53 protein-coding genes (2 of these 53 cut by a window edge) are annotated in these 57,671 nt (G+C 51.4%); 21 read left to right on the top strand and 32 right to left on the bottom strand.

The annotated features are described in order from the left end of the window. Window positions 1-77, bottom strand: the 5' end (the start) of a protein-coding gene (apbC, locus tag NNO08_RS09785; RefSeq protein WP_040230634.1) for an iron-sulfur cluster carrier protein ApbC. It extends 1,033 nt beyond the left edge of the window; the window shows 77 of its 1,110 coding nt (coding positions 1-77); the start codon lies at window positions 75-77; its stop codon lies off the left edge, out of view. A 164-nt stretch (window positions 78-241) separates the two neighbouring features. On the opposite strand from apbC, the gene metG reads away from it, so the two are divergent. Beyond that, window positions 242-2,275 carry a methionine--tRNA ligase gene (gene metG, locus NNO08_RS09780; protein ID WP_271456635.1) on the top strand — a complete coding sequence of 678 codons (2,034 nt, stop codon included), beginning with the start codon at window positions 242-244 and terminating at the stop codon, window positions 2,273-2,275. 116 nt (window positions 2,276-2,391) lie between these two features. Here metG and NNO08_RS09775 read toward each other — a convergent pair whose 3' ends face one another. From NNO08_RS09775 to NNO08_RS09765, 3 genes are read right to left on the bottom strand one after another with little or no spacing between them, the layout of a single operon-like run. Then, window positions 2,392-2,862, bottom strand: coding sequence for a DUF1456 family protein (locus tag NNO08_RS09775; protein WP_137382304.1), 471 nt, complete (start codon window positions 2,860-2,862; stop codon window positions 2,392-2,394). Window positions 2,863-2,908: 46 nt separating this feature from the next. Next, window positions 2,909-3,628: a two-component system response regulator BtsR gene (gene btsR, locus NNO08_RS09770; protein ID WP_005129174.1), complete on the bottom strand. Its 720-nt coding sequence runs from the start codon at window positions 3,626-3,628 to the stop codon at window positions 2,909-2,911. Then, window positions 3,625-5,310, bottom strand: a complete 1,686-nt coding sequence (locus NNO08_RS09765) for a sensor histidine kinase (RefSeq protein ID WP_271440050.1) — start codon at window positions 5,308-5,310, stop codon at window positions 3,625-3,627. The genes btsR and NNO08_RS09765 overlap by 4 nt, the downstream gene beginning before the upstream one ends. 225 nt (window positions 5,311-5,535) lie before the next feature. On the opposite strand from NNO08_RS09765, the gene mlrA reads away from it, so the two are divergent. After that, window positions 5,536-6,267 (top strand): HTH-type transcriptional regulator MlrA, encoded by a 732-nt coding sequence (gene mlrA / locus NNO08_RS09760; protein WP_271440051.1) that lies wholly within the window; start codon window positions 5,536-5,538, stop codon window positions 6,265-6,267. A 51-nt stretch (window positions 6,268-6,318) separates the two neighbouring features. Beyond that, window positions 6,319-6,426: a protein YohO gene (locus tag NNO08_RS09755; protein ID WP_003027354.1), complete on the top strand. Its 108-nt coding sequence runs from the start codon at window positions 6,319-6,321 to the stop codon at window positions 6,424-6,426. On the opposite strand, the gene NNO08_RS09750 is transcribed toward NNO08_RS09755, so the two are convergent. The 5 genes from NNO08_RS09750 to bglX all read right to left on the bottom strand — a co-directional run bounded on the left by NNO08_RS09750 (window position 6,407) and on the right by bglX (window position 12,689). Then, window positions 6,407-7,138, bottom strand: a complete 732-nt coding sequence (locus NNO08_RS09750) for an ABC transporter permease (protein ID WP_271455268.1) — start codon at window positions 7,136-7,138, stop codon at window positions 6,407-6,409. The two genes, NNO08_RS09755 and NNO08_RS09750, sit on opposite strands and share 20 nt — an antisense overlap. After that, complete coding sequence (locus tag NNO08_RS09745; RefSeq protein WP_271449631.1) at window positions 7,122-8,069, bottom strand: ABC transporter ATP-binding protein; 948 nt, start codon at window positions 8,067-8,069, stop codon at window positions 7,122-7,124. The genes NNO08_RS09750 and NNO08_RS09745 overlap by 17 nt, the downstream gene beginning before the upstream one ends. Continuing rightward, window positions 8,062-9,255: an ABC transporter permease gene (locus NNO08_RS09740; protein ID WP_271456634.1), complete on the bottom strand. Its 1,194-nt coding sequence runs from the start codon at window positions 9,253-9,255 to the stop codon at window positions 8,062-8,064. The genes NNO08_RS09745 and NNO08_RS09740 overlap by 8 nt, the downstream gene beginning before the upstream one ends. Then, a complete protein-coding gene (osmF, locus tag NNO08_RS09735) occupies window positions 9,243-10,160 on the bottom strand; it encodes a glycine betaine ABC transporter substrate-binding protein OsmF (RefSeq protein ID WP_271449629.1) in 918 nt (305 codons plus the stop codon). Before osmF ends, NNO08_RS09740 begins: the two co-directional genes overlap by 13 nt. Before the next feature lie 231 nt (window positions 10,161-10,391). Further along, window positions 10,392-12,689: a beta-glucosidase BglX gene (gene bglX / locus NNO08_RS09730; protein ID WP_271456633.1), complete on the bottom strand. Its 2,298-nt coding sequence runs from the start codon at window positions 12,687-12,689 to the stop codon at window positions 10,392-10,394. Between the two features lie 232 nt (window positions 12,690-12,921). Here bglX and dld point away from each other — a divergent pair, with 232 nt between their 5' ends. Continuing rightward, complete coding sequence (gene dld, locus NNO08_RS09725) at window positions 12,922-14,634, top strand: D-lactate dehydrogenase (RefSeq protein WP_271456632.1); 1,713 nt, start codon at window positions 12,922-12,924, stop codon at window positions 14,632-14,634. A gap of 64 nt (window positions 14,635-14,698) precedes the next feature. Here the strand turns inward: dld and pbpG are convergent, their stop codons facing one another. Together pbpG and NNO08_RS09715 are read right to left on the bottom strand one after the other, a co-directional pair. Continuing rightward, complete coding sequence (gene pbpG, locus NNO08_RS09720; protein WP_048211180.1) at window positions 14,699-15,646, bottom strand: D-alanyl-D-alanine endopeptidase; 948 nt, start codon at window positions 15,644-15,646, stop codon at window positions 14,699-14,701. A 179-nt stretch (window positions 15,647-15,825) separates the two neighbouring features. Next, window positions 15,826-16,413, bottom strand: a complete 588-nt coding sequence (locus tag NNO08_RS09715) for a Yip1 family protein (RefSeq protein WP_271456631.1) — start codon at window positions 16,411-16,413, stop codon at window positions 15,826-15,828. A 162-nt stretch (window positions 16,414-16,575) separates the two neighbouring features. Between NNO08_RS09715 and NNO08_RS09710 the strand changes: the two genes are divergently transcribed. Further along, window positions 16,576-17,151, top strand: a complete 576-nt coding sequence (locus tag NNO08_RS09710; protein ID WP_271456630.1) for a DedA family protein — start codon at window positions 16,576-16,578, stop codon at window positions 17,149-17,151. A 30-nt stretch (window positions 17,152-17,181) separates the two neighbouring features. Here NNO08_RS09710 and mdtQ read toward each other — a convergent pair whose 3' ends face one another. Both mdtQ and dusC read right to left on the bottom strand, forming a co-directional pair. Further along, window positions 17,182-18,621 carry a multidrug resistance outer membrane protein MdtQ gene (mdtQ, locus tag NNO08_RS09705; protein WP_271449626.1) on the bottom strand — a complete coding sequence of 480 codons (1,440 nt, stop codon included), beginning with the start codon at window positions 18,619-18,621 and terminating at the stop codon, window positions 17,182-17,184. Between the two features lie 241 nt (window positions 18,622-18,862). Beyond that, on the bottom strand, window positions 18,863-19,807 hold the full coding sequence (gene dusC, locus NNO08_RS09700) for a tRNA dihydrouridine(16) synthase DusC (protein ID WP_271456629.1): 945 nt from the start codon (window positions 19,805-19,807) through the stop codon (window positions 18,863-18,865). A 215-nt stretch (window positions 19,808-20,022) separates the two neighbouring features. On the opposite strand from dusC, the gene NNO08_RS09695 reads away from it, so the two are divergent. From NNO08_RS09695 to preA, 7 genes are all read left to right on the top strand, one after another. After that, window positions 20,023-20,421, top strand: a complete 399-nt coding sequence (locus NNO08_RS09695) for a CidA/LrgA family protein (RefSeq protein WP_005129194.1) — start codon at window positions 20,023-20,025, stop codon at window positions 20,419-20,421. Beyond that, the gene (locus tag NNO08_RS09690; protein WP_202038276.1) at window positions 20,418-21,113 is read left to right on the top strand and encodes a CidB/LrgB family autolysis modulator; all 696 of its coding nucleotides are present in this window, start codon (window positions 20,418-20,420) and stop codon (window positions 21,111-21,113) included. The genes NNO08_RS09695 and NNO08_RS09690 overlap by 4 nt, the downstream gene beginning before the upstream one ends. A 148-nt stretch (window positions 21,114-21,261) precedes the next feature. Next, the gene (cdd, locus tag NNO08_RS09685) at window positions 21,262-22,146 is read left to right on the top strand and encodes a cytidine deaminase (RefSeq protein WP_137382291.1); all 885 of its coding nucleotides are present in this window, start codon (window positions 21,262-21,264) and stop codon (window positions 22,144-22,146) included. Between the two features lie 186 nt (window positions 22,147-22,332). Continuing rightward, the gene (gene sanA, locus NNO08_RS09680) at window positions 22,333-23,052 is read left to right on the top strand and encodes an outer membrane permeability protein SanA (RefSeq protein WP_137382290.1); all 720 of its coding nucleotides are present in this window, start codon (window positions 22,333-22,335) and stop codon (window positions 23,050-23,052) included. A gap of 2 nt (window positions 23,053-23,054) precedes the next feature. Further along, window positions 23,055-23,294 carry a DUF2542 family protein gene (locus tag NNO08_RS09675; RefSeq protein WP_137382289.1) on the top strand — a complete coding sequence of 80 codons (240 nt, stop codon included), beginning with the start codon at window positions 23,055-23,057 and terminating at the stop codon, window positions 23,292-23,294. A gap of 233 nt (window positions 23,295-23,527) precedes the next feature. Next, window positions 23,528-24,769: an NAD(P)-dependent oxidoreductase gene (locus NNO08_RS09670; protein ID WP_271456628.1), complete on the top strand. Its 1,242-nt coding sequence runs from the start codon at window positions 23,528-23,530 to the stop codon at window positions 24,767-24,769. Then, window positions 24,763-25,998, top strand: coding sequence for an NAD-dependent dihydropyrimidine dehydrogenase subunit PreA (gene preA, locus NNO08_RS09665; protein ID WP_271456627.1), 1,236 nt, complete (start codon window positions 24,763-24,765; stop codon window positions 25,996-25,998). The genes NNO08_RS09670 and preA overlap by 7 nt, the downstream gene beginning before the upstream one ends. A gap of 58 nt (window positions 25,999-26,056) precedes the next feature. On the opposite strand, the gene mglC is transcribed toward preA, so the two are convergent. The 6 genes from mglC to folE all read right to left on the bottom strand — a co-directional run bounded on the left by mglC (window position 26,057) and on the right by folE (window position 32,975). Next, window positions 26,057-27,067 carry a galactose/methyl galactoside ABC transporter permease MglC gene (gene mglC, locus NNO08_RS09660; protein WP_005129205.1) on the bottom strand — a complete coding sequence of 337 codons (1,011 nt, stop codon included), beginning with the start codon at window positions 27,065-27,067 and terminating at the stop codon, window positions 26,057-26,059. Window positions 27,068-27,082: 15 nt separating this feature from the next. After that, window positions 27,083-28,603: a galactose/methyl galactoside ABC transporter ATP-binding protein MglA gene (gene mglA / locus NNO08_RS09655; RefSeq protein ID WP_048211171.1), complete on the bottom strand. Its 1,521-nt coding sequence runs from the start codon at window positions 28,601-28,603 to the stop codon at window positions 27,083-27,085. A 71-nt stretch (window positions 28,604-28,674) separates the two neighbouring features. Next, window positions 28,675-29,673, bottom strand: a complete 999-nt coding sequence (gene mglB, locus NNO08_RS09650; RefSeq protein ID WP_043016958.1) for a galactose/glucose ABC transporter substrate-binding protein MglB — start codon at window positions 29,671-29,673, stop codon at window positions 28,675-28,677. 295 nt (window positions 29,674-29,968) lie between these two features. Beyond that, on the bottom strand, window positions 29,969-30,991 hold the full coding sequence (gene galS / locus NNO08_RS09645; protein WP_271440065.1) for an HTH-type transcriptional regulator GalS: 1,023 nt from the start codon (window positions 30,989-30,991) through the stop codon (window positions 29,969-29,971). 143 nt (window positions 30,992-31,134) lie between these two features. Next, on the bottom strand, window positions 31,135-32,292 hold the full coding sequence (gene yeiB, locus NNO08_RS09640) for a DUF418 domain-containing protein YeiB (protein ID WP_271456626.1): 1,158 nt from the start codon (window positions 32,290-32,292) through the stop codon (window positions 31,135-31,137). Between the two features lie 14 nt (window positions 32,293-32,306). Then, window positions 32,307-32,975, bottom strand: coding sequence for a GTP cyclohydrolase I FolE (gene folE, locus NNO08_RS09635; RefSeq protein ID WP_003027410.1), 669 nt, complete (start codon window positions 32,973-32,975; stop codon window positions 32,307-32,309). Between the two features lie 321 nt (window positions 32,976-33,296). Between folE and fghA the strand changes: the two genes are divergently transcribed. Both fghA and NNO08_RS09625 read left to right on the top strand, forming a co-directional pair. Then, window positions 33,297-34,133, top strand: coding sequence for an S-formylglutathione hydrolase (gene fghA, locus NNO08_RS09630; RefSeq protein WP_271456625.1), 837 nt, complete (start codon window positions 33,297-33,299; stop codon window positions 34,131-34,133). A gap of 274 nt (window positions 34,134-34,407) precedes the next feature. Beyond that, on the top strand, window positions 34,408-36,393 hold the full coding sequence (locus tag NNO08_RS09625) for a ligand-gated channel protein (protein ID WP_271456624.1): 1,986 nt from the start codon (window positions 34,408-34,410) through the stop codon (window positions 36,391-36,393). Between the two features lie 711 nt (window positions 36,394-37,104). Here NNO08_RS09625 and lysP read toward each other — a convergent pair. Then, entirely contained in the window at window positions 37,105-38,574 is a 1,470-nt protein-coding gene (lysP, locus tag NNO08_RS09620) for a lysine-specific permease (protein ID WP_137383673.1), read from the bottom strand. Between the two features lie 195 nt (window positions 38,575-38,769). Further along, window positions 38,770-39,651: a DNA-binding transcriptional regulator YeiE gene (gene yieE / locus NNO08_RS09615; RefSeq protein ID WP_048211165.1), complete on the bottom strand. Its 882-nt coding sequence runs from the start codon at window positions 39,649-39,651 to the stop codon at window positions 38,770-38,772. Between the two features lie 133 nt (window positions 39,652-39,784). Between yieE and NNO08_RS09610 the strand changes: the two genes are divergently transcribed. The 3 genes from NNO08_RS09610 to NNO08_RS09600 all read left to right on the top strand — a co-directional run bounded on the left by NNO08_RS09610 (window position 39,785) and on the right by NNO08_RS09600 (window position 42,848). Beyond that, a complete protein-coding gene (locus tag NNO08_RS09610) occupies window positions 39,785-40,834 on the top strand; it encodes a YeiH family protein (protein ID WP_137383674.1) in 1,050 nt (349 codons plus the stop codon). A 65-nt stretch (window positions 40,835-40,899) separates the two neighbouring features. Then, window positions 40,900-41,757 carry a deoxyribonuclease IV gene (gene nfo / locus NNO08_RS09605; protein ID WP_271440068.1) on the top strand — a complete coding sequence of 286 codons (858 nt, stop codon included), beginning with the start codon at window positions 40,900-40,902 and terminating at the stop codon, window positions 41,755-41,757. 2 nt (window positions 41,758-41,759) lie between these two features. Beyond that, window positions 41,760-42,848, top strand: coding sequence for a sugar kinase (locus NNO08_RS09600; RefSeq protein WP_271449618.1), 1,089 nt, complete (start codon window positions 41,760-41,762; stop codon window positions 42,846-42,848). Between the two features lie 138 nt (window positions 42,849-42,986). On the opposite strand, the gene NNO08_RS09595 is transcribed toward NNO08_RS09600, so the two are convergent. The 4 genes from NNO08_RS09595 to hypT form a co-directional block, all read right to left on the bottom strand. Further along, on the bottom strand, window positions 42,987-44,237 hold the full coding sequence (locus NNO08_RS09595; RefSeq protein WP_040230612.1) for a NupC/NupG family nucleoside CNT transporter: 1,251 nt from the start codon (window positions 44,235-44,237) through the stop codon (window positions 42,987-42,989). 95 nt (window positions 44,238-44,332) lie between these two features. Next, window positions 44,333-45,268 carry a pseudouridine-5'-phosphate glycosidase gene (locus NNO08_RS09590; protein ID WP_048211160.1) on the bottom strand — a complete coding sequence of 312 codons (936 nt, stop codon included), beginning with the start codon at window positions 45,266-45,268 and terminating at the stop codon, window positions 44,333-44,335. Then, the gene (locus NNO08_RS09585) at window positions 45,256-46,197 is read right to left on the bottom strand and encodes a pseudouridine kinase (protein ID WP_271449617.1); all 942 of its coding nucleotides are present in this window, start codon (window positions 46,195-46,197) and stop codon (window positions 45,256-45,258) included. Before NNO08_RS09585 ends, NNO08_RS09590 begins: the two co-directional genes overlap by 13 nt. A 300-nt stretch (window positions 46,198-46,497) precedes the next feature. Further along, window positions 46,498-47,409, bottom strand: a complete 912-nt coding sequence (gene hypT, locus NNO08_RS09580; protein ID WP_271454357.1) for a hypochlorite stress DNA-binding transcriptional regulator HypT — start codon at window positions 47,407-47,409, stop codon at window positions 46,498-46,500. 352 nt (window positions 47,410-47,761) lie between these two features. Between hypT and NNO08_RS09575 the strand changes: the two genes are divergently transcribed. Together NNO08_RS09575 and NNO08_RS09570 are read left to right on the top strand one after the other, a co-directional pair. Continuing rightward, window positions 47,762-48,481 carry an aspartate/glutamate racemase family protein gene (locus NNO08_RS09575; protein WP_137384075.1) on the top strand — a complete coding sequence of 240 codons (720 nt, stop codon included), beginning with the start codon at window positions 47,762-47,764 and terminating at the stop codon, window positions 48,479-48,481. 76 nt (window positions 48,482-48,557) lie between these two features. Next, complete coding sequence (locus tag NNO08_RS09570) at window positions 48,558-49,856, top strand: anaerobic C4-dicarboxylate transporter (RefSeq protein ID WP_271456623.1); 1,299 nt, start codon at window positions 48,558-48,560, stop codon at window positions 49,854-49,856. A 68-nt stretch (window positions 49,857-49,924) separates the two neighbouring features. On the opposite strand, the gene NNO08_RS09565 is transcribed toward NNO08_RS09570, so the two are convergent. From NNO08_RS09565 to fruB, 4 genes are all read right to left on the bottom strand, one after another. Further along, entirely contained in the window at window positions 49,925-50,161 is a 237-nt protein-coding gene (locus NNO08_RS09565) for a YgdI/YgdR family lipoprotein (RefSeq protein ID WP_271440073.1), read from the bottom strand. Between the two features lie 144 nt (window positions 50,162-50,305). Next, complete coding sequence (gene fruA / locus NNO08_RS09560) at window positions 50,306-51,994, bottom strand: PTS fructose transporter subunit IIBC (RefSeq protein WP_271456622.1); 1,689 nt, start codon at window positions 51,992-51,994, stop codon at window positions 50,306-50,308. Window positions 51,995-52,010: 16 nt separating this feature from the next. Further along, entirely contained in the window at window positions 52,011-52,949 is a 939-nt protein-coding gene (fruK, locus tag NNO08_RS09555; RefSeq protein WP_003027446.1) for a 1-phosphofructokinase, read from the bottom strand. Then, window positions 52,949-54,079: a fused PTS fructose transporter subunit IIA/HPr protein gene (gene fruB / locus NNO08_RS09550; RefSeq protein WP_137384080.1), complete on the bottom strand. Its 1,131-nt coding sequence runs from the start codon at window positions 54,077-54,079 to the stop codon at window positions 52,949-52,951. Before fruB ends, fruK begins: the two co-directional genes overlap by 1 nt. Window positions 54,080-54,447: 368 nt before the next feature. Between fruB and setB the strand changes: the two genes are divergently transcribed. After that, window positions 54,448-55,629: a sugar efflux transporter SetB gene (gene setB, locus NNO08_RS09545; RefSeq protein ID WP_271456621.1), complete on the top strand. Its 1,182-nt coding sequence runs from the start codon at window positions 54,448-54,450 to the stop codon at window positions 55,627-55,629. On the opposite strand, the gene NNO08_RS09540 is transcribed toward setB, so the two are convergent. Next, the gene (locus NNO08_RS09540) at window positions 55,626-55,880 is read right to left on the bottom strand and encodes a YkgJ family cysteine cluster protein (RefSeq protein WP_271456620.1); all 255 of its coding nucleotides are present in this window, start codon (window positions 55,878-55,880) and stop codon (window positions 55,626-55,628) included. The two genes, setB and NNO08_RS09540, sit on opposite strands and share 4 nt — an antisense overlap. Window positions 55,881-56,115: 235 nt before the next feature. On the opposite strand from NNO08_RS09540, the gene yeiP reads away from it, so the two are divergent. After that, window positions 56,116-56,688: an elongation factor P-like protein YeiP gene (gene yeiP, locus NNO08_RS09535; RefSeq protein ID WP_271440077.1), complete on the top strand. Its 573-nt coding sequence runs from the start codon at window positions 56,116-56,118 to the stop codon at window positions 56,686-56,688. A 55-nt stretch (window positions 56,689-56,743) separates the two neighbouring features. Here yeiP and torD read toward each other — a convergent pair whose 3' ends face one another. After that, the gene (gene torD, locus NNO08_RS09530; protein ID WP_271456619.1) at window positions 56,744-57,376 is read right to left on the bottom strand and encodes a molecular chaperone TorD; all 633 of its coding nucleotides are present in this window, start codon (window positions 57,374-57,376) and stop codon (window positions 56,744-56,746) included. After that, window positions 57,366-57,671: the 3' end of a trimethylamine-N-oxide reductase TorA gene (gene torA / locus NNO08_RS09525; protein ID WP_271456618.1), read on the bottom strand. 2,193 nt of this gene lie beyond the right edge of the window; only the last 306 of its 2,499 coding nucleotides appear in the window; its start codon lies beyond the right edge, outside the window; it ends in the stop codon at window positions 57,366-57,368. The genes torD and torA overlap by 11 nt, the downstream gene beginning before the upstream one ends.

Genomic DNA, 57,671 nt, shown 5'->3' with positions numbered 1-57,671 from the left:
TGCTGAAAATTCGCCAGCGTCCCAGCGACCATGGCGCGCAGGGTTTCTGGTGATTTGGCCTGGGATTGTGCGTTCATCCCGACTCCTTTTTGTTGTTCTGAAAGTACAATAGTCACCAGGTAGTTTACTCCAACCGCAACAATTATTCATTTACGGATAAATGCCCTTATCGCTTGGCGCAGTAATTACCATTTTGGTACTATCAAAGCCCTTTTCACTACAAAAGAAGTAATTGCCCACTATGACTCAAGTCGCGAAGAAAATTCTGGTAACGTGCGCGCTGCCGTACGCCAACGGCTCAATCCACCTCGGCCATATGCTGGAGCACATCCAGGCTGATGTCTGGGTCCGTTACCAGCGAATGCGCGGCCACCAGGTTAACTTCATCTGCGCGGACGACGCACACGGTACGCCAATCATGCTGAAAGCACAGCAGCTTGGGATCACACCAGAGCAGATGATCGGTGAAATGAGTCAGGAGCATCAGACTGATTTTGCGGGTTTCGACATCAGCTATGACAACTATCACTCAACGCACAGCGAAGAGAACCGTGAACTGTCTGAACTGATTTACACGCGCCTGAAGGAGAACGGTTTTATTAAGAACCGCACCATCTCCCAGCTTTACGATCCGGAAAAAGGCATGTTCCTGCCGGATCGTTTTGTCAAAGGCACCTGCCCGAAATGTAAGTCTCCGGACCAGTACGGCGATAACTGTGAAGTGTGCGGCGCAACCTACAGCCCGACCGAACTTATCGAGCCGAAATCCGTTGTTTCCGGTGCGACACCGGTAATGCGTGACTCCGAGCACTTCTTCTTCGATCTGCCGTCGTTCAGCGAAATGCTGCAGGCGTGGACGCGCAGCGGCGCGTTGCAGGAACAAGTAGCGAATAAAATGCAGGAGTGGTTTGAATCCGGCCTGCAGCAGTGGGATATTTCCCGCGATTCACCGTACTTCGGTTTTGAAATTCCGAATGCGCCGGGTAAGTATTTTTATGTCTGGCTGGATGCGCCAATTGGTTATATGGGTTCGTTCAAAAACCTGTGTGACAAACGTGGCGACACCGCCAGCTTTGATGAGTACTGGAAGAAAGACTCCGATGCTGAGCTGTATCACTTCATCGGTAAAGATATCGTCTACTTCCACAGCCTGTTCTGGCCTGCCATGCTGGAAGGCAGCAACTTCCGCAAACCGACTAACCTGTTCGTTCACGGGTATGTCACAGTAAACGGCGCGAAGATGTCCAAGTCTCGCGGTACCTTCATTAAAGCCAGCACCTGGCTGAAACACTTTGATGCCGACAGCCTGCGTTACTACTACACCGCGAAACTCTCTTCGCGCATTGATGATATCGACCTGAACCTGGAAGATTTTGTTCAGCGTGTTAACGCCGATATCGTCAACAAAGTAGTGAACCTGGCTTCCCGTAACGCAGGATTTATTGCGAAACGCTTTGACGGCATTCTTGCCGCCGAACTGGCCGATCCGGCACTGTACAAAACCTTTACCGACGCAGCTGCAGTCATCGGCGAAGCGTGGGAAAGCCGCGAATTCGGTAAAGCAATCCGCGAAATTATGGCGCTGGCCGACGTAGCGAATCGCTATGTTGACGAACAGGCACCATGGGTTGTGGCTAAACAGGAAGGCCGTGACGCCGACCTGCAGGCAATTTGCTCCATGGGTATTAACCTGTTCCGCGTCCTGATGACGTACCTGAAACCGGTACTGCCGACGCTTGCTGAACGTGTTGAGGCATTCCTGAACAGCGACCTGACCTGGGATTCCATTGAGCAACCGCTGCTCGGTCACAAGGTCAACACCTTTAAGGCCCTCTATAACCGTATCGACATGAAGCAAGTTGAAGCGCTGGTGGAAGCGTCCAAAGAAGAAGTGAAAGCCGCAGCCGCTCCGGCGACCGGCCCGTTAGCGGATGACCCTATCCAGGACACCATCACCTTTGACGATTTCGCCAAAGTTGATCTGCGCGTGGCGCTGATTGAAAACGCCGAGTTCGTGGAAGGTTCCGACAAACTGCTGCGTCTGACGTTGGATCTCGGTGGTGAGAAACGTAACGTCTTCTCCGGTATTCGCTCTGCCTACCCGGACCCGCAAGCCCTGATTGGCCGCCAGACTATTATGGTGGCGAACCTGGCTCCGCGTAAGATGCGTTTCGGTATCTCTGAAGGGATGGTAATGGCAGCAGGCCCTGGCGGAAAAGATATCTTCCTGTTAAGCCCGGATAACGGTGCTAAACCTGGTCAGCAGGTGAAATAACAATAGAGCCGGAGATAATCTCCGGCTTTTTTTTGTTTTTTTTCAGGCTGGCGGCTTCGCCTAACCCGGTCTTCAAATCCCGTAGCCCCTGCAAGCGCAGCGCCACTGGGCAAAAATCACGACTTCGCCTTATGTACTCGCGCAGTTAAACCACGCAAGAAATAACGCAAGAATTGATCGCCACATTCGCGATAGTTCTTATGATCCGGTGCACGCATCATTGCGGTGATTTCCGGCATTGATACGCGAAATTTCTGTTCGGTCATGATGGCCAGAATATCATCGGTTTTCAGTGAAAACGCGATGCGCAGTTTTTTCAGCACCGTATTGTTGTTAACACGACGTTCAATCGCCAGTTCCGGCGCAGAATCATCTTTTCCACGCAGATGGTAGATAAGACCGTTCAGGAAACCGGAGAGGATGATATCCGGGCAGCGAACAAACCCGTCTTCATCCTCTTTCGTCATCCAGGTGTCGAAACCTGCCGAGGTGGCTTCCATCTCAGCAAGCGCAAGAATGCGCACCATGTCGTTATTGTTCGCTTTCAGGGTGTAGCGCAGGCTACGAAGAATATCGTTACTTAGCATAGAGCCTTCAACTGTCGGTGATGCAATGGCGCGCAGTGTACCAGTTTTACAGGCCAATCGCCTCTTTTAGACTTTTGAGGTAACGACGGCTCACCGGGACAGTCAGTCCGTTACGCAAAATCAGCTCAGCCTGGCCATTATCTTCCAGACGGATTTCCTGCAAATGGGCCATGTTGACCAGGTATTGTCGGTGGCAGCGCAGCAGCGGAGTACGGCTCTCCAGTGTTCTAAGCGTCAGCTCGGTGAATCCTTCTTTGCCATCGCTACTGGTCACATAAACGCCGCTCATACGACTGCTGACAAACGCCACATCATCCATTTGCAGCAGATAGATTCGGCTATGACCACTGCATGGAATGAACTTAAGCGCCTGCTGATGTTCCGGCAGTAACGACACATCCTGCTTCGTGCGCTCCTGACGTAAACGGATCAGCGTTTTCTCCAGCCGCGTTTCTTCAATCGGCTTAAGCAGATAATCAAAGGCATGCTCTTCAAAGGCTTTCACGGCATATTCATCAAAAGCGGTGAGAAAAACGATATATGGGCGATGCTCGGGGTCAAGCATACCCACCATTTCCAATCCGCTAATACGCGGCATCTGAATATCGAGGAACAGCACATCCGGGCGCAGCTTATGTACTGCACCAATGGCCTCTACCGCATTCGAACACTCTCCGACTATCTCGATGTCGCTTTGCTCCTGTAACAGGATCCGCAGATTCTCCCGCGCTAACGGTTCATCATCGACAATCAGCACTTTGATCATGCCAGTTCCTCCAGGGGAAGTCGTAAAGTAATTCGGGTAAAGAGGTCAGGCTCACAGGCTACGCTGATACCAAAATCATCGCCAAACCGTTCCCGCAGGCGTTTGTCCACCAGACTCATTCCAAGCCCACTGGACTCCGTCGTGGGCTGATACAGCCCGGCATTATCTTCAATATCCAGCATCAGATACTGCCCTTCCTGACGAGCAGTGATAGAGACTTCTCCGGTATCAAGTAGCTGGGAAGTGCCATGCTTAATCGCATTCTCGACTATCGGTTGCAGAGTAAACGCAGGCAATTGCTGATGCGCAAGCGCTTCCGGGACCGTTAAGGTCACCTGCAGGCGGGACTGGAATCGTGCCTTTTCAATTTGTAGATAGGCATTTACGTGTTCTATTTCATCAGCCAGCGTCACAATTTCCGACGGGCGTTTTAAATTCTTACGAAAGAAAGTCGAGAGATATTGCACCAATTGGCTGGCCTGTTCGCTGTCACGACGGATCACGGCTTTGATCGTATTCAACGCGTTAAACAGAAAATGGGGATTAACTTGAGCGTGCAGAAGTTTGATTTCTGACTGCGTCAGCATCGCTTTTTGTCGCTCATATTGGCCGGCCAGGATTTGCGCGGAAAGCAACTGGGCGATCCCTTCCCCCAGCGTGCGGTTAATTGAGCTAAAGAGACGGTTTTTGGCTTCATACAGTTTAATCGTCCCCATCACCCGCTGGTTTTCACCACGCAACGGGATCACCAGCGTCGACCCTAATTTGCATTGCGGATGCAGTGAACAGCGATAAGGCACTTCGTTACCGTCGGCATACACAACTTCTCCGGTTTCAATCGCCCGTTGGGTGTATGAAGAGGATATGGGCTTGCCTGGCAGGTGATGGTCATCACCAATACCGGTAAAGGCCAACAACTTCTCGCGGTCAGTAATCGCCACCGCACCGATATCCAACTCTTCATACAGCACCTGAGCAACCTTCATGCTGTTAACCTCATTAAATCCCTGTCGCAGAATCCCCTCCGTAGAGGCGGCAACTTTTAGCGCAGTGGCAGAAAACGCCGAGGTGTATTTTTCAAACATCGCACGTTTGTCGAGCAGAATACGCATAAACAACGCAGCACCAACGGTATTGGTCACCATCATCGGTGCGGCAATGTTACTGACCAGGTGCAATGCATTCTCAAAGGGACGCGCAATCAGCAAAATGATGAGCATCTGCACCAGTTCGGCAACAAAGGTAATCGCGCCAGCCGTCAGCGGACTAAACACTTTATCAGTACGGCCCCGTCGAGTAAGTACACTGTGTACCAGCCCTCCAAGCAGGCCTTCCACTATGGTCGAAATCATGCAACTGAGTGCCGTCATGCCCCCCATCGAATAGCGATGAAGACCGCCGGTCAGGCCAACCAGTCCCCCAACAACAGGCCCGCCAAGTAGCCCGCCCATCACCGCGCCGATGGCACGGGTGTTTGCAATGGAGTCTTCAATATGCAGCCCAAAGTAGGTGCCCATAATGCAAAAGATGGAGAAGGTGACGTAGCACAGAAGTTTGTGCGGCAGTCGGATAGTGACCTGCATCAGCGGGATAAACAGGCGCGTCTTGCTCATTAGCCACGCGATAACGAGAAACACGCACATCTGCTGAAGCAGCAGCAACACCAGATTAAACTCGTACATACCCGCCAACCACACATTTCTTAAAAGCGCGTAACATACATGGGCTGCGCGTAACTTTCTTTGAACTGTTGCAAAAAAACAGGAATTTGTGAGAACGATCACTCGAAAGCGCGAATATGACGACAATCCCACCCTTCTTCTGATCAAAAAACAGACAAAACTACCTGGTTCGCAAAAGAGCGTCTAAAGTAAAACTGGGACCTCGCGAGCAAGAGTGAGACAACGATGGCGCTTTACACGATAGGTGAAGTGGCTTTGCTTTGTGATATCAACCCTGTCACTTTACGTGCATGGCAGAGGCGTTACGGATTACTAAAACCTCAGCGTACAGACGGGGGGCATCGCCTGTTTAACGATGCGGACATTGACAGGATCCGTGAGATAAAACGCTGGATAAATAATGGCGTTCAGGTCAGTAAAGTTAAAATGTTACTCAGCAATGAGAACATTGATGTGCATAACGGCTGGCGTGAGCAACAAGAAACGCTATTGAGCTATTTGCAAAGTAACAATCTGCACAGCCTCAGGTTGTGGATCAAAGAGCGTGGTCAGGATTACCCTGCGCAAACGCTCAATACACATTTGTTCATTCCCTTACGCCGACGTCTGCAATGTCAGCAGCCCATTCTCCAGGCGCTATTGGGGATCCTTGACGGTGTGCTCATCAATTATATTGCGATTTGCCTTGCCTCGGCGCGTAAAAAACAGGGTAAAGATGCCCTGGTGGTCGGCTGGAATATCCACGATACCACCCGCTTATGGCTGGAAGGTTGGGTCGCCAGCCAGCAAGGATGGCGTGTTGATGTACTGGCCCACTCGCTCAATCAGCTACGGCCTGAGCTGTTTGAAGGGCGCACCCTACTCGTCTGGTGTGGAGAGAACCAAACCCCTGCACAACACCAACAACTGGAAGAGTGGCGCGCGTTAGGTCACGATATTTATCCACTCGGTATTTAATATTTTATTAACAAACGTGTACAATCCTTATATTCACATAAGGAGTACAAAATGAGCGCAGCTAAAATCGGTGTTATAACCCTCTTCCTGCTGATGGCTATCGGTGGTATCGGCGGCGTAATGCTGGCAGGTTATACTTTTATTTTACGTGCCGGGTAAGGTAGTACGCTAATCGCTCAAACCCGCGATCGATAATGACTGCGGCCAATGCGACCAGCAGCGCCCCCTGGATCACATAGGCGGTATTAAACCCGCTTAACCCAATGATAATCGGTGTTCCCAGCGTATTCGCACCAACGGTAGAGGCTATCGTTGCGGTGCCAATATTAATAATCACTGACGTGCGAATCCCGGCCAGAATAACCGGCGCCGCGAGCGGAAGTTCGACTTTACGTAGCCGCTGCCCATGACTCATGCCCATCCCGCTGGCAATATCTATTACGCTGGCAGAGATCCCTCCCAGCCCTGCCAGCGTTGCCTGTAAGATCGGTAACACCCCATACAGGATCAGCGCGATAATCGCAGGCTCCGAGCCAAACCCCATCACCGGCACGGCGATCGCCAGCACCGCGACCGGCGGAAAAGTTTGCCCCACTGCGGCAATTGTTTCGACCAAAGGTCTGAACTCTACTCCCCATGAGCGGGTTACCGCTACACCTGCCCCAACCCCAATAATGACAGCAATCAGGCTTGAAATACCCACCAGCGTGAAATGCGCCAACGCCAGCGCCGTAAAGCTCTCTTGCTGATAAACAGGACGCGGCAATTGGGGAAACAACGCGCTGAACAGTGCCTGGCTGTGGGGCAATCCCACCAGCAACACCAGGAACAGCGCAATGAGCCACAGCAGAGGATCAAGCAGATGTTTCACAGTGCGGTGCCTCCGAAAGCAGATCGTGAAAATGCAGCGTACCGCGGGCCGCACCCTGAGCATTAACTACCGGCAACACATCACAGCCCCGGGCGACAAAAACAGATAGCGCATCACGTAACGTCATCTCGTCCACCAACGGCTCACCGGCCAACTGTTCACCACGACGGGTAAAATCCCCCACCGTGCGCAGTGACAGCAGTCTTACACCCAGTTCACTGTGGCCAAAAAAGGTCTGCACGAAATCATTAGCAGGCGCAGTCAACATCGACAGCGGCGTGCCTTGCTGTACCACCTTGCCCGCATCCATTAACACCAGGTGCTCCGCCAGTCTCAGCGCTTCATCAATATCATGCGTCACCAACACGATGGTTCGACCCAACAGACGATGGATACGGGTCATCTCCTGCTGTAGCGCACTGCGTGTTACCGGGTCCAGCGCGCCAAAAGGTTCGTCCATCAGCAGTACCTGAGGGTCAGCCGCCAGCGCACGAGCCACACCGACTCGCTGCTGTTGACCACCGGAAAGCTGATGCGGATAACGGTGACGCAAATCCGCTTCCAGCCCCAGTAACGCCATCAGTTCTTCTGTTCGGTCATCAATACGCGCACGTGACCACTTTTGCAGCTGTGGTACGGTGGCAATGTTCTGGGCGACAGTCCAGTGTGGAAACAAACCAATCGACTGGATGGCATAGCCCATGCGTCGTCTTAATTCCAGCACCGGCAGGCTACGGATCTCTTCCCCGGCAAAACGGATCTGACCACTGTCATGCTCGACCAGCCGGTTGATCATTTTCAGCGTGGTGGACTTCCCCGAACCGGAGGTCCCGATTAATACCGAAAAGCTCCCTTCGCCTAAATGCAGATTGAGATCGCTCACGGCCTGTTGCTGGTTATAGGTTTTATTGACATGGCTAAATTCAATCATCGTTTGTCACCTTCAGCAGCGCTAAGCCTAAATCAAACAGCGCATCAATCAGCACTGCCAGTACCACCACCGGAATCACGCCCAGTAGCACTAAATCAACGGCGCTACTGAGCAGTCCCTGAAAGACCAGCGCGCCAAACCCGCCTGCACCAATCAATGCGGCAATGACCGCCATCCCCACCGTCTGAACCATCACCACCCGCAAACTGCGCAGGAAAATGGGTAGCGCTAACGGAAGTTGCACCGAAATAAAACGCTGACGCGCACTCATCCCCATAGCACGCGCACTTTCCAGCACATCACGCGGAACCTGATTCAGCCCGGCCACCACGCCACGAACCAATGGCAATAATGCATACAGCACCAGCGCAATCAGTGCGGGCGTCAGCCCCGTTCCCGCTACACCGAGCGAGCTAAGCCACGGGAAATGCTTAACCAGTCCGGCAAGCGGCGCTATCAACAAGCCAAACAATGCGACGGAGGGGATCGTCTGGATGATATTCAGCACGGCAAATATTGGCCCCTGACGCGCAGCAGAAAAGGTGCACCAGATACCCAGCGGCACGCCAATACACAGCGCAGGCACCACAGTACCGAACAGAATAGTCAGGTGCTGCGACAGAGCATCATCAAAGACATCCTGGCGGTTGGCATATTCTTTGAGCAAAGAAAGATCGTTAAGGGTACCGGACAGCAACAGCACCACTGGCACAATGACAATTTGCGCATGCAGTACCCAGCGCCACAGCGGCTGAGCGGTGATACGCCGAATGGCGTCACTGCCAGCCAGCAACAGCACCCCTACCCCAAGCCAGAAACCGCTCCCCAGGCTGGTTCTGGCGACAGCAGTTCCCGTCTGAGCCAGATGCGTTGCCGTTTTCCCGGCCATAAACAACGCCGCAATCACCAGTAAATGGACAACAACCAGCGTCAATACATTGCCGGATTTACCGGGTATGAAGCAGAGAGCCACGAGCAGTAAAAATGTCGCCGCCAGTCCCCACGCCATGTGGGGCCAGACCTCCCAGAGTTGGCGACCTTCACCGGAAACCAGACGATTAGGGGCATAGCTGATGAAAGGAAGCGCGGCTGCGGCCGCGGTCAGAACCACCAGCAGCAACAGCACCCAATTAACTGATATCTTTGACACAACACTCACCTGCTGCAAATCCGTTACTTCACCCATCCTTTTTGCTTCAGGTAATCTGCAGCGACTTTTTTCGCATCCAGCCCCTCAACGGCGATACTGGCGTTGAGCCGCTGCAGCGTTTTTTCATCCAGACTGGCAAAGACCGGCTGTAGCCATTCCCCCATTTGCGGGTACGCCTTGAGTACCACGTCACGCACGACGGGCGCAGGTGCGTAAATGGGCTGAACCCCTTTGGGATCGCTTAATGTTTGCAGCCCCAGCGCAGCAACAGGGCCATCGGTTCCGTAAGCCATTGCGGCATTAACGCCGGAGGTCTGCTGCGCCGCAGCTTTAATTGTCACCGCAGTGTCGCCCCCTGCCAGTGACAACAATTGGTTCTGATTGAGCTTGAAGTCATACGCTTTTTCAAAGGCGGGCAGTGCGTCTGCACGTTCAATAAACTCGGCGGAGGCCGCCAGTTTGAACGCCCCCCCCTCTTTCAGGTAGCGGCCTAAATCCGCAAGAGAGACAAGTTTGTTTTTTTCAGCGATATCCTGACGTACTGCAATAGTCCAGGTATTGTTGGCTGGCGCAGGCGTAAGCCAGATCAGTTTATTTTGCTCAGCGTCCAGTTTTTTCACTTTCTCGAAACCTGCCTGCGCATTTTTCCACGCGGGGTCGTTTTCATCTTTAAAAAAGAACGCGCCATTGCCGGTATATTCCGGATAAATATCCAGCTCACCGGAAGTGATGGCCCCACGCACCACGGGCGTCGTGCCCAGTTGAACTTTATTGACCGTTTTCACGCCGTGGCTTTCAAGCACCTGCAAAATAATATTGCCGAGCAGCGCCCCTTCGGTATCAATTTTTGACCCCACAGTGACGGGTGATGCGGCCTGTAAAGGCAAGCTTATCGTGGCCAGCAACGCCAGCGAACCCACCCATACCTTTGAGATTATCATGCTACTCTCCTCATCCTTTTGCTGCCCTTTTCAGAGACTTGAGGAAAAAGCATAGTTGAAAAATCCAGTCTTAACCTGGCTATTGGGGGGTAACACCGAGCGTTATTAGCGGTACGACGAGAACAAAATAAAAAAATCCGGTAAACCCAACGTGAATTTACCGGATGATACGATTTCGCAGGCCTGATAAGCGTAGCGCTATCAGGCACTGTCGGTGGCTTTATTCACCCATTACAGCAATTCAAACTCGCCCTGCTTCACTCTGGCGGAGTCCACGCCGATAAAGACGTTAAATTTGCCCGGCTCCGCATCGTATTTCATCTGCTGGTTCCAGAACTTCAGCGCATCAATATCAATAGGGAAACTGACGGTCTGGGTTTCACCTGGCTTGAGGTTCACTTTCTCAAAGCCTTTCAGCTGTTTGACCGGCCGACTCATCGAGGCCGTCACATCCTGTAAATACATCTGAATGACTGTCGCACCTTCACGCTTGCCGGTATTGGTTACCTGCACGCTGGCAGTCACTGTTCCGTCACGTTTCATTGTCGGTGCAGAGAGCTTCACATCAGACACGGTAAACGTGGTGTAGCTCAGACCATAGCCAAAGGGATACAACGGACCATTCGCTTCATCAAAGTAGCGCGATGTATATTTGTTCGGCTTATCGGCGTTATACGGGCGACCAGTATTAAGATGGCTGTAATAGACCGGGATCTGCCCCACCGATCGTGGGAAAGACATCGGTAGCTTACCTGACGGGTTATAATCGCCAAACAGCACATCAGCAATGGCGTTACCCCCTTCGGTCCCGGCAAACCAGGTCTCGAGGATCGCATCAGCCTGCTGATCTTCCTTCACCAATGCCAGTGGACGACCGTTCATCAGCACCAGCACCAGCGGTTTCCCGGTTGCTTTCAGCGCAGCAATCAGATCACGCTGGCTTTGCGGGATAGTGATATCGGTTCGACTAGAGGCTTCATGCGCCATCCCCTGCGCTTCACCCACTACCGCAACAACCACGTCAGACTGTTTCGCCGCGTTAACGGCTTCATCAATCATCGCCTGCGGCGAGCGTGGGTCAACTTTCACCGCCTCTTCGTACAGGTTAAGGAAGTCAACAATACCTTTATCGTTGGTGATATTCGCCCCTTTGGCGTAGACCACTTTACCTTTATCACCCAGGGCATTTTTAATGCCTGTCAGCACCGTGACAGACTGTTCGGCAACACCCGCCGCAGACCAGCTACCCATGACATCACGTTTGCTGTCTGCTAACGGTCCGACAACTGCCACGGTTGCTGTTTTTTTCAGTGGCAATGTTTCCAGACGGTTTTTCAGCAATACCAGGCTTTCACGCGCCACGTCACGGGCTTCTTTGCGATGCAAACGGCTTTCAGCATTGGTATCTTGTGGGTCAGAGTCTTTCGCCCCCAGGTGGCTGTACGGGTCGTTAAACAGACCCATATCATATTTTACATTCAGTACATGGCGCGCGGCATCGTCGAGCTCCGCCATCGTAACCTTGCCCGACTTAATCAGTCCCGGCAGATACTTACTGTAATATTCATCGCTCATGCTCATGTTAATACCGGACGTGATCGCCACGCGCACAGCATCTTCAGGGTCGGACGCGGTTCCATGCTTAATCAATTCTTTAATTGCGCCGTGATCGGAAACCGTTATGCCTTTAAAGCCCCACTTATCGCGCAGCACGTCTTTGAGCAGCCAGGCATCAGAGGTGGCAGGCGTCCCATTCAGTGAATTAAGCCCCACCATCACCGCACCGCTACCGGCATCCAGTCCGGCCTTGTACGGCGGCATGTAGTCGTTAAATAAACGCTGCGGACTCATATCCACAGTGTTGTACTCTTTACCGCCCTCAACGGCGCCATAAGCAGCGAAGTGCTTGACGCTGGTCATCACTGAATAGCGATCGGCCGGGCTTTTCCCCTGCATCGCTTCCACCATGGTTTTGCCCATGATGGCAGTTAAATACGTATCTTCACCAAAACCTTCGGACGCACGGCCCCAACGCGGATCGCGGGAGACATCAACCATCGGCGCCCAGGTCATATTCAGACCATCGTCTGCGGCTTCATACGCAGAAATTCGGCCAACTGTTCTGACCGCATCAAGGTTAAAAGAGGATGCCAGGCCAAGGCTTATCGGAAACACGGTACGTTGACCGTGAAGCACGTCATAGGCGAAAAAGAGAGGGATTTTCAGGCGGCTGAGTTCCATAACCTGATCCTGCATCTTACGGATATCCTGGCGAGTGACGGTGTTAAAAATCGCCCCTACCTGTCCGTCTTTGATCATCTCACGGATGGCTTCTTTCGGGTTATCAGGTCCAACGCTTATCAAACGCAATTGCCCAATTTTCTCATCCACGGTCATCTGTTTGAGTAAATCGGTCACAAACGCATCCCGCGCTTCAGGCGTCAGTGGATGGTTACCAAACAAGGTGTCCGCCAGCGCTGGTTGCAACGCCAGGCCCACCGCGACACCTACAGAACATAGCCATTTCATGTTGATTCTCTCTTAATTTCTACCCGACGAGGCAGCGAAAATATAACAAAAACCGCAGCTTGCCGTAAGCCTAAACGGGAGCGGGGAAGAAAGCTAAGGATATTCTCTGAATTTTCAAAACCAGCATGAATCAGTGGGATACAACACAGAGACAATGCGAATGAGAAAGCGTATTGTCATACATAGCGCTATGCTTGTTCCTGATATTGAGTCCCACCACAAGGAGTGGAGAATGTCTTCCATTACAACAACTGATAATAAAGCGTTTCTGACTGAATTGACCCGACTGGTCGGCCATTCACACCTGCTCACCGAACCGGCCAAAACTGCCCGTTATCGTAAAGGCTTCCGCTCGGGCCAGGGCGATGCGCTCGCCGTCGTTTTCCCTGGATCGCTATTAGAACTGTGGCGTGTCCTCAGCGCCTGCGTCTCGGCTGACAAAATAATCCTGATGCAAGCCGCCAATACCGGTCTGACCGAAGGCTCTACGCCTAGCGGCAATGATTACGATCGCGACATCGTTATCATCAGTACTCTGCGCCTCGATAAGCTGCACGTCATCGGCAACGGTGAACAGGTGCTGGCTTATCCCGGTACGACACTGTATTCACTGGAAAAGGCGCTCAAACCTTTTGGCCGTGAACCGCATTCGGTGATCGGCTCTTCCTGTATCGGTGCTTCCGTGATCGGCGGTATCTGCAACAACTCTGGCGGCTCGCTGGTACAACGTGGTCCGGCATACACAGAAATGTCGCTCTTTGCACGTATTGATGAGCAGGGCAAGTTACAGCTGGTCAACCATCTGGGTATCGAGCTGGGTCAAACGCCGGAGCAGATCCTCAGTAAACTCGACGACGAGCGGATCAAAGATGATGATGTCCAGCACGATGGGCGTCACGCACACGATCATGATTACGTCACCCGCGTCAGAGATATTGAGGCCGATACGCCGGCACGCTATAACGCAGACCCTGAGCGTTTGTTTGAATCTTCTGGTTGCGCCGGAAAGCTTGCGGTGTTCGCCGTGCGCCTGGATACCTTTGAGGCTGAGAAAAACCAGCAGGTATTTTATATCGGTACCAACCAGCCAGAAGTGCTGACAGAAATCCGCCGTCATATTCTGGCCAAATTTGAGCATCTGCCGGTCGCCGGTGAATATATGCACCGCGATATTTACGACATTGCTGAGCAATACGGCAAAGATACGTTTCTGATGATCGACAAACTCGGCACTGACAAAATGCCGTTTTTCTTTACGCTGAAAGGCCGCACCGATGCGATGCTGGAAAAAGTGAAAATTTTCCGCCCGCACTTTACCGACCGGGCGATGCAGAAGTTTGGTCATTTATTCCCCAGCCATTTACCGGCACGGATGAAAAGCTGGCGTGATAAATACGAACATCACCTGCTGTTAAAAATGGCCGGTGGCGGTGTAGCGGAAGCACAGAGTTGGCTGACTGAGTTTTTCAAAACCGCAGAAGGTGATTTCTTTGCCTGTACGCCGGAAGAAGGTAGCAAGGCCTTTTTGCACCGCTTCGCAGCGGCGGGCGCGGCCATTCGATATCAGGCCGTCCATGCGGATGAGGTGGAGGATATACTGGCACTGGATATTGCGCTGCGCCGTAACGATACCGAATGGTATGAGCACCTGCCGCCAGAAATAGACAGCAAGCTGGTGCATAAGCTCTACTACGGCCACTTCATGTGCTATGTCTTCCATCAGGATTACATCGTGAAGAAAGGTGTGGATGCTCACGAACTGAAAGAGCAAATGCTGGTGTTACTGCGTGAGCGCGGGGCGCAATATCCTGCAGAACATAACGTGGGGCATCTGTATAAAGCACCAGAAACATTGACGCGTTTTTATCGCGAGAACGACCCGACCAACAGTATGAATCCAGGTATTGGTAAAACCAGTAAGCAGAAGTACTGGAAAGAGTCGTAGGCCCGATAAGCGTAAGCGCCATCGGGCACGTTGCCGGGGGCGCTTCGCTTGCCCGGCCTACGGTTTAATCGTTTTGCGCGGTTTGCTCACCTGTCGCTGAACCCGCTGCCGCCATCTGGGCGGCTTTTTGCTTTTTATAACTCAGCGCCGCGGCCGGAACAGGCATCACCTTACCGGTTTCAATCCAGGTGCGTAAACGACTGGCATCAGCAAAGTGGGTATATTTGCCAAAGGCATCCATAACCACCAGCGCTACCGGCTTGTTATTAATGACCGTACGCATCACCAGGCAGTGACCGGCGGCATTAGTAAACCCCGTTTTGGTGAGCTGAATGTTCCAGTTATCGCGGTACACCAGATGGTTGGTGTTACGGAACGGCAGCGTATAAGCCGGATTAGCAAAGGTCGCCATGTCTTCACGCGTCGTACTCAACTGACCAATCAGCGGATACTGCTTGCTGGCAATTAGCAGTTTAGTGAGATCACGCGCCGTCGAGACGTTATGAATCGATAACCCGGTCGGTTCCACGAAGCGCGTCTGGGTCATTCCCAACGACTTCGCCTTCGCATTCATCGCCTTGATAAATGCGTTATAACCGCCCGGATAGTGGTGCGCCAGGCTTGCCGCTGCGCGGTTTTCTGAGGACATCAGCGCCAGTAGCAGCATATTCTTACGACTGATCTCACTGTTCAGACGCACACGAGAGTAGATGCCTTTCATTTCCGGCGTCTGGCTGATATCAACTTTCAGTTTTTCATCCAGCGGCAGTCGTGCATCAAGCACCACCATCGCCGTCATTAATTTGGTAATCGACGCAATCGGACGCACGAGGTCCGGGTGGTTCGAATAGATAACTTTGTTGGTATTCAGATCAACTATCATCGCACTACCAGAAGCAATCTCAGGTTGAGATGCCGCTGCAGTAGTCGCCGTTTTCGCTACGGCTTGGGGTGCAAAAGGAACGGCCAGCACCAGGGCAAGACTTAATAATGAAACTCGGAATTTCAGCATGATGAGATTTCTGATAATGGTTCACGCACGTCACAACGCACACCGCCTGAAATAAGGATTATCTCAGGCTAGCTCTGGCATCATAGCGATCCGGTAGGTTTGCCGCTACAGAAGAATCATCTCGAAATGCTGCGTTGCTGACTTTTACGTCAACAACGCAGCGCAGACAGGTTGTACACCTAGAACAATCGGTAACCGTAGCCCCACAGGATCACCGTAATCGCCAGCAGAACCTCCAGCACCAGCACACCGATCGCCAGCGTTGAACTGGAAAAGCTCAACCCTTCTTCTTTAGTAATATTCAGGAACGTTGGAATACCGAGATAGAGTAAATAGCCGGTGTAAAACAGCGCGATGGTTCCCACGAGCGCACACAGCCAGACCAGCGGATACAGCGCCACCAGTCCGCTTAAAAACAGCGGCGTGGCAACATATCCGGCAAAGACCATACAATGCGCCAGCGACGGGCGTCGCGGGTAATTACGCGCCATCCACCAGATCACTCTGCCCATAATGGCCACACCCGCCAGCATCACACCGTAAAACAGAATTGCCATCGCAAATCCGGTAAACAGGGATAACTTCAGGATATTGCCGTCGCCAAAATTCCAGCCAATTTGCGTGGTGCCAATAAACGCACAAATCACCGGGATTGCCGCCATCAGCAGTACATGGTGGGTATAGTGATGCGAAACACTTTCGTTTTCGCTGTTGATCACGTGCATTTCACGATCGGGATGGGAAAACAGCCCCCAGACATGGTTCATACCGCCCCCTTCTTGTCAGCTCCGGACCTCAACACTTCAAGTATAATTCAGCTTTTGATTATTTTATGTACACATGAAAAATACCGATGCGCTGAATTACTGCTTTTCCGGCATGAACAATTCACTGGGTGTATGCTATGGAGCGAGGAGGTCATACAACGTATGGATATAACGCATTATGTTGAGCAATACGGCTATGCGGCGCTGATTATTGGCAGCCTTGCCGAAGGCGAAACCATTACCTTGCTAGGCGGTGTTGCTGCGCATCAGGGAATTCTAAAATTTCCGCTGGTGGTGCTCTCCGTTGCGTTGGGTGGGATGATTGGCGATCAGTTACTCTTTTTACTTGGGCGTCGTTATGGCGGCAAAATTTTACGTCGTTTCTCGCGTCATCGGGCAAAAATCCACTACGCGCAGAAGATGATCCAACGGCGTCCCTATCTGTTTGTGGTCGGCACGCGCTTTATGTACGGCTTTCGCGTCATTGGTCCGTTGCTGATTGGAGCCAGCCACCTGCCGCCGAAGATTTTCATCCCACTGAATATCCTGGGGGCGTTTGTCTGGGCTTTGCTGTTTACCACACTCGGCTATGTGGGTGGTGAAGTGATTGCCCCATGGTTGCATAGCCTCGACCAGCATATTAAACATGGGATCTGGTTGGTTTTGGTTATCGGCGTTGTAGTGACTGCCCGCTGGTGGATGAAACGGCGAAGTAAACGCAAAGAACAGGCAAATTGACCCGACAGCGGCTTCTGCCGGGTCAGACTATCAGGAGGCGCGGTAACCGCCGCCCAGTGCGCTGGTCAGCTGTATAGACGCATCCAGCCACTGTCCCTGTAGAACCAGACCATTAAGCTGTTCGCGTAATGCCGGAATTTTGGCCTCGCTAACCCGGGAACCCGCAATGATACCGGCGCTATATCGTGCCTGTGCAAGCCCCACGACGCGCTGTGCGTCATGTTCAATTTGCTGCTGGTGCTGGTTCTTCTGCGCCAGCGTTTCTACCTGTGATGCCGCACGCGCCACGTCATTCACCGCATCGACCACGGCCTTGTTGTAATTTGCCACCGTCAGATTGCTCTGCGCTTTCGTGATATCGAGATTCGCATTCAGTCTGCCGCTATCAAAAATAGGCAGCGTCAGTCCAGCCGTCACGCCCATCTGCTGTGCAGAATGGCGGAACAAATCGCTCAGATGTAGCGCATCCTGCTGTAAAAACGCCATCAGGTTAACGTCCGGATAGAATGCCGCTTTTGCCGCATCAATGCTGCTCAGCGTTGACTCGATGTACCAGTGTGCGGCCTGTAAATCAGGGCGGCGGGCCAGCAGCGAATAACCAAGCTGGGACGGTAGCTGGCTTTCTACCGCCGGTAGCGTTGTCGCTTTAAGCTTCATGACGGAAGATTGCGAGTTGGTCAGTGCGCTCAACCGCGCCTCTATCACCTTCATTTTGCCGCTGACATCGTTCAGTTGCTGCTCCGTTTTACTGGAGTCGATATCCGTTTCAACGCCTTCGACAGAAGAGGTAATCCCGTTTTGATACAGTTGACGATCGACGGTGATGACGTTCTGCTGCTCGTTTTTAATCTGCGTCAGCACGGTTTTCAGCGCCGCCTGCGTCTGCCACTCCCAGTACAAACGCGATACACCGCTCGCCAGTAACTGCCGAGTTTGCTCACGCTCAGCCTCACGCGCTTTCACCTCACCAATACGCGCCGCCACTTCAGCCCGGTTTTTACCCCACAGATCCAGATTCCAGCCAGCGGTTAAACCAAAGGTGCCGTTGGTGTACCATGGTCCAGTAGTGCCTGCCGCAGGATCGGTAATGGCAAACGGTCCCATTAAACCTTCTGCCGACATTCTTTGACGTTCAACGTCTGCAGAAAAATCAACCTCTGGACCATCCTGCGCCTGAACCGCTTTAGCCTGCGCTTCTGCCAGTTGAATGCGCTGTTCTGCTACCTGCATATCTGGAGAATTCTTGAGGGTACTGTCAATCAACGCATTCAGCTGTGGATCGTGATACGCCTTCCACCATTGGCTATCCGGCCAACCATTTTTTAATGCCGCAGGCAACGCGGAGTCAACGTTCACAGCGGGCGTCTGCTGTGACAGCGATTGGCGATTGTCATGCATAGGTGCACAACCGACCATCAAAATAAGCAGCGGCAAACATGCCGTTGCAACAAGAACAGAGTTACGATTCATGGGAATATACGGGTAAGAAAAGATGCACAGAGAGTACGACTTACCGCATTCTCTTTTTTAGTTACGCGTGGCAATACATCTTTTGAAATAAAATCACATAATTAAGAAACATATACATAACAAATGGTTCTGTCAAAATAATTCCACTGAATTATAAATGGAGGCGTAATGTCACAAACGCTTATCAGGCCTGCGAAATACGCGTCCGTTCCGTCGGCCGGATAAGGCGGTTACGCCGCCATCAGGCGATAATAGGGATGGCCTGAATCGCGCGTGCAATATCCGGTGAATTATTCAACGCCCGAATTTCCTGAAACAGTTCTGTCGCTTCAACATATTCTTTACGAAGATAGCCCAGCCACTGTTTGATACGCGCCACATGATACAGCCCGGTATCACCCTGTTTTTCCAGTCGGGTATATTTTTGCAGTAACGTCACGACGTCAGGCCACGGCATACGCGGTTCGTTATATTTCACCACGCGACTCAAATTCGGGATATTAAGCGCACCGCGCCCGATCATGACGGCATCGCATCCGCTGATAGCCATACAGTCCTGTGCGCTTTGCCAGCCCCAGATCTCACCATTCGCGATAACCGGGATATTGAGACGCTGGCGGATCTCGCCAATTGCCTGCCAGTTAATGTGCTCGGCCTTATAACCTTGCTCTTTCGTTCGCCCGTGCACCACCAACTCACTGGCACCGGCCTGCTGGACGGCATCAGCAATTTCGAACTGCCTGTCACTGCTGTCCCAGCCCAGACGCACTTTTACCGTCACCGGTAAATGGGCCGGAACCGCATCACGCATGGCCTTAGCGCCACGGTAAATCAGCTCAGGGTCCTTCAGTAACGTTGCGCCACCGCCGCTGCCGTTCACCAGCTTCGACGGACAGCCACAGTTTAGATCGACGCCATACGAACCCAGCTCAACCGCGCGGGCTGCATTTTCTGCCAGCCACTGCGGATACTGCCCCAGCAGTTGTATACGCACCGGCGTACCGGATGTCGTGCGGCTGGCGTTAAGCAGCTCAGGACAAATGCGGTGAAAGACTTTTACCGGCAGCAGTTGATCCACCACGCGAACAAATTCGGTGATACAGAGATCATAATCATTCACTTCAGTCAGCAGCTCGCGCACCAGTGAGTCGAGCACGCCTTCCATCGGCGCCAGTAAAACACGCATATTGTTACCCGCAAAAAAGAGAGGCGCTATGGTAACGTCTCTATGCAGGAGATTAAAGCGTCTCAGCGCCAGGCACAGGTTTGATTATGCTGATTGGGGGCATTGCCTGATGTTCCAGATATCTATTTCCACTATGCTTAGAATTCATGATGTGATCGGTAGCACGTTTTAAAGTTTAATTGTATGATGAATCAGTCTCGTCAAGGGTTTCAATTATGAGCAAGTCACTGAACATTATCTGGCAATATTTACGCGCATTCGTCCTCATTTATGCCTGCCTCTATGCAGGTATTTTTCTTGCCTCACTGCTGCCTATAACGATTCCGGGCAGCATTATCGGCATGCTGATTCTGTTTGTATTACTGGCATTACAGATCTTACCGGCAAAATGGGTAAACCCGGGTTGCTACGTACTGATCCGTTACATGGCCCTGCTGTTTGTCCCGATTGGCGTGGGGATCATGCAGTACTTTGACTTGCTACGCGCACAATTTGGTCCGGTCGTGGTGTCCTGCACCATCAGTACACTGGTCGTATTCCTGGTAGTGAGCTGGAGCTCGCACATTGTTCACGGCGAACGCAAAATCGTTGGTCAAAAAGGGTCTAAACAATGATGTCGTATATCTGGTGGTCGTTACCCCTCACCCTGGCGGTATTTTTTGCTGCACGTAAGCTGGCAGCGCGATGTAAACTGCCGTTGCTAAATCCGCTGCTCGTCGCGATGGTAGTGATTATTCCCTTTCTGATGCTGACCGGTATCCCCTACGATCACTACTTCAAAGGCAGCGAAGTGCTGAACGATTTATTGCAACCTGCTGTCGTCGCGCTAGCCTATCCGTTATATGAACAGCTGCACCAAATCCGTGCCCGCTGGAAATCCATTATCGCCATCTGTTTTGCCGGCAGCGTCGTGGCCATGGTCACAGGCACATCTATTGCCCTGCTGATGGGGGCTTCACCAGAGATTGCCGCCTCTATTATGCCTAAATCGGTAACCACACCTATCGCTATGGCTGTGGGCGGGAGTATTGGTGGTATCCCGGCAATCAGCGCAGTGTGCGTTATTTTTGTCGGTATCCTCGGTGCCGTATTTGGCCATACCCTGCTGAATGCAATGCGCATTCGCACTAAAGCAGCACGTGGGCTGGCAATGGGTACGGCTTCACACGCCCTGGGCACGGCTCGCTGTGCTGAACTGGACTACCAGGAAGGCGCATTTAGCTCACTGGCGCTGGTGATTTGCGGGATTATCACCTCCCTGGTTGCCCCCTTCCTGTTCCCGGTTATCCTGGCGGTGGTAGGCTAATCTGCATTTTTAAGCTGTTTATTTGCGATGCGTTGCACATTTTTCATTTAAGTTTCATAAGTTGCATACACAATGAGATTTGGATCACATATAAAGCCCTGTCAGGCCCGTAAACTACGGTTCCATTACATTGTTATGAGGCAACGCCATGCATCCACGTTTTCAAACTGCTTTTGCCCAACTCGCGGATAACTTGCAATCAGCCCTGGCCCCTATTCTGGCGGATGTACATTTCCCCGCCATGCTGACGGCTGAGCAGGTATCTTTGCTTAAACGCGAATCGGGACTGGACGAAGACGCGCTGGCATTCGCTCTGCTGCCTTTAGCTGCGGCCTGCGCACGCACCCCGCTGTCCAACTTCAACGTTGGCGCGATCTCACGAGGTATCAGCGGCACGTGGTATTTCGGTGGGAACATGGAGTTTCTGGGTGCCACAATGCAGCAAACCGTTCACGCCGAGCAGAGCGCTATTAGCCATGCCTGGTTACGTGGCGAAAAAGGACTCGCCGCGATTACCGTCAACTACACCCCTTGCGGGCACTGCCGTCAGTTTATGAATGAGCTGAACAGCGGACTGGATTTACGTATTCACCTGCCCGGGCGTGAACCACACGCACTACGCGACTATCTGCCGGACGCTTTTGGGCCAAAAGATCTCGACATCAAGACGCTGTTGATGGACGACCAGGATCACGGCTTCGCGCTGCAAGGCGATGCGCTGACCCAGGCGGCGATTGCCGCAGCAAACAGATGCCATATGCCCTACAGCAACTCCCCGAGCGGCGTGGCGCTGGAGTGTAAAGATGGACAGATTTTCAGCGGTAGTTATGCTGAAAACGCCGCCTTCAACCCAACACTGCCACCGTTGCAGGGTGCATTAAACCTGTTGAGTCTTAACGGTTACGACTATCCGGACATTCAACGTGCGGTGCTGGCAGAAAAAGCGGATGCGGCGCTTATCCAGTGGGATGCGACGTCTGCCACGCTGAACGCGCTGGGTTGCGACAATATCGAGCGCGTACTACTCGGTTAAGTCGTGACGCCCGGTGGCGCTGCGCTTACCGGGCCTAAAAGCCAACCGTACAGTATGTTGGCCCGATAACGCCGCGTCATCGGGCAACAGTGACTAAAATCCCCTCAATCAGACTGCTGTTTCTTGCGCTCCGCCGTTGGGTACAGTAGCCTGATTGAAATTCCATCCAATTATCGAGTTTTCTGCATGTTAAAGCGCGTGTTTTACAGCTTGTTAGTCCTGGTAGGCTTGCTGCTGTTGACAGTGCTTGGGCTCGACAGATGGATGAGCTGGAAGACGGCCCCCTACATCTATGACGAATTACAGGATCTCCCCTACCGTCAGGTTGGTGTTGTCCTGGGCACGGCAAAATACTACCGTACCGGCGTCATCAATCAGTATTACCGCTACCGCATTCAGGGCGCATTAAATGCGTATAACAGCGGCAAAGTAAACTATCTGCTACTTAGCGGCGACAACGCACAGCAAAGCTATAACGAACCGATGACGATGCGTAAAGACTTGATTGCCGCGGGCGTCGATCCCGCTGACATCGTGCTCGATTACGCAGGGTTCCGTACGCTTGATTCGATTGTACGCACGCGCAAAGTATTCGATACCAACGATTTCATCATCATTACTCAGCGATTCCACTGTGAGCGCGCGTTGTTTATTGCGCTACATATGGGCATTCAGGCTCAGTGCTATGCGGTACCCTCGCCAAAAGATATGCTTACCGTGCGGGTGCGCGAATTTGGCGCTCGCTTTGGTGCGCTGGCCGATCTCTACCTTTTTAAACGCGAGCCACGTTTTTTAGGTCCGCTGGTACCCATCCCGACCATGCATCAGGTACCCGATGATGCTCAGGGATATCCGGCAGTCACTCCGGAACAATTACTCGAATTACAAAAGAAACAAGGAAAATAAGCATGGATGTACAAACTCTCTTCGTCGTATTGGCCTTTCTGCTCATTCCCCTCTTTTGTTTCCGGGAAGCCTGGAAAGGATGGCGCTCCGGAGCCGTAGATAAAATTAAGAAGAATGCGCGCGAACCGGTTTATGCTTATCGCTCTCAAGAGCCATTGCAATTTTGGTCCTATGTGCTGGTTTATGCCGGATGCGGATGTTTATCATTGGGTATGGTTGTTTATTTGGTATTTTATCGTTAACGATATTACCTTTATATTAGTGTTTGAGAATAACTAATATTATGATAACGGTTACCATTTCAATATAAGGGATTAATGCTGCCTGTCAGCATTTCCCTCACACCTTCTTCTATTTGTGAATCCTTTCACAGAATACTCTTCCTGCAGTGCTTAGCCTTAAGAATAGCCTTTCACTTTTTATATTTTGTTATTAACGGTTTGCCTTAATTTACTCAAGCATTAAGGAAGAAAATATGCCACAACAAAATTATCTGGATGAGCTCACGCCGGCTTTCACCCCATTATTAGCAATAAAAGAGGCCTCTCGTTGTTTATTATGTCACGATGCCCCCTGTAGTCAGGATTGCCCGGCGCAAACCGACCCAGGGAAATTTATTCGTTCCATTTATTTCCGTAATTTTAAAGGCGCGGCTGAAACTATCCGGGAAAATAATGCGCTCGGTGCGGTGTGCGCCCGGGTATGCCCAACCGAAAAATTATGCCAACGCGGATGTACACGTTCAGGAATTGATAAACCTATCGATATCGCGCGACTGCAGCGATTTATTACCGATTTTGAACAGCAGACCGCAATGAAAATCTATCAGCCCGCAACAAAAACGCTGGGTAAGGTCGCCATTATCGGTGCGGGTCCGGCCGGATTACAGGCCAGCGTAACGCTGAGTAATCTTGGCTATGACGTCACCCTCTTCGAAAAGCAGGCCCAGCCAGGCGGCTGGTTGCGTTATGGCATTCCAGAGTTTCGTCTGCCGCAGACGGTTTTAGATAATGAGATTGCCCGTATCGTGGAAATGGGCGTGACCATCAGATGCAATTGTGAAGTGGGTAATGCCCTCTCCCTTGAGCAACTCAAAACAGAATACCGCGCCGTACTGGTGACCGTAGGGATGTCTTACGGTTCTACGCTGCCTCTGTTTGACCAGGCGAATAATGTCGAAATTGCCGTCGACTTTCTGCAACGGGCCCGACAGTCAGGCGGCAATATTAGCGTCGCGCAAAGCGCATTGATCATCGGCGGTGGCGATGTGGCAATGGATGTCGCCAGTACACTGAAACTGCTGGGCTGCCCGTCCGTCACCTGTGTCGCACGTGAGGAACTGGCCGAATTCCCTGCCAGCGACAAAGAGTTCAACAGCACCCAGGCGTTAGGGGTATCGATTATTGACGGTTTCACGCCTGTGGCGGTTAGTGGAAATCGCGTCACCTTTAAGCACGTACGCCTGCCGGGAGAACTCTCGCTTGAAGCCGAACATATTATTCTTGCCGTCGGTCAACATGCGCAGCTTGATGATTTCGCCGCGTTAAAACCACAGCGCAACCTTATCGATACGCACAATTACCAAACCGCCGATCCGGTTATGTTTGCCGCGGGCGATATTGTTAAAGGCGATAAAACCGTTGTATACGCCGTGAAAACCGGAAAAGAAGCCGCTCAGGCCATTCATCACTATTTAGAGGGAGCTTGCTCATGTTAACGAAAGATCTTTCTATTACTTTTTGCGGCGTCAAATTTCCCAACCCGTTCTGCCTCTCTTCTTCTCCGGTGGGCAACTGCTATGAGATGTGTGCCAAAGCCTACGATACCGGCTGGGGCGGTATTGTTTTTAAGACAATCGGTTTCTTTATCGCCAATGAAGTCTCCCCGCGCTTTGACCATCTGACCAAAGAAGATACCGGCTTTATCGGCTTCAAAAACATGGAGCAAATTGCCGAACACCCGCTGGAGGAGAACCTGGCCGCAATTCGCCGACTGAAACAGGACTACCCAAACAACGTCCTGATTGCATCGATCATGGGAGAAAATGAGCAGCAATGGCAGGAACTGGCCCGCCTGGTTGAAGAGGCGGGTGCAGACATGATCGAATGCAACTTCTCGTGTCCGCAAATGACCTCACATGCCATGGGCAGCGATGTCGGGCAAAGCCCTGAGCTGGTCGAAAAGTATTGTCGGGCAGTTAAACGCGGCTCAGCCTTACCAATGCTGGCTAAAATGACACCAAATATTGGTGATATGTGCGAGGTGGCGCTGGCAGCTAAGCGCGGAGGTGCTGACGGTATCGCGACCATCAATACGGTTAAATCCATCACCAATATCGACCTGAAGCGCAAAATCGGGATGCCAGTCGTCAACGGTAAATCCAGTATCTCTGGTTACTCCGGCAAGGCCGTGAAACCTATCGCTCTGCGCTTTATTCAGCAACTGCGTATGCACCCTGAACTGCGCGATTTCCCGATTAGCGGCATTGGGGGGATTGAAACCTGGGAGGATGCCGCCGAGTTTCTGCTGTTGGGTGCTGCCACGCTGCAGGTAACCACCGGGATCATGCAGTATGGCTACCGAATCGTGGAGGATATGACCAGCGGGCTGTCACATTACCTCGCCGATCAAGGATTTGATTCACTGGAGGAGATGGTTGGTCTCGCCAATACCAATATCATCCCCGCAGAGGAACTTGACCGTAGCTACATCGTCTATCCGCATATCAATCTCGAAAAATGTGTGGGCTGTGGCCGCTGCTACATCTCCTGCTATGACGGCGGGCACCAGGCGATGGAATGGAATGAGGAGACCCGTACACCGCACTGCAACACGGAAAAATGCGTGGGCTGCTTGCTGTGCGGTCACGTTTGCCCGGTAGCCTGTATCGATCTCGGTGAGGTGAAATTTAAAACCGGCGAGAAAGCACATACTTTAACCTTGTAACACTCACAAAAAAGCCCGGTGCAGATTGCGCTGCACCGGGCTTTTAGCGTTTTAATCGTTATTTCTTACGTGCGTATTTCAGTGAATCCAGCGCGACGGCGAAGATGATGATGCCGCCCTTAATAATGTACTGCCAGTAAGGGTTCACGCCGATGTAGGTCAGACCGTAGTTGATGACGGTGAAGATAATCACACCGGTCACCACGCCGAAAACCGTCCCCACGCCACCGCTGAACGACACGCCGCCAACCACGCATGCCGCAATGGCATCCAGCTCGTACATAAAGCCGAGGTTGTTGGTCGCAGAACCGATACGCCCTGCTTCCAACAAACCACCGAAGGCATAGAACACACCAGACAGCGCATAGATAATCAGCAGGTTCAGCGCCACGTTTACACCGGACACTTTCGCCGCTTCGGGGTTACCGCCGATAGCGAAAATATTTTTACCAAAACGGGTCTTGTTCCACAGCACCCAAACAAAGGCCACGGCAATCAAGGCATAGAAAGTAATGTAGGAGAGTCGGAAACTACCCAGCGCAATAAAGCCCTGCGCAAAGGTTGAGAACCCGCTGTCAAAGCCAGAAATTGGCGATGCTCCAACAAAGTCGTAATACAGGGAGTTAATACCGTAGACGATAATCATCGTGCCAAGGGTGGTAATAAATGGCGTCACATTCAGATAAGCAATGATGATACCGTTTACCAGACCGATGACAGCACCGATAACGCAGACAATCAGCACGACTACAATAATGGGCATCGTCGCCATTTCCGGGAACACCTTGTTGGCGTTCTCCATCGACTGCAGCAAGGTTGCCGCCACGACCGCCGCCAGGCCAACCTGGCGCCCTGCTGACAGGTCCGTCCCTTGCGTAACAATCAGCCCGGCAACACCCAGCGCGATAATAATACGCACGGAAGATTGCGTCAGAATATTACTCAAGTTCAGTAAACTTAAGAAAGTGGGATCCTGGAAAATAATAATTGCCAGCAAAACCAAAAGAACAACGTAAATTCCGCCTTCTTTCAGGTAAGTAAGAAAACTTTTCTTATTTAACGCACTCATGAGGAGCCCCTAATCTTAAAGGTGCAAAGACGCAAGACGGAGGATTTCGTTTTGCGTTGTGGTTTTGGTTTCAACAATTCCCGCGACGAGGCCATTGCTCATCACCAGAATACGATCGGTAATACCTAGCAATTCTGGCATTTCAGAGGAAATAATAATGATCCCCTTTCCTTTTTTCGCCAGTTCAGCAATCAACTGATAAATCTCAAATTTTGCACCAACATCGATACCGCGTGTCGGTTCATCCAGCATCAGGATTTCAGGCTGCGTTAACAACCAACGGCCAATGACCACCTTTTGCTGATTACCACCAGAAAGCGAACCAATTTGCGTACGATGCCCTGGTGTTTTTACCCTCATCGAGTCAATTACCCACTGGGTATCGCTCTTCATGCGGGAGTTATCCAGCAGGCCGACTTTATTTTTATAGTTTTGGATATTGGAAATTAACGAGTTAAAACCAATGTCCAGATAGGCATAAATACCGGTAGAGCGACGCTCTTCGGTGACCAGCGCAAAACCATGGTTAATCGCTTCATTCGCGCTGTGGTTATTGATTTTTTTGCCGTGGAGCGTAATCGTGCCCGATGATTTCTCACGAATGCCAAACAACGTTTCAACGATATCGGTGCGTTTCGCGCCAACCAGACCGGCAATGCCGAGAATCTCCCCTTTATGGAGATCAAAAGAGATATCACGAATCGACGGCTGACGCAGAGAAGTCAGGTTACGCACTTCCAGAATCACTTCTCCCGGCTTATTCTCTTTATCCGGGAAACGTTGGTTCAATGAACGTCCGACCATCATGGCGATGATCTTATCCATGTCCAGCCCTTCCAGCGGCTGGGTCGCAATCCATTGACCGTCGCGCAGCACGGTAATTTCATCACACAGTTGAAAGATTTCTTCCATTTTGTGAGAAATATACACAATCCCGCACCCACGCTCTTTCAGCTTACGGATGATGGTAAACAGATGATTAACCTCTTTCTCGGTTAACGATGAGGTCGGTTCATCCATAATGACGATTTTGGCGTCATACGAAAATGCTTTGGCAATTTCAATCATCTGCATTTGCGAAACAGATAATGTTCCGACACGCGCACGCGGATCGATATCAATATCCAGTTCATCGAAAATCGCTTTGGTATCGCGGTACATTTTTTCCTGATCGACAAACATACCTTTGGTGGGATAGCGCCCCAGCCACATGTTGTCCATTACAGAACGTTGTAATACCAGGTTTAATTCCTGGTGTACCATTGAAATACCATTCTCAAGCGCTTCTTTAGCAGAATGAAAATCGATTTCTTTACCCTGAAATAAAATACTACCGGAATCTTTTTGATAGATCCCAAAAAGACATTTTAATAATGTTGACTTTCCAGCGCCATTCTCGCCCATCAGAGCATGAATAGAATGTGGGCGGACTTTTAAATTGACATTATCAAGAGCCTTAACGCCGGGAAAGGACTTGTTGATGCCGCTCATTTCCAACAAGTATTCGCCTGACGACTGAGTATTAGTGCTGACCATAATTATACCTTGTTGGCCTTGCAGAGTGCGTAATTAAGGGCGCAATGAAATTGCGCCCACAGACGGAGTATTTATTTGTTGGTGAACTCTGCCAGATTATCTTTATCGACACCTACATATGGAACGCGAACAATTTTGTTCTCAATTTTCCAGTTGGTGCCGTCTGCCGCGCCTTTGCCATCAGCCAGGTTTCTCGCCAGATCGAAGGTCGCTTTCGCCTGGTTGTTTGCATCGTTCAGCACGGTACCGGCCATGGCACCAGATTTCACCAGAGCCAGTGCTTCAGGCAGCGCATCGACGCCAAATACCGGGACGCTGGTTTTGTTGTGCGCTTTCAGCGCTTCAACTGCGCCCATCGCCATGGCGTCATTGTTGGCGATAACCACTTCAATTTTGTTTGCGTTAGGACCAGACATCCACGCATCCATTTTATCTTTCGCCTGAGCGGTATCCCACATTGCGGTATCTAACTGCAACTGCTCAGTTTTAATGCCTTTATCATTCAGCTCTTTAATCACGTAGGTCGTACGCGCTTCGGCATCCGGATGTCCCGGTTCGCCTTTCAGCAGTACAAACTGAATTTTGCCGTCTTTATTCAGATCCCAGTTCGGGTTAGCGGCCCAGTGCTTGGCAATCAAATCACCCTGAATAATCCCGGACTCTTTGGAGTCAGTACCGACGTAATAGGCTTTGTCATAGCTGTCCAGCGCTTTACGGGAAGGCTCTTTGTTGAAGAATACAATCGGTACGTTCTGACCACGTGCTTTTTCAATTACCGTTCCTGCTGCTGCCGGGTCAACCAGGTTGATGGCCAGTGCTTTAACGCCTTTTGCCAACAACACATCAATCTGATCGTTCTGTTTGGACTGATCGTTTTGCGAGTCATTCATCAGCAACTGTACATCCGGCGCCGCTTTGGCATCTTTTTCAATAGCCTTACGTACCACAGACATAAAGTTATCGTCATATTTATAGATAGTCACACCAATGCGGGTATCAGCAGCGTGCGCAGCCGCGCCGAATAACATGCTTGCCATTACAGCAGACAGGGTCAACACCTTCTTATTCATGGTATCTCCGGTTTTATTATGCAGGGTAGTGCTTGAGATAAATGCTCGGCAGGCAGAACGTTACTGAAGTGTTACTGAACGCCGAAGCTCACTTTTAAAAATATTTCTTCCGTGTCTGGCAACGCTCCAAAAACAGGCTTTAATTTTTGTTTAAGACGCCTATACCTCGATGAAAGTGATTATTCACCGTTACATAGTAGTTACAGCGCAGCAAACAGTGTCATCATAGCTATCGCATTGTTAAGATACTGTGAATTTACTCACATATTGAAAGCGGTTACATAGCCCGACATTATCAGTTAGTGATCGGTGCCGCATTCTGCCGCAAAGCCACAGAATGGCGCCGCACCAGTGTCGGCATAAAGCAATGTGTTGCATCAGGATCCAGCGTTCCCGCCGCGCCTTGTAACGCAAGCTCAGTGGCCATTTTTGCCATAGAAGCAATAGGATAGCGCACCGTTGTCAGTTGTGGGTCGGTGTAACGCGCGATGGGGATATCGTCGAAGCCAATGATAGACAGATGTAATGGAATGGCGATGCCGTTGTCTTTTAGCGCCGTTAGCGCGCCAGCGGCCATATTGTCGTTGTAAGCGAAGACAGCCGTCAGTTGCAGGTTGCGTCCCAGCAGTTCCACCATTGCGGACTCTCCGCCCTGCATATCCGGTGAACCAGTACCTATCCAGCTGTCGGCAGGAGTAACACCCTGTTCTTTCAGGGCACTTAGCCACCCTTCTTTACGCATTGCATCGTCCTCAATGCGGTGACTTGATGCCAGGTAACCAATACGTTGATGCCCATTATTCAACAGCATACGGGTTGCCATTTTAGCGCCGCTAATATTATCCAGACAGACGCAACGATGCGCATAGCCCGGCACAATGCGGTTGATCAGCACCATACCGGGGATCTGATCCATAAACTCCGCCAGCTCGCGATCGCTCAACGCTTTCGAGTGAACAATCAGTGCGTTACAACGCTGACGAATCAGTACCTCAATGGCGTGACGTTCTTTTTCAGCTTCGTGGTAGCTGTTGCCTATCAGGACGTACTTCTGATGCTGCTGGGCAACCAGGTCCACGGCTTTGACCAGTGCACCAAAAAAAGCATCTGAAACATCCATCACCACGACACCAATCGTGTCGCTCACCTGCGTCGCCAGCGCTTGTGCATTGGCGTTTGGGCGATAGCCGAGCTGAGTCACTGCTTTCATTACCGCTTCACGCGTGTCAGGACTCACCAGCGCGCTGTTGTTGAGTACGCGGGAAACAGTCGCAACCGAAACGCCAGACTGCCGTGCCACATCACGTATGGTTACCATATTCACTGCCCTGTTTAAGATGCGGTTACCCGCAGACACCCCAGGCTGTGTATTTTGTCAGCACAACGAAACGGACTGCGTGAGTGATGTCACAGGAATGAAAGCGCTTACATCCATTTTGTTAATGAATGTGATCCAGATCGTTATCTGGATGTTCGCGGTAATGATGTCCCTGACGCACGCAGGGTTAATTGACGCCATAGCCATTCTACCGGGCCTTGCCGGTAAAAACGCAACCAAATGACGGAGAAAAGCAGGTTAACAGCCCAGACCGGAATGACAAATAACAGCAGCGCCAGTCGGTCATATTTCATAAATAAGCCGAATTGATAAAACAGCGTGGTACAAATTAAGGTTTGTAACAGATAGTTAGTCAGTGCCATGCGTCCAACGCAGGCTATCGCAACAACCCATTTTAAACGGCTAAGCTGTGGCCAGAAACCAAACAGCAACGCGGCATAGCCAATTGTCTGAAACGGCGCGCCCAGCTCACGCGGGGCCTGCAACAGAAAAGCGCACCAGCGATATGCCCAATCCAGATGCCACTGTGCAACGATAGCAGGCAGGTTAATCGCAATGCCAATAATGACCAATAGCGCGCCGGTACGTCGATAGTGCTGCAAGCTGTACTGCCCTTTCAGCCAACCGCTGCGCATCAATGCCGCGCCCAGCAACATCATCCCCGCCAACTGCCAGCCGTACTGTGCCCCCAGCGCCAGTAAGCTGTCTGACAGCATATCTACGCGATTGCTGACCGCTTCCATACCGCCGTTAATTTTCCAGTATTTCTCATACAGCAACGCAGAAGCATCCGGTGTCCAGGCCCGACTGGTCTCACTTCCGGAGATAAACCCCAGCAGTAACAGCACACCAACGCCCACCAGATAGAGCAACACGCCAGTGTTAAACAGACTTTTGACTGAAGGGGCATCACGAACCAACCGCCAGCAAATCAACCCGATGAGGCCATACGCCAGCAGGATATCGCCATCCCAGAACAGCAAACCGTGAATAAACCCCAGCAGAACCAGCAAAGTGAGTCGCGACTGGATCCAACGTTTGCCTCGCGGTAGCAGCATCTGCAAACCCGCGCCAAACAGCAGCGCAAACAGCGTGAGGAATTTCACCTGCGCAAAGAGATCAAGCACAGCCCAGGTCCAGGCATCTGACGGGGTAATGCTGCCGTACCAGGCAGGATTCAGATAGGCCGCCTTTGGCAGACCAAAGGCGCTAATATTGAGAAGCAGGATGCCGAGGATGGCGACGCCACGAATAAAATCCAGCGTGACATTACGCTCCATGGCCCCTGCCCTGATCAGTTGTGGTGACGCACGGCGCGCAGGAATTCCTGACGCGTATTCTGGCTGGACTTAAACAATCCGCCAAGCGAGGTCGTGGTGGTGGCGCTGGTCGCATCACGGATACCACGCGCTTTCACGCAGTAATGCACAGCATCAATTGACACCGCCACATTATTCGTCCCGAGCAGCGTTTGCAGCGCGGTGAGTATTTGCTGAGTCAGCCGTTCCTGGACCTGTGGGCGCTGGGCGAAGAACTGCACAATGCGGTTAATCTTCGACAGACCGATAACCGAATCTTTCGGAATATAGGCCACCGTCGCTTTGCCATCAATCGTGACGAAGTGATGTTCGCAGGTGCTGGTCAGCGTGATATCGCGAACCGTGACCATCTCATCCACTTTCATCTTATTTTCAATGACGGTGATTTTAGGGAAATTGGCGTAATCGAGGCCGGAGAAAATCTCATCGACATACATTTTTGCGATGCGATGTGGCGTTTCCATCAGACTGTCATCGCTCAAATCAAGATTGAGCAATTGCATAATCTCGGTCATATGACCGGAGATAAGACGTTTGCGCGTTTCATTATCCATCTCTTGCACGGGCGGGCGTAGTGGTGTTTCAAGACCACGCGCGACCAGCGCTTCATGAACCAGGGCCGCTTCTTTACTGAGTGATGACATTTCTTTTTCTCCTGCAGGTGGGGCGCCTCTGCCCTGCGTGGGGCAAAGTTTTTAGGCTGTGTCACAGCCAGAACATTGTGCGTGAGGCGGCGCACATAATCCAGTATTCGCCGCGATAATTATTGAAATTGGTGCTGCCTTTTAGCACACAGATTTCAAACGTCGTTCAACCGGGTGAATTCGAGTGTTAATGTAAAGTTATATAGATGATGAAGTATGTTTGCTCAATGCGGAAGTGAAAGTTACTCACAGTGCAATGAATAATCTGTATTATGGTGAGTTCGCAAACACATTCAGGTTCAACACAATAAGGAGCCACGCATGGAAATGCTTGAAGAGCACCGCTGTTTTGAAGGCTGGCAGCAACGCTGGCGTCATGACTCCACCACGCTAAATTGCACCATGACCTTCAGTATTTTTCTTCCACCACCCCGGGATAACACCCCGCCTCCGGTGCTGTACTGGCTGTCAGGTTTGACCTGCAATGATGAAAACTTCACCACTAAAGCCGGAGCACAACGTATTGCGGCTGAACTGGGCATCGTTCTGGTGATGCCTGATACCAGCCCGCGTGGGGAACAGGTCGCCAATGATGAAGGCTACGATTTAGGCCAGGGTGCCGGATTTTATCTCAATGCCACGCAACAACCGTGGGCCTCACATTTCCGCATGTATGACTATATGCGTGATGAGCTGCCAGCGCTCATTCAGTCACAGTTTAACGTCAGCGATCGCTGCGCCATCAGTGGGCACTCAATGGGGGGGCATGGTGCACTGATCATGGCACTGAAAAATCCTGGCAAATACACCAGCGTTTCTGCCTTCGCCCCCATCGTCAATCCATGTCGCGTACCGTGGGGTGAGAAAGCCTTTAGCGCCTACCTGGGTGAAGATAAATCACGGTGGGCGGAATGGGACAGCTCTGCACTGATGCTGGACAGCAAACCAGAAGATGCGATCCCAACGCTTATTGATCAGGGGGATAGCGATCAGTTTCTCGCCGATCAGCTGCAACCCGCAGTCCTGGCCGAAACCGCCCGTCAGACTGCATGGCCGATGACATTACGCATTCAGCCTGGCTATGATCATAGCTATTACTTCATTGCATCTTTTATTGAAGATCACCTGCGTTTCCACGCCCAATATTTGCTGAAGTAGACTTCGAGGGCGCAAGCCCTCTTGGTTTCTCCATTATTCCTTCACTTTTTATCCATTTTTATTTCGCCGCTATCTCATTGATTTTATAAATACTTCTCCAAATTTCATATCAAACACAAATGATTTCTATTATCATTTGTGTTTACAAAAATTCATACTTTTGTACAATCCTCCCGCTTCTTTACTGAAAAGAGTCCTTAAAAGACAAATACATACAATTGTCATGGCCTTTCACATGACACGCAGTTAGATTCATTTAAATGGAATGATACAAATGACTATACCTCACGTTAAGGCTGTAGCCGCCGCAGTATGCGTCGCGAGTCTCCCATCACTCGTTTATGCCGCCGACCAGGATACCGTGGTCGTTACCGCCACCGGGTTTGAGCAAAAAATTCAGGATGCCCCCGCCTCCATTTCGGTTATTACTAAGCAGCAGATCGAAGATAAAGCGTATCGCGATGTGACCGATGCACTGAAAGACGTCCCTGGTGTTGTTGTCACCGGCGGCGGTAGCAGCAGTGATATCAGCATCCGCGGTATGGCCTCGCAATACACGCTCTTCCTGGTTAACGGCAAACGTATCAGCACACGCGGTACGCGCCCGAACAGCGACAACGCGGGTATTGAGCAAGGCTGGCTGCCGCCACTGGAATCCATCGAACGTATCGAAGTGATCCGCGGCCCGATGTCGTCGCTGTACGGCTCTGATGCCATGGGCGGCGTGATTAACGTGATCACCAAAAAAGTCTCGAATACCAAAGCCTGGACCGGCTCCCTGCATGGCGACGCCACCTTCCAGGAAGATCGGGACTCCGGTGACCTTTACCAGACAAATGCCTACGCGTCCGGACCACTGATCGATGGGCTACTCGGTGCAAAAGTGACCGGGCTGTTCTCCCATCGCGGAGAAGATAAGATAGTCAATGGTTACAATGAACAACGCCTGCGCAACGGCGGACTCACCCTCAACTTCACCCCGGATGATAAAAATGACATCGACTTCGATGTCGCGCATGAACTCCAGGATCGCAACAGCACACCGGGCGAATCGATGGCGGCAGAAAACTGTCGTAACGGTGTTTGTAAGCCAAACAGCAAAAGCTACAACCGCTATGAACACACAACGTATTCATTAACCCACAGCGGTTATTACGACGATTTCAACAGCACCAGCTATGTTCAGCAGGAAGAGACCAAAAACCCTGGTCGTCAGATGAAGTCCTACAACACGATCTTCAATAACCAGAACCAGGTCTTCCTCGGGGCACACACCCTGACAGTTGGCGGGCAATACCGTTATGAAAAACTCCGCGATAACGGCAACCAACTGCAAGCAGCTGACGGTCTGAACAAACTGACCCGCTGGAGTTGGGCACTGTTTGCCGAAGACGAATGGGCGGTTACCGATACTTTCACGCTGACCGGCGGTCTGCGTATGGATAAAGATGAAAACTACGGTGACAACTGGACGCCGCGCGGCTATGGCGTATGGCACCTGAGCGATCAGTGGACATTAAAAGGCGGTGTTTCTGCGGGCTATCGTGCACCGGACCTGCGCCAGTCATCCGCAAGCTGGGGGCAAGTGACCGGTGGCGGCCGTCTGAATGGTATCATCGTCGGCAACCCGGATTTGAAACCAGAAAAAAGCCTGAGCGAAGAGATCGGTTTACTGTGGGATAACGGCAATGACCTCAATGCGGGCGTCACGCTGTTCAATACCGACTTCAAAAACAAAATCACCGAAGTGCGTCGCTGTAACAGCAGCGCCGATCCGGCTTGTACTATTGGCAGCACCCATTACGACTTTGTCAGCGATCGGGTTAACGTTGATAAAGCCAATATGCGCGGCGTCGAATCCACCTTCGGTTGGAAGATGACCTCCGACATCAACTGGACAGCGAACTATACCTACACTGAATCTGAACAGAAAAGCGGCCAGTTCTCGGGTCAGCCGTTAAACAAAATGCCAAAGCATATGTTTAACACCACACTGGACTGGCAGGCAACGCAGGACATCGGTTTCTGGAGCCGTTTGAATCTGCGTGGCAAAACATCAGAGTACCTGAGCCGTACCTCCATGGCGCAAGGCACCCCTTCCTATACCCAGGTCGATATCGGTATGCGTTACTACGCGACCAAAGATGTGCTGCTTACTGCTGGCGTGTATAACGTGCTGGATAAACAGATTGATTACGATACCTATGACACCGTGCTTGATGGTCGTCGCTACACTGTTGGCCTGACTTACAACTTCTAAAGTTTGGACAATAAAAACCCCGGCAAGGTGAATGTCTAATGCCTGTTAGTAAAGCATGTATGGAGAACATTTTATTCCGCTACGGGGTTTCGTTCACTTCAACGGTATCACTTCTTTGAATCACAGATACCCGTGAACGTGCAAGGGAGGCTCACCGCCGCCTCCCTTGCAACCCAGGCTCCCGGCACGGAAAATCGTCGCTGCGTGAGCTATTCGTCTTATGCCGTCTGCCTGTCGGGTCGGGGTCGAGCCTGCGTCCCTGCAGGCCGTCCCCTCTGCCCGCATCCCTGCGGGCAGCCCCGGTCAGCCGTCAACGCCTCATCGATTTTCAGCCGGACCAGGGTGTCGCTTCAACTCTCTGACTTTCAGTTAAATCTGTTTTGCTGTTCAAACATGTTCAAATAAAAATACAGGTGGTCAGGCGTGGCGGGAGCCGGGATTGTTAAGGGTGCGGCGATAGCACCCTTAACACGTTCACCGGCGTTCAGTGTACAGAGAAGCGATGAACATGAGGTGAACGGAACCCTTTCTCAGAGAGAGCATGTTCATTACCCCGCCAACACATGTTGATGCTTTCTGAAACTAAAATGTTAACTGAACAGGGTGAGTGCCGGAGGAGGGTTATTGTCTACCGGATGGCAGCACGGAGGCCTTACCCGACCTACACTATCTTACGTAGGCCGGATAAGCGCGGTACCATCAGGTACAAGATTACTTCTTCACACGTTTCGGAAAGTGCATTTCGCTGTAACGCACGAAACGGGTTCCTTTGGTCAGCTTATAGCCAAACCAGATGATCAGGAACAGCGGGATACCAATGTAGGTTGCCATTACGCCACCCCAGTCAATGGTATCTTTCAGGAACGCTTCGTAGTTTTGACCCAGGGTGATTATCAGGCACAGAACAAAGGCAAAAATCGGCCCCAGAGGGAAGAAGCCAGAACGATACGGCAGATCCTTAATATCATGGCCCTGTAACACATAACCACGACGGAAACGATAGTGGCTAATTGCAATTCCCAGCCAGGCGATAAAGCCCGTCATCCCGGAGGTGTTCAACAGCCACAGGTACACAGTCTGGTTACCAAACATGGATGTCAGGAAGCACAGACCTGCCACGACAGTCGTTGCATACAGCGCGTTACGCGGTACACCGCCACGAGACAGTTTAGAGAAAATACGCGGCGCTTTACCGTCACATGCCAGGGTGTAAAGCATACGTGTTGATGCATACATGCCGGAGTTACCCGCCGACAGCACCGCCGTCAGGATAACGGCGTTCATCACCGCCGCCGCAGACAGCAGACCCGCGTGCTGGAATACCAGCGTGAACGGGCTGACGCTGATATCTTTTACATCATTGCGCAGCAGGCTCGGATCGGTATACGGGATAATCAGGCTGATAATCAAAATCGCGAACACATAAAACAGCAGGATTCGCCAGAATACCTGGCGCACCGCGCGCGGAATGTTCTTCTCTGGATCTTCAGATTCGCCCGCGGCGATACCAATCAACTCGGTCCCCTGGAAGGAGAAGCCGACGATCATCGCCACACCAATCATGGCAGCAAAACCGCCAGCAAAGGGGGCATCACCTGTCGTCCAGTTACTCCAACCCACCGGTTGAGCACCTTTGAAGATACCGATAATCATCATCACACCAACCACGATGAAGATAATCACGGTGGTAACTTTGATCAGTGAGAACCAATACTCTGCTTCGCCAAATCCACGTACCGAAATGTAGTTCAGCAGGAAGATAACGCCAAGGAACAGCGCACTCCAGATCCAGCCTGGCGTATCCGGGAACCACCAGCTCATGACCAATTGTGCGGCCACCAGGTCCACGGCGATAGTTACCGCCCAGTTGTACCAGTAGTTCCAGCCGAGCGCGAAGCCAAAGCCTTCTTCTACATAGTTCTGACCGTAGGTAGAGAACGAACCGGAAACCGGCATATAGGCTGCCAGCTCACCGAGACTGGTCATCAGGAAGTACACCATCAGGCCAATCAGAATATAGGAAAACAGCGCGCCGCCAGGACCCGCCGCAGAAATAGTTGCACCAGATGCAACGAAAAGACCCGTACCGATGGAACCACCAATGGCGATCATCGTCAGGTGACGCGCCTTCAGTTCACGGCGTAGCGTGGGCGCTTCTGTGGTTTTAGTTTCGGAAACCATGTGAAAATGCTATCCATCCAAAAAATGAGGCGCGATTGTAGCAGACGAAATGGCATTCTTCCGGCACAAATGCGCAGTTATAAGAGACCTTCATGACTGGCCGCGGATTATAAGTAAAGCAGAAACTGGGCAACGTATGACGATTGCCCTCAGTTGAAGATGAGGTGTTCATTGCAGGTGCGACGCATCAGCGTCTTATTCAACCTGCTCTACCTGGTCGCTATAACGTAAAAAACGCAGCAGCGAGTTTGAAAGATGTTTTTGGCGATGATGGACGCGCCAAAGCGTGCGGACCAGACGCGGCAACGGCACAGGAACTTCGCTTAACGTTCCTGCCTGCAGTTGTTCTGCAATAACCCGACGTGACAAGCAGCTGATCCCCAGTCCATGGCGAACAGCATGTTTAATGGCCTCAGAGTTACCCAACTCCATTGCCATCTGAAATCTCGGTAGATGAGACAGCAACAGATAATCCACCAGCTCGCGAGTACCGGACCCACGTTCGCGCAGGATCCAGGGCGAAGCCGCAAGTTGCTCCAGCGTCACGGGACCCGTGGTTAGCGGCGATGACGGCGCAGCAAATACCACCAGTTCATCTTCCAGCCACGGTTCAGAGATGATCTCCGTACTGTGACATGGCCCTTCGATAAGCCCGATGTCGACCCGAAAATCCAGCACAGCATTGATAACATCCTGGCTGTTGCCCACGCTGAGTTCCAACGGCAAATCGGGGAAATCACGCCGGTAACCTGCAATCATGGCAGGTAAAATATAGTTGCCGATGGTGCTACTGGCATAGACGCGAATCGCGCCGTTATCTTCACGAAAAAGCTGTTCGATTTCTGTCGTTTGCTCGAGCAAAGCCAACGCACGCGGATAGAGTAAGCGCCCGTGCTCATTGACAACCAGCCGCTTGCCCACCCGGTCAAACAATTGTACGCCAAGTTGCCCTTCTAAATCGGTAAGCGCAGCACTCACCGCTGACTGCGACAATGACAACATGACAGATGCCTGAGTCGTCGAGCCGCTTTTCAGTACCTCAGCAAACACTTCAAGTTGTCGCAGGGTGATATGCATAGTCGTTTTCCACCGGGTAGCCCGTGCTTACCACTTATAAAGATTAATTATAAATATATAATCAATTTTATTTTTAAGCCACTTCACCTTACAATTTTTGCCAAGAAATCATTCAAATTGTTCAGGAGGGGTTATGACTGAACTCGCCCTACAGAATCATCGTCGTACAGTGTGGCATTTTATTCCGGGGCTTGCCCTGAGTGCAGTTATCACCGGGGCCGCCTTATGGGGAGGTTCCATTCCCGCCGTCGCAGGTGCCGGGTTCAGCGCCCTCACCTTAGCCATCTTATTCGGGATGGTTATCGGCAACACCGTGTATCCACAAATCTGGAAAAGCTGTGACGGTGGCGTGCTGTTTGCCAAGCAACATTTACTGCGTCTGGGGATCATCCTGTATGGTTTCCGCCTCACCTTCGCCCAAATAGCCGACGTTGGTGTCAGCGGTATCGTCATTGATGTCCTGACGCTCAGCAGCACCTTTATGCTGGCCTGTTTCCTCGGACAGAAAGTATTTGGTCTGGACAAACACACCAGTTGGTTGATTGGTGCGGGGAGCAGCATTTGTGGTGCCGCCGCGGTATTAGCCACTGAGCCGGTGGTGAAAGCAGAAGCCAGTAAGGTAACGGTCGCCGTTGCTACCGTGGTTATCTTCGGGACCATTGCTATCTTCCTGTACCCGGCAATGTATCCGTTACTGGCGCACTGGTTTAGCCCGGAAACCTACGGGATTTATATTGGCTCCACGATGCATGAAGTTGCACAGGTTGTTGCCGCCGGGCATGCAATCACCCCGGAAGCTGAAAACGCAGCCGTCATTGCTAAAATGCTGCGCGTCATGATGCTGGCTCCGTTCCTCATCATCCTGGCAGCACGTGTTAAACAACTGTCTCCGGCGACCGGCGGAGAGAAAAGTAAAATCACTATTCCGTGGTTTGCCATCCTGTTTATTGTGGTCGCGATTTTTAACTCGTTCCACCTGCTGCCACAGTCAGTGGTGAACATGCTGGTTACGCTGGACACCGTGTTGCTGGCTATGGCGATGGCAGCACTGGGGTTAACCACTCACGTGAGTGCACTGAAAAAAGCCGGTGCAAAACCTCTGCTGATGGCACTGGTGCTGTTTGTCTGGCTGATTGTGGGCGGTGGCGCGATTAACGTTGCCATCCACGCGCTGATGGCATAATCGATCACGACTCACCTCCATTAACCCGCTATACTCTTCCCTTTTGAGTATGGCGGGTTTAATTTATGAAATACATCGGAGCGCATGTAAGCGCCGCTGGCGGTCTGGCTAACGCTGCTATTCGAGCTGCAGAAATCGAAGCGACCGCATTCGCCCTGTTCACCAAAAATCAGCGCCAGTGGCGCGCTGCACCATTGACCACTGAAGTCATTGATGACTTCAAATCAGCCTGCGAGAAATATCACTTTTCCTCCGCACAAATCCTGCCACATGACAGCTACCTGATTAACCTCGGCCATCCCGTCAGCGAGGCGCTGGAAAAATCACGCGATGCTTTTCTTGATGAAATGCAGCGCTGCGAGCAGCTTGGTTTATCCCTGCTTAACTTTCACCCGGGCAGCCACTTAATGCAGATCCCGGAAGATGAATGCCTGGCGCGTATTGCGGAATCAATCAACATTGTCCTTGCTCAGACCCAGGGCGTGACGGCAGTCATTGAAAACACTGCCGGGCAAGGCAGTAATCTTGGTTTTAAGTTCGAGCATCTGGCGGCAATCATCGACGGTGTCGAGGATAAATCCCGTGTAGGTGTCTGCATCGACACCTGCCACGCCTTCGCGGCCGGTTACGATTTGCGTTCCGCTGACGAGTGTGAAAAGACATTCGCTGAATTTGAACGCATTGTCGGCTTTAACTATTTACGCGGTATGCACCTGAACGATGCCAAGAGCGCATTTGGCAGCCGCGTTGACCGCCACCATAGCTTAGGGGAAGGCAATATCGGTCACGATGCATTCCGCTGGATCATGCAGGACAGCCGTTTTGACGGCATCCCACTGGTACTGGAAACCATCAACCCTGATATCTGGGCCGAAGAAATTGCATGGCTGAAAGCGCAGCAAACTGAAAAGGCGGTTGCATAATCATGAACGACAGGGAAAAGCAGATCCTTAAGATCCTGCGTCGCAATCCGCTAATACAGCAAAATGAAATCGCCGATATTTTGCAGATCAGCCGTTCGCGCGTCGCCGCACATATTATGGATTTGATGCGCAAAGGAATGATCAAAGGTAAAGGTTATATCCTTACCGAACAAGATTATTGCGTCGTCGTCGGGGCAATAAACATGGATATTCGTGGTGTCGCTGACATCCACTATCCTCAAGCCGCATCTAACCCCGGCAGCATCCACTGTTCTGCTGGCGGCGTGGGGCGAAACATCGCCCACAACCTGGCACTACTGGGCCGTGACGTGCATTTAATTTCCGCGGTTGGCAGCGATTTCTATGGCGAAACGCTGCTGGAACAGACCCGTCAGGCTGGTGTTAACGTTTCCAACTGTATTCGTCTGCATGGACATAACACCTCCACCTACTTGTCGATCGCGAATCAGCAGGAAGAGACCGTACTGGCGATTAACGATACCCACATTCTGCAACAGCTAACGCCGCAGTTGCTGAACGGTTCACGGGATCTTATCCGCCATTCCGGCGTCGTGCTGGCAGATTGCAACCTGACGGCTGAAGCCATCGAGTGGGTATTTACTATTGCTGATGACATTCCGGTATTTATTGATACCGTTTCAGAGTTCAAAGCAGCAAAAATGAAGACCTGGTTTACACGTATTCATACGCTCAAACCCACGCAGAAAGAGCTTGGCATTTTATGGGGTAAGCCTGTCCAGTCGGATGGGGACCGCGTGCAGGCCGTCAACGACCTCCATCAACAGGGGGTAAAACGCATCTTTGTATGTCTGGAAGACGAATCCGTTTTTTGCAGCGAAAAGGACGGAGAGCAATTTTTACTGACACCGCCGAAGCATACAGTGATAGACAGCTTCGGTGCCGATGACGCATTTATGGCGGGATTGTTATACAGCTTTCTGGAAGGCAGTGCGTTCCGCGAAAGCGCGCAGTTTGCAATGGCCTGCGCAGCATTATCACGCGCCAGCGTCAGTATTAACAACCCGACGCTCTCCGCCGATAATGCCCTGTATTTGCTGAAAACCGCTTAGAGGTAATGCCGGATGGCGCTACGCTTATCCGGCCTACAAACAACGACACTTCCTCGCAAACTGCTACCACCCGGCCTACAAGCAACAACTCTTCCTCGTAGGCTGGATAAGCGTAGCGCCATCCGGCAAAGCATCCGGCTATGCTAAACCAATAAAGAAACCAGCTATTGTGGCGCTCATCAGGTTAGAAAGCGTTGCCGCAGCCAGTGCTCTCATCCCAAGCTGTGCGATTTCCGGTGCGCGCTGTGGCGCAATGGCTGAAAACGCACCGACGACGACACCAATCGAACCAAAGTTTGCAAAACCACACAGGGCAAACGAAATAATCGCAATGGTCTTCACATCCAACGTCCCACCCGTTTGCAGGTACGGTGAGAAGTTGAGATAAGCGACAAACTCATTAATCGCCAGCTTCTGCCCGATCAGGCTCCCCGCCAGCGTTGCATCGCTCCAGTCCACCCCCATAATCCACGCCAGCGGAGCCAGAATATAGCCAAAAATGCCTTCCAGGGTCGCGTGACCGAAGCCAAACCAGCCGCCAACGCCACCAATAATGCCGTTAATTAACGCAATAATAGCGACAAATGCCATTACCACCGTCGCAACGCCTGCGGCAATCTTCAGCCCGGTCATCGCCCCGCTCGCCGCCGCTTCGATGATGCTTTTCGGTGGTGTCTCAGTAAACGACAGATTCTCGAAGGTAACGCGAGATTCTTCTGTTGCCGGGCTCAACATACGCGCGAACAAAATCCCGCCAGGAATTGCCATCAATGATGCCGCCAACAAATAATCGATGGGGACCCCCATTCCGGCGTAACCGATCATCATTGAACCCGCAATAGACGCCATCCCGCTACAAATTGCAGTAAACAGCTCATTGCGATTCAGGCGATCAATAAAGGGTTTCACGATTGCCGGAATTTCGTTTTGCCCGAGAAAAATCGTCGTCACCGCAACAAATGATTCGATTTTACTGATGTTCAGCGCTTTCTGGAAAATACCACCGAGAATACGGATCAACAGTCCCATTACGCCAATGTAGTAAAGCAGGCTTATCAGCGCGGTAACAAAAATGATGGCAGGGAGAACCCGGAAGGCAAAGATAAAACCGGCACCGTCAAACAGCACATCCATTTTAGGACCGACCAACGAGCCAAAAATAAATGCACTTCCTGCATCGCTATATGACATGACCTTGTGGACGCCGAGTGCCGCCTGTTCAACCAGCCATTTCCCCGGAGGGAAATACAACATGATACCGCCAATGGCGATTTGCAGAACCAACGCAGCACCAACGGTACGCAGGCTAATACGTTTTTTATTTACTGACAGCAGAAACGCGATGGCCAGTAATACCACCATACCCACAACACTTCTCATTATATCCATAATGAAATCCCTTCATGCCAGGAAACCCGGCGCTAACGCCAGGTTTTGGTAGGTTTGATATTCACGGGCGACCGCTTTCTGCCCGGTAAATTCGGTCAGGCGAGGCGTTGATATTCCTTCGCAATCTCGCAAGCCAGTACGGCGTTGTTGAACACCAACTGAATGTTAGATTTCAGACTGTCGCCTCCGGTCAGTTCCGCAACCCGTGCCAGAAGGAACGGCGTGCTATCTTTGCCTACAACGCCCTGCTCTTCAGCTTCCTTCACTGCCCTATCGATTGCCGCGTTAATTTTTTCCTCTGCCATTGCAAACTGTTCAGGGATTGGGTTTGCGACAACCAGACCGCCGTTCAGGCCGGTTTGCCATTTCACCGCCATCGCACGGGCAATTTCTTTTGCGCTGTCCAGACGAATACTGACGTCAAACGGGCTGGTGCGGCAGAAAAATGCTGGCAGTGATGTTGTCTGATAACCAATGAGCGGCACACCGAAGGTTTCTAAATATTCGGTTGTTAATCCGAGATCGAGAATAGATTTTGCCCCTGCACAAATAACCGTGACATTGGTATGTGCCAGTTCTTGCAGATCCGCAGAAATATCAAATGTATGCTCAGCCCCGCGGTGAACACCGCCGATACCACCGGTTGCAAATACTTTAATTCCCGCCATAGCGGCAATAATCATGGTAGAGGCAACGGTAGTCGCACCATTTTTCCCCGCCGCGACAACAAACGGTAAATCTCGACGACTTACTTTAGCAACGTTATGCCCTTCACGTCCTAAAAGCTCAATTTCGTCTTTACTCAAGCCAACTTTCATTACTCCGCCAATAATGGCAATGGTTGCAGGCACAGCACCATGTTTGCGAATAGTTTCTTCTACTTCAATTGCTGTCTGCGCATTTTGTGGAAATGGCATGCCATGGGAAATAATGGTTGATTCAAGTGCAACAATAGGTTTTTTACTGTTTAATGCTTCCTGAACTTCTGGAGATATTTGTAATAATTCAGAGGAAAGAGTTAATTCAGACATTCTGTGTTCTCCACTATTGAGCTAACATTCGCAACAGACAAATCAGGGTTATTGGTATATTCACAGGCCAGCGCCATAGATGAGCAACCCTGCGCAAATCGAACCGAATCAATAAAGGGCAAACCGTCTACCCAGCAGGATGCCAGTCCTGCCATCATGGCATCACCCGCCCCCGTAACATTAATGACGTGAGTTTTAATGGGCAGCGACCAGCCGCTACTCCCTGAGATATCACTATAATAAACACCGTCCCCCCCCATGCTGAGCACCAGACGGTTTAGGCCGCGTTCATGAAACCACGTGGCAACTTTGCCAACATCCTCTCGCCCGGAGAGTGCAATACCACTCAGGGTTTCAGCTTCAAGTCGATTAGGTTTTAAGGTGTGGATTTTGCCGAGTTGTTCGCGAATTTTAACGCACTTCCATGCCGATACCGGGTCAACAAACACCGGTACCTCACCCGCGTTTTCCAACACCCATGTCAGCGCGTCTTCGCTGATATTACAGTCAGCAACAATAACTTTTGCTGCACGAATAAAATCACGATGTTGCGACAAAAAATCCGCTGAAATGTGGTCAGTAATACTCATATCATTAATGGCAACCAGCATCTCACCGGTATTATCAAGCAGCGACAAATAGCTTGATGTATTTTCTCCAGCAACAATCAGGCATTTTTCGACATGAACACCAGATTGATTAGTTTGCGCCAGCAGTGATTGCCCATAGAAATCGTTACCAACGGCAGTCAGTAACCATGAATCTTTCCCCAGCAGCGCCAAATTATGAGCGATATTGCGTCCCACGCCGCCTGGCGTAAATTTTATTTTTCCCGGATTCGAGTCCGCATAATTCAGAGAAGCATGCGAATACCCGGCGACATCCATATTGGCCGAGCCAATGGTTACTATGTATTCCTTTTCACGCATAGCACGTCCCCTGGCAATATAATTACCACTAATGAGTTCGTCAGAAATAACCATTACCACCAAAATGATTATTAGAGCACATGTTCACTATCAAACACGTGTTCATGTTAGCCAGGTTTTTTGTAAAGTAAATCCATCCGCAAGATCTAAAACAAATAGATATGAACAGAATCACAATTTTTTATAGATACAGTTTGCAAGGGCGCGAAAAAATGAGAGACAGAACACAAATTGAACAAGCCAGAAAAAAACCTCCGGATAACCGGAGGTTTTTCAGATGCGCCAGGCGGACTGCGTGCATTAACTGAGCGAAACCAGATCCTCCGGCATGTGGTTGTACAAAATCCGCCAGAAGTGCTCAGCCGTTTTATTCAGGCGGGTGTCCATCCGGTAAATATAGGCCTGAATAGGCACCATCAGTTCCGGCGTCTGCAGACAAACCAGCCGCTTGTCGCGCAGTTCGTTTACGATAGTCCACGCCGGTAGCCAGGCGATACCATGCCCATCTAATGCCATATTTTTCAATAACTCACTCATCGAAGACATAAACAGAGTACGAGCAGAAATGCCCCCCACTTCCGCCAGATGACGGTTTACCAATCTTCCCATGTAGGATGTGCTGGTATAGTTCAGGATCGGCGCCTGCGGCTGATAGATATCAAACAACGCCTTCCCCTGCGCGTCGGTCGCACAGACGGGATACAGCTCAGACTCAAAAACCTTCAAACCGCAGAAAGGTGACTGCATTAAATCTTCATCCCGAAAGGAGATAATAAAATCACTTTTCCCTTCACGCAGGGTATTCACCGCTTGCACCACATCAATCGCCTCGACGTGATAAACAAACTCTTCCCCCCAGGCCGCCATTGAGTGCACTAATCGGGGCAACATAGTCAGCGACAGAGAATGTGCCGCCGCTATTTTGATATTGGGTACCCCAAGCAGATTGTGCCCACTTAGCTCATCCAGATTGCATTCCAGCTGTTGCAGCAGACTACGGGTTTGCGAATGGAATAACTTCCCCTCCTCCGTGAGTTGCAGTGGGCTCGTCGTGCGATCAAAAAGCTGTACCCCCACGGCTGATTCGAGCGCCTTGATCCGCCTGCTAAATGCCGGTTGGGATATATTGCGTTCCTCGGCCGCTTGGGAAAAATGACGACACGCCTCCAGCGTCAGGAAATCATATAACCATTTTGTCTCAATATTTTTCATGCCTGTCACGCGGATGTTTAAATATGCCAATTGGCTTTAAGCATCATGCCTGAATATTTCCAGAGATGAAATTCATCATCGCCACCTGGTGATTCGTTTTTTGCATCAAGCCTTCGTTTTCAACATTACCATGCCTCCCTCCCCCTCGGCCACGACCGCTCGCCTGCCGCGTATAGTCGGACCTCAGGCTGAATATCGGCCTGCTGAGATGACAAACGAAGCCACATCCATGCGGTTTTTGCATTGAACAAAACATTATTGCATTTCTCCTCACGCCTCACTGCTGTTAAACATAACCAGCAGATACAACGTAGCTCTGAATATTAATCATCGGTGAATTGAGGTATATATCGTGAAAGGTTTAATTGGCGTACTTGGTGGTATGGGGCCAGCGGCAACCGTCGATCTCTTTAATAAATTCGTCACCTTTACCGCGGCACAACGTGACCAGGAACATATCCCATTAATTATTTCATCTATTCCTGACATTCCTGACCGAACTGACGCATTAATGCATCATGGTAATTCCCCACTCCCGGCAATGCGTGATTATATGCATAAACTCGAAGATGCTGGCGCGGAGTGTATTGTGATCCCCTGTAATACCGCCCACTTTTGGTTTAATGAATTAAAAGAGTGCTGTCACACAGAGTTGCTCAGTATCGTTGAAACGACCATCAACGAGGTCAAGAACTGTGGAAAATCACGTATTGGACTGCTCGCCACCAACGCCACGTTGTACATGGGTCTCTATCAAAAAGGCATTGAATCGCTTGGGCTAACCTGCATCAGTCCTGACTCTGCCAGTCAGGAAAAAGTGATGGAAAGCATCTATTGCTTAAAAGCCGGTGATGCTAAGCGGGCACAAATGCTGATGAATGAACAGGCTCAAGCACTCTTTTCTCGTGGCGCACAAGTTATCGTCCTGGGATGTACGGAAGTCCCCGTCATCCTTGCTGAGGCTGTCAAAACATCACCTGAAAAATATATTGATTCAACCGGTTCGTTGGTTCGCGCCGGTATTAAATGGTACGAGAAACGCGTTGGTAAAAATCACCTTTTGGTGCAATGAAAATTTATACCTGGCTAATTGTTGCATTAAATAAACACCCATTTTAATAACGAATTATTCTCTGGCGGAGGCCATCATGATTTGGCTGGAAATTATCGTAGTGTTAGGGGCAATATTCTTTGGCATCCGCCTTGGCGGAATTGGTATCGGTTTATGTGGCGGGCTGGGGCTGGCTATATTAACGCTGGGATTTGGGCTGCAAATTGGTTCGCCTCCCGTGGACGTTATTCTTATTATTATGACGGTTGTCGTGGCAGCATCGGCGCTACAGGCCGCCGGAGGTATGGATTATCTGGTACGTGTTGCCGGGAATTTTATGCGGCGTAACCCTAAATATATCAATATTATTGCGCCTATTATTACCTGGTCGATGACCATTATGGCGGGGACCGGATTTATTGTCTTTTCTACCCTGCCGGTGATTGCCGAAGTTGCGAAAGAGTCGGGTATCCGCCCCTCACGCACACTCGCAGGGTCCGTCGTCGCCTCTCAGGTGGCAATATCCGGCTCACCGATCAGTGCCGCGATGGCCGCAATGTTAACCATCATGGAAGGAAACGGCGTCAGCTTTATACAGGTCATGGCGGTATGCCTGCCCGCCTCGTTCGTTGCCGCCATGGTGGCCGCATTCATCGCTTCACGCCAGGGGTGCGAGCTACAGGATGATGAAGTGTATCTGCAACGCCTGCAAAAAGGTCTGGTCCGTAAATATGAAAGCCAGAGTAGTACGACGCCGGGTGCCGTGCTTTCCGTTACCCTGTTTATGCTGGCAACCATCGTCATCGTCATCCTTGCTGCCTGCCCTCAGCTACGTCCGGGATTCAACGTCGGTAGTCCGATGAATACGCGGGATATCATTATTATCTGCATGTTATCTGCCGCTTGCCTGATGGTCGTGTTATGCAAAACATCTACAGATGCCATTGTACTGACATCCACTTTTCGAGCAGGGATGAGTTCGCTGGCCGTCATTCTCGGCATTGTTACACTGGGAACCACATTCATTGACGCACACTTAGCGGAAATTAAAGACATCGCGGGTAATATTCTACAGGCCTACCCGATGCTGTTGGCTCTGGTACTGTTTGGGACCTGCGCGCTGCTCTATTCGCAGGGAGCCACCACGCCGCTGATTATCCCGCTTGCCGTCGCGCTCGGCGTACCCACCTGGGCCATTCTGGCTTCCTATGTGGCAGTGACTGGTGTGTTTGTTCTCCCCACATACCCCACTTCACTGGCGGCAATGGAGTTCGACACCACCGGGACAACACGCGTGGGCAAGTACGTCTTAAACCATCCGTTTATGTTACCAGGACTTGGTGGGATCATCGCGGGCGTTGCCTTTGGTTTTATCATCGCGCCAATGATTGCCTGACCCGTTTTATTCTGGGGGGCCGAAAGCGATATCGCCCCCTGAATGCTTCGCGACTTACCTGACCGGGTTCACCATAGCAATACCGTCTTACCTTTATCTATTTGCTTCACCTCGCTGCTTTTAATCACGCGGTGATAGCCATAGGTATCGGCATATTTTGTCAATCCTGTCCCGGAATCCTGCTCAGGTTTTCCTTGCGTCTCTATCGTTGTCCCTGATGTTGTTGTCATCACATAAGTGGTTGAGCACCCTGTAAGCAACAGCGTAGCGAGTGACAGAGAGGCAAAAATGTGCGTTTTTTTCATATTCGATTTCCGTGATGAGTTTGATTTAAGGGCACTTTATCGAATTTGGCTAAGGCAGGATGGATTATTGTGGCGGTGCCGCAACTGTCGGGATCAAAGAATAAAAAGGGCAGAGAAATCTCTGCCCAGGGAAGTAAAGAAGGGTTAGGCTACTTTCGCAACGGCGTCCACTTCCGGGCGCTTCAGCACCGCGTAGGAGAGACCTGCCACCAGCGTACCAGCAACAATCGCCAGCAGGTAACCAAGTACAGGGGTAATGGCACCAGGGATCAGCAGTACAAACAGTCCGCCGTGTGGTGCCATCAACTTCGCACCCACAGCCATTGAGATTGCTCCCGTCACCGCGCCACCGACGATACAGCATGGCAGAACGCGCATCGGATCGCGTGCCGCGAACGGAATTGCCCCTTCGGTGATAAAGCACAAACCCAGAACCAGTGCCGCTTTGCCACCTTCTTGTTGTGCTTTGTCGAACTTACGACGCGCAACCAGCGTTGCCAGACCCAGAGCCAACGGTGGCACCATACCTGCCGCCATAATGGCTGCCATCGGTGCATAAGTTTGCGTACTCAGCAGACCCACCCCAAAAGCGTAGGCCGCTTTGTTCACTGGACCGCCCATGTCGGTACACATCATGCCACCAAGAATAGCGCCAAGCAGAACCGCATTCGCCGTCCCCATGGTTTGCAGCCAGTGAGTCAGGCCTTCCAGAATGCCCGCAACCGGTTTACCAATCAGGTAAATCATTGCCAGACCAACGACCAGGCTCGAAAGCAGCGGAATAATCAGAATCGGTTTCAGCGCTTCCATACTCTGTGGGAGTTTCAACTTCGTGCTGATGAGCTTCGCCACATAACCGGCAAGGAAACCGGCGATAATCCCACCGATAAAGCCAGAACCGGTGCTTACCGCCAGCATACCGCCGATAAGACCCGGCGTCAGACCGGGACGGTCAGCGATAGAAAATGCAATGTAACCTGCCAGAACGGGCACCATCAGTGCGAAGGCTGAGCCCCCACCAATCTGCATCAGTGCTGCTGCCAGCGTACCTTGCTCTTTGAATGCTTCAATACCAAAGGCGAATGACAGCGCAATACACAGACCACCCGCAACCACCATCGGCAGCATGTAAGACACACCGGTCAGCAGGTGACGATACGCGCCCGCGCCCTCTTTTTTTCCTTCGGTGGCCGCAGTCTGATTCTTCCCGGCAGGCTGGTACGGGGTCGCTTCATCCAGCGCTTTATCCAGTTCCTGCTTCGTTTTCTTCAGCGCCAGGCCCGTAGACGTGCGATACATCGGTTTTCCAGCAAATTTCGCCAGATCAACCTCAATATCAGCCGCCACAATCACCAGATCAGCCTCGGCAACCTCTTCCGGCGTAATGGCATTACCTGCCCCTACAGAGCCACGGGTTTCCACCTTCACCCACCAGCCGCGTTTTTTCGCTTCGGTTTCAATGGCTTCAGCAGCCATAAACGTATGTGCGACACCTGTTGGACAAGCTGTCACTGCCACCACACGTTTTGGACCATTGCTTGCCACTAGTGTTGCCACAACCGGCGCGCTATATGGCTGCGCATGGCCTTTTGCTTCACTGAGAAAAAGCTCGGGATGCGCAACCGCACGACCGATGTCACCCAGCCAGACCTTTTTGCCGTTCAGCGAATTGTCGACAGGCAGCTTATCGCCCAGGACAATCGCCAGCTCTGCATCATTTGGATTGTCGATGATCTCCAGATGCGCTTTCTGTGCCGCCGCTCCAAGCAGGGTTTTCGCCATATAGGCGCGAGCCTGGCCGAGATTAGCGTCAATAATCAGCAGCGTTTTCATTATGCCTCTCCTGCTGTCAGTTAAACGGTTTTAAGTCGACACGCGCCATCATTGCGGCCAACTGAGGACGATCGGTAATGCCCACATTGCTTTGGCTTACCGCCAGGGCGGCAACTGCCGTCGCCAGACGCAGGGTATGTTCGCTGGATTCACGCATCAGCAAGCCATAAATCAGACCGCCAACCATCGAATCACCCGCGCCGACGGTGCTGACCACCTCAACTGACGGTGGTTTAGCAATCCATTCACCCGAAGCGTTAACCCATAAAGCGCCTTCCGCACCGAGTGAAATCACCACGTGCGCAATGCCTTGTTCACGCAGAGCATGTGCCGCATCGATAACATCTTTCATTTCTGGCAGCTTACGGCCAGCCCAGATTTCCAGTTCACGACGGTTTGGTTTCACCAGCCACGGAGCCGCTTTCAGCCCGGCGACCAGCGCTTCACGACTACTATCAAAGATAATGCATGGACACTGACTGCGCAGGCGCGTCATCCAGTCAGTGAATGCTTCAGGGCTCACGCCGGTCGGCAAGCTACCGCTGACGCACACCATATCGAATTGCCCCAGCCAGCTTAGTGAGTCATTCACAAAGCGTTCCCAGTCAGCCGGTGTGACTTCAAAGCCGGAAAAATTGAAGTCAGATACTTCACCATCTTTTTCAGTCAGCTTGACGTTAATACGGGTGCGCCCCTGCACCACCTGAAAACGGTTAGCGATGCCCAGTTCACTGAACAACTGCTGAAAACCATCCTGGTTGTCCTTACCCAGAAAGCCGCCGACCGTCACGTCAATCCCCAGGTCCTTAAGCACTTTTGCGACGTTAATCCCTTTGCCTGCCGCATGCAGACCGGTCGTTTTCACCAGATTGACTTCACCGCGTTCAATTTCAGGGCAAAAACCGACCAGATCATAAGCCGGGTTCAGGGTGATAGTTGCAACACGTCTGCTCATTATGCGCCCTCCCCAAGACCTGCCGCGATGGCATCGCCAATGGCTTTCAGCGCCTGTTCAGCATCTTCACCCTGTGCGGTAAAGCGCAGGTGGTGTCCTTTTTTCACGCCCAATGCCACCACTTTCATCAAACTGCGTCCATTTGCCGGTTTTCCGGTTCCATCAAGATTCGTCACGGTTATTTCACTATTAAATTGTTTAATCGTATTCACCAGCATAGTGCCCGGACGGGCGTGTAAACCATGCTCATTACGCACTACAAACTCGGCACTCAGTACATCATCAGTTAATGCATCATCACTGGTCAGCAGCGCCAACACCGTCGCAGCATCCGCCTTCAGCAAACGGTCAGCTTTATTGCTCAGCAACAGATCGCCAAGACGCTTCAGCACCGCAACGGGCTGGTCATCATTCATCGCGACAGTAACCAGCAGCGCAGCAGCTTCTCCCTGCACGTCAAATGCGCTTGCCGCACGACTGACCGCGACGGCGCTGCGCACATTGCCTTCAGCACAATCATTCAGCCAGATGCCCTGACCAAGATTCATTGGTTGCTCGTTAATCGCTCTGGCCACAAAGGTGGCATCTACTGCACCGGCTTCTTTCAGACGTGCGGCGTTCAGCGCCTGCAGCGTCACCAGTGAATTGGCGACGACGTCCAACGACAGCGTTTCGTTATCAAGCTTCAGCTGCTCGCTCTGCTTTTCGCCCATCAGCAATGCACGCAACTCTTCTGCCGTGGTGGCGGATTTCAACTGTTCCGCAACCGAGTCATCACTCAATACATGAGTCAGCTGACGCAGCAGCCCAAGGTGTTCATCTGAGCTGGCTGCAATGCCGATTGCCACATACGCAACCTGACCTTCGCCCCACGTCACCCCCTGCGGAAACTGAAACACCTGAACCCCGGTTTTCAGCACCTGATCGCGTGTGTCTGTCGTACCGTGAGGAATGGCAATACCATTGCCGAGAAACGTCGATGTTTGTTGTTCGCGCGCCAGCATGCCATTGACATAGCCGTCTGCAACATTGCCCGCTTGCACCAGGGCAGCGGCAACCTGGCGAATAGCCTCTTCTTTGTTCCCGGCCTGTTCGCCCGGGTGAATATCCTGAACAGATAACTGGAACATGATTCTCCTCTCCCGCTGAATTGAAACGATTCGGCTAACATGAGAAAAAAGGCGTCACCCGACTCCATCAGTTAAGGCAAGATGACGCTGAAACGTTTCAAGGAGTCTGGATCTTTCTGCTTCAGCACGCAAGTAAAGTTAACAATTAACTTGCTGAATTTAGATGTACCGCACATTTTCTCGACGGTTCTTTGAAACAAGCTGACGCAAAAACGTGTTCAGCTACTCAACTTCAGCATCGTCAGCATGTGGACTTCTCAGACTGAAATGACATTTTGATTTTCCATATCGATTTTGATTTAGTGCCCTGTTTATTTTCTGGCGAGCAGCGTAAACTCCGCCTCTCTTCACTCCACTGATAGCTAAACATGCATAACACCCCCGTAGCCGCCACACCCAAGGCGTTTGATTTAACGTCTTCGGCGTTCCTGCTTGTCGCTTTTCTCACGGGTATCGCCGGGGCATTGCAGACACCTACGCTCAGCCTTTTTCTGACCGATGAAGTCCATGCTCGTCCGGGAATGGTGGGTTTCTTTTTTACCGGTAGCGCCGTCATCGGCATTTTGGTAAGTCAGTTTCTGGCCGGACGCTCTGACAAAAAAGGCGATCGTAAAAACCTGATCGTTTTTTGCTGCGTACTTGGCATGCTGGCCTGCGTGCTGTTTGCCTGGAACCGAAACTATTTTATTTTGCTGTTTGTCGGTGTATTCCTCAGTAGCTTTGGCTCCACCGCCAACCCGCAAATGTTTGCTCTCGCCCGTGAACATGCCGATCGCACTGGCCGGGAAGCCGTCATGTTCAGCTCTATTTTACGTGCTCAGGTTTCACTGGCCTGGGTGATCGGCCCACCATTGGCCTATGCGCTGGCCATGGGATTCAGCTTTACGGTGATGTATCTCAGCGCCGCGGTGGCATTTATTATCTGCGGCGTGATGGTCTGGTTTTTCTTACCGTCAATGAACAAAAGCGTACCTCTCACAACAGGTGCGGTTGAGGCTCCACGCCGTAATCGTCGTGATACGCTGCTGCTTTTTGCTATCTGCACATTAATGTGGGGCACCAACAGCCTCTATATCATTAATATGCCGCTGTTTATCATCAATGAACTGCATCTGCCGGAAAAACTCGCCGGTATCATGATGGGTACCGCCGCAGGGTTGGAAATCCCAACCATGCTGATTGCCGGATATTTTGCGAAACGTCTGGGCAAACGTCTGTTGATGAGAATTGCCGCCATCGCCGGGTTCTTTTTTTATGCGGGCATGCTGTTGGCACATTCACCGGCGGTTTTGCTCGGCTTACAGTTGCTGAACGCGATTTACATCGGCATCCTCGGCGGGATTGGCATGCTTTATTTTCAGGATTTGATGCCGGGACAGGCGGGATCAGCAACAACGCTGTACACCAATACCATCCGCGTAGGCTGGATCATTGCCGGCTCGTTGGCAGGTATTGCTGCCGAAATCTGGAATTACCACGCCGTATTCTGGTTTGCGCTGGTGATGATCGTCGCGACGGTTGTGTGCCTGGTGCGCATCAAAGACGTTTAAGGTGCAGTCAACGCTTCAAGCTCAATAAGGTACAGCATGGCCTGGTGTGTCGTTTTACCGCACATTTCCGCACTGGGTTGCAAACCGGCACACACTTTTGGGCGCAACGGAGACGCAAAAATCTTACAGCGCAGGGATTCATCTAGCTGAACGCATGCCGTATTGGCGGGCTTGCCATCAGGCATGCCAGGGATAGGGCTGGAGATAGAAGGCGCAGTGCAACATGCGCCACAATCCGGACGGCATTCCATACAGTATTCTCTTTAGGGTAAACCATCGGATTGTTCAGGTAGCGAACAGTATACACAAATTCATTCGGCGTACCTCAAGATGGCATGCACACAGCCAACAACGAGGTAACCAGAAGGACGGAGTGTATACCACCTTTTTTGCACCAGCAAAAGTGTGAATTCCGCTTGCCTGAATGCCCCGGCGCGAGTAGTTTGACGCGATATTTTAGACACTCCTCACTACAGGATTTTTTCGATGCCAAGAGCGAACGAAATTAAAAAAGGTATGGTACTGAATTACAACGGCAAACTGCTGATTGTAAAAGATATCGATATTCAATCACCGTCCGCACGTGGTGCAGCTACGCTGTACAAAATGCGTTTTTCTGATGTCCGTACTGGTCTGAAAGTTGAAGAGCGCTTCAAAGGCGACGATATTGTAGATACCGTCACCCTGAGCCGCCGCGGGGTTGATTTCTCCTACGTTGATGGCAACGAATATGTCTTTATGGATAAAGAAGACTATACCCCGTATACCTTCACTAAAGACCAGATTGAAGAAGAGCTGCTGTTCATCCCGGAAGGCGGGATGCCGGACATGCAGGTACTGACCTGGGACGGCCAATTACTGGCGCTTGAACTGCCGCAGACCGTAGATCTGGAAATCGTTGAAACCGCACCGGGTATTAAAGGTGCTTCAGCGAGTGCGCGCAACAAGCCAGCAACCCTGAGCACCGGCCTGGTGATCCAGGTTCCTGAGTATCTGAGTGCAGGTGAAAAAATCCGTATTCATATCGAAGAACGCCGCTATATGGGTCGCGCAGATTAATACCTCTGCCACACATTGACGTTCAGGGACAGCACAGGCTGTCCCTTTGTCATTTTCAGCGTTGACTACTGAGATAAAAATCATCCATTAACAGTGATTCCAGATACTGCTCATCTTCCCGTATAAAACCCACAATTACGCTAACCGCCCGCGCATAAAATCCCGCCTCATCACGCTGCTGGCAGCTATCACGAAACAAGGGTGCCCAACACATAATGTGATGATGCAAAAAGTAATATTGTGCAGATAGCGTTTCCTCTTTGGCCACCATCCTCGCCATCAAAGCCAGCTGTATAGCGATATGATCGGAGGGTTCATTTTCCTGCGCAGCCAGTCCGTGTTCAGCCAACAGTACATTCATTTGTCGACGTTCTTCAGCCGCCGTTGTATGGGGATAATGTCCCGCATACGGGGAAACACCACCAGGCGGTGCCAGCAGAAATAACGTTGTAAAATCTGCGGCCAGCTCCAGTTGTCGGCTTTCACGACGCAGAACCTGCGTCAGGCTACGCTCCAGTTTTTTAACATCCAGCGAAAGCCCGGGAATACCCGCCAGCGACGCCAGCCACTGTCGGGTATCCTCGCTTTCAAGACGAGCGAGTTGTTTCTGGTCCAGCTCACGAAACAGCAATTGTGAAAACCACTGATAGACCGCGGCGCGTTGCTGGAAAATAAGGCTATGCTGCATTGTCCCCCTCCTCTTTCACTATCTCCGGCCCACCAAATCCCGTGACCGGTGGAACATGTTGCTGATAGCGTTCGACATCCACCAGCACGGTATGTGCTGAAGGCCCTTGCGCCAGTTGAGACGTACCAATATCCGCACTCAGGACATTAGGATCGCCATAGGTACATAGCGTCCCTGCTTTCCCACCTTCCAGTGGGGAATACCATGCCCCTTCATGAATGCGGATCACGCCGGGGGTAAAATCAGGGCTAATCACCACCCCCGCCAGCACCTGACCGCGCGCGTTAAAGACCCG

The sequence above is a fragment of the Citrobacter sp. Igbk 17 genome (genome assembly GCF_028069775.1).
Lineage (GTDB): Bacteria > Pseudomonadota > Gammaproteobacteria > Enterobacterales > Enterobacteriaceae > Citrobacter.
The sequence above is the reverse complement of the archived record's forward strand: the minus strand, read 5'-3'. Positions and strand labels throughout refer to the sequence as shown.

Coding starts and splice junctions, on each gene's coding strand:
- metG (WP_271456635.1), top strand. CDS start 242: ATGACTCAAGTCGCGAAGAAAATTCTGGTAACGTGCGCGCTGCCGTAC.
- NNO08_RS09775 (WP_137382304.1), bottom strand. CDS start 2,862: ATGCTAAGTAACGATATTCTTCGTAGCCTGCGCTACACCCTGAAAGCG.
- btsR (WP_005129174.1), bottom strand. CDS start 3,628: ATGATCAAAGTGCTGATTGTCGATGATGAACCGTTAGCGCGGGAGAAT.
- NNO08_RS09765 (WP_271440050.1), bottom strand. CDS start 5,310: ATGTACGAGTTTAATCTGGTGTTGCTGCTGCTTCAGCAGATGTGCGTG.
- mlrA (WP_271440051.1), top strand. CDS start 5,536: ATGGCGCTTTACACGATAGGTGAAGTGGCTTTGCTTTGTGATATCAAC.
- NNO08_RS09755 (WP_003027354.1), top strand. CDS start 6,319: ATGAGCGCAGCTAAAATCGGTGTTATAACCCTCTTCCTGCTGATGGCT.
- NNO08_RS09745 (WP_271449631.1), bottom strand. CDS start 8,069: ATGATTGAATTTAGCCATGTCAATAAAACCTATAACCAGCAACAGGCC.
- NNO08_RS09740 (WP_271456634.1), bottom strand. CDS start 9,255: ATGGGTGAAGTAACGGATTTGCAGCAGGTGAGTGTTGTGTCAAAGATA.
- osmF (WP_271449629.1), bottom strand. CDS start 10,160: ATGATAATCTCAAAGGTATGGGTGGGTTCGCTGGCGTTGCTGGCCACG.
- bglX (WP_271456633.1), bottom strand. CDS start 12,689: ATGAAATGGCTATGTTCTGTAGGTGTCGCGGTGGGCCTGGCGTTGCAA.
- dld (WP_271456632.1), top strand. CDS start 12,922: ATGTCTTCCATTACAACAACTGATAATAAAGCGTTTCTGACTGAATTG.
- pbpG (WP_048211180.1), bottom strand. CDS start 15,646: ATGCTGAAATTCCGAGTTTCATTATTAAGTCTTGCCCTGGTGCTGGCC.
- NNO08_RS09715 (WP_271456631.1), bottom strand. CDS start 16,413: ATGAACCATGTCTGGGGGCTGTTTTCCCATCCCGATCGTGAAATGCAC.
- NNO08_RS09710 (WP_271456630.1), top strand. CDS start 16,576: ATGGATATAACGCATTATGTTGAGCAATACGGCTATGCGGCGCTGATT.
- mdtQ (WP_271449626.1), bottom strand. CDS start 18,621: ATGAATCGTAACTCTGTTCTTGTTGCAACGGCATGTTTGCCGCTGCTT.
- dusC (WP_271456629.1), bottom strand. CDS start 19,807: ATGCGTGTTTTACTGGCGCCGATGGAAGGCGTGCTCGACTCACTGGTG.
- NNO08_RS09695 (WP_005129194.1), top strand. CDS start 20,023: ATGAGCAAGTCACTGAACATTATCTGGCAATATTTACGCGCATTCGTC.
- NNO08_RS09690 (WP_202038276.1), top strand. CDS start 20,418: ATGATGTCGTATATCTGGTGGTCGTTACCCCTCACCCTGGCGGTATTT.
- cdd (WP_137382291.1), top strand. CDS start 21,262: ATGCATCCACGTTTTCAAACTGCTTTTGCCCAACTCGCGGATAACTTG.
- sanA (WP_137382290.1), top strand. CDS start 22,333: ATGTTAAAGCGCGTGTTTTACAGCTTGTTAGTCCTGGTAGGCTTGCTG.
- NNO08_RS09675 (WP_137382289.1), top strand. CDS start 23,055: ATGGATGTACAAACTCTCTTCGTCGTATTGGCCTTTCTGCTCATTCCC.
- NNO08_RS09670 (WP_271456628.1), top strand. CDS start 23,528: ATGCCACAACAAAATTATCTGGATGAGCTCACGCCGGCTTTCACCCCA.
- preA (WP_271456627.1), top strand. CDS start 24,763: ATGTTAACGAAAGATCTTTCTATTACTTTTTGCGGCGTCAAATTTCCC.
- mglC (WP_005129205.1), bottom strand. CDS start 27,067: ATGAGTGCGTTAAATAAGAAAAGTTTTCTTACTTACCTGAAAGAAGGC.
- mglA (WP_048211171.1), bottom strand. CDS start 28,603: ATGGTCAGCACTAATACTCAGTCGTCAGGCGAATACTTGTTGGAAATG.
- mglB (WP_043016958.1), bottom strand. CDS start 29,673: ATGAATAAGAAGGTGTTGACCCTGTCTGCTGTAATGGCAAGCATGTTA.
- galS (WP_271440065.1), bottom strand. CDS start 30,991: ATGGTAACCATACGTGATGTGGCACGGCAGTCTGGCGTTTCGGTTGCG.
- yeiB (WP_271456626.1), bottom strand. CDS start 32,292: ATGGAGCGTAATGTCACGCTGGATTTTATTCGTGGCGTCGCCATCCTC.
- folE (WP_003027410.1), bottom strand. CDS start 32,975: ATGTCATCACTCAGTAAAGAAGCGGCCCTGGTTCATGAAGCGCTGGTC.
- fghA (WP_271456625.1), top strand. CDS start 33,297: ATGGAAATGCTTGAAGAGCACCGCTGTTTTGAAGGCTGGCAGCAACGC.
- NNO08_RS09625 (WP_271456624.1), top strand. CDS start 34,408: ATGACTATACCTCACGTTAAGGCTGTAGCCGCCGCAGTATGCGTCGCG.
- lysP (WP_137383673.1), bottom strand. CDS start 38,574: ATGGTTTCCGAAACTAAAACCACAGAAGCGCCCACGCTACGCCGTGAA.
- yieE (WP_048211165.1), bottom strand. CDS start 39,651: ATGCATATCACCCTGCGACAACTTGAAGTGTTTGCTGAGGTACTGAAA.
- NNO08_RS09610 (WP_137383674.1), top strand. CDS start 39,785: ATGACTGAACTCGCCCTACAGAATCATCGTCGTACAGTGTGGCATTTT.
- nfo (WP_271440068.1), top strand. CDS start 40,900: ATGAAATACATCGGAGCGCATGTAAGCGCCGCTGGCGGTCTGGCTAAC.
- NNO08_RS09600 (WP_271449618.1), top strand. CDS start 41,760: ATGAACGACAGGGAAAAGCAGATCCTTAAGATCCTGCGTCGCAATCCG.
- NNO08_RS09595 (WP_040230612.1), bottom strand. CDS start 44,237: ATGGATATAATGAGAAGTGTTGTGGGTATGGTGGTATTACTGGCCATC.
- NNO08_RS09590 (WP_048211160.1), bottom strand. CDS start 45,268: ATGTCTGAATTAACTCTTTCCTCTGAATTATTACAAATATCTCCAGAA.
- NNO08_RS09585 (WP_271449617.1), bottom strand. CDS start 46,197: ATGCGTGAAAAGGAATACATAGTAACCATTGGCTCGGCCAATATGGAT.
- hypT (WP_271454357.1), bottom strand. CDS start 47,409: ATGAAAAATATTGAGACAAAATGGTTATATGATTTCCTGACGCTGGAG.
- NNO08_RS09570 (WP_271456623.1), top strand. CDS start 48,558: ATGATTTGGCTGGAAATTATCGTAGTGTTAGGGGCAATATTCTTTGGC.
- NNO08_RS09565 (WP_271440073.1), bottom strand. CDS start 50,161: ATGAAAAAAACGCACATTTTTGCCTCTCTGTCACTCGCTACGCTGTTG.
- fruA (WP_271456622.1), bottom strand. CDS start 51,994: ATGAAAACGCTGCTGATTATTGACGCTAATCTCGGCCAGGCTCGCGCC.
- fruK (WP_003027446.1), bottom strand. CDS start 52,949: ATGAGCAGACGTGTTGCAACTATCACCCTGAACCCGGCTTATGATCTG.
- fruB (WP_137384080.1), bottom strand. CDS start 54,079: ATGTTCCAGTTATCTGTTCAGGATATTCACCCGGGCGAACAGGCCGGG.
- setB (WP_271456621.1), top strand. CDS start 54,448: ATGCATAACACCCCCGTAGCCGCCACACCCAAGGCGTTTGATTTAACG.
- NNO08_RS09540 (WP_271456620.1), bottom strand. CDS start 55,880: ATGGAATGCCGTCCGGATTGTGGCGCATGTTGCACTGCGCCTTCTATC.
- yeiP (WP_271440077.1), top strand. CDS start 56,116: ATGCCAAGAGCGAACGAAATTAAAAAAGGTATGGTACTGAATTACAAC.
- torD (WP_271456619.1), bottom strand. CDS start 57,376: ATGCAGCATAGCCTTATTTTCCAGCAACGCGCCGCGGTCTATCAGTGG.